This is a genomic window from Bradyrhizobium liaoningense (assembly GCF_018130955.1).
GTDB classification, from domain to species: Bacteria; Pseudomonadota; Alphaproteobacteria; order Rhizobiales; family Xanthobacteraceae; genus Bradyrhizobium; species Bradyrhizobium liaoningense_C.
Genome location: NZ_JAFCJM010000011.1, coordinates 114164 through 171834 on the forward strand (window position 1 = coordinate 114164; position 57671 = coordinate 171834).

A 57671-nucleotide genomic window follows, 5' to 3' on the forward strand; every position below is an offset into this window, starting at 1 on the left:
GCGGCGGCACGTTCCGGCCGCGGTTTGGCGTCGAGCGCGAGGAGAAGCTGCCGGACGGCACGACGCGGAAAGTGAGCCTGCTCGCGGACGGCTCGTACTCGAAGGGTTCGGCGATCGAGGACGGCTATCCGGAATTCACGCTGGCGAGCCTGAAGAAGCTCGGCTGGGACACCGAGCTCACCGAAGCCGAAATGGCTGTGATCAACAAGATCAACCCGGCCAATCCGGACACGGTATCGTGGTCGCTCGACCTTTCGGGCGGTATCCAGCGCGTAGCGCTAAAGCATGGTTGCGTGCCTTACGGCAACGGCAAGGCGCGCATGCATGCCTTTGGCTTGCCCGATCCAATTCCGGTTCACCGCGAGCCGATCTACACGCCGCGCGTCGACCTGGTCGCGAAATATCCGACGATGCCGGATGCCAAGCAGTTCCGGATGCCCAATATCGGCTTCTCCGTGCAGAAGGCCGCGCTGGAGAAGGGGATCGCAAAACAGTTCCCGCTGATCCTCTCCTCGGGTCGTCTTGTCGAGTACGAGGGCGGCGGCGAGGAGACGCGCACCAACCCCTGGCTCGCCGAATTGCAGCAGGACATGTTCATCGAGATCAATCCTGCCGATGCCGCCGAGCGCGGTGTCAAGGACGGTGGCTGGGTCTGGGTCACGGGCGCCGAGAACAGCTCCCGGGCGAGGATGAAGGCGCTCGTCACCGAGCGCGTCGGCAAGGGCGTTGCCTGGATGCCCTTCCATTTCGGCGGTTGGCTCGCAGGCAGGGATCTTCGCAGCGCCTACCCGAAGGGCACCGATCCGATCGTGCTCGGCGAAAGCGCGAACACGATCACCACTTACGGATACGATCCTGCGACGAACATGCAGGAGACCAAGGTCACTCTCTGCCAGATCGCGGCGGCATAAGGAGCAACGACGATGGCACGTATGAAATTTCTCTGCGACGCCGACCGTTGCATCGAGTGCAACGCGTGCGTGACGGCGTGCAAAAACGAGCACGAGGTGCCCTGGGGCATCAACCGGCGCCGCGTCGTCACCATCAATGACGGCAAGCCGGGCGAACGCTCGGTCTCGATGGCCTGCATGCACTGCACGGATGCGCCGTGCGCTGCGGTGTGCCCGGTGAACTGCTTCTACACCACGGCGGATGCCGTGGTGCTGCACTCCAAGGATCTCTGCATCGGCTGCGGCTACTGCTTCTACGCCTGTCCTTTCGGTGCGCCGCAATACCCGAAGGTCGGGAATTTCGGCTCACGCGGCAAGATGGACAAATGCACCTATTGCGCCGGCGGCCCCGAGGCCGACGGCAGCAAGGAGGAATACGAGAAATACGGCGCGAACCGGCTTGCCGAAGGCAAGCTGCCGCTCTGCGCCGAGATGTGCTCGACAAAATCGCTGCTCGCCGGCGACGGCGAGATTATCGCCCAGATCTACAAGGAACGGGTGACCCGGCGCGGCTACGGCTCGGGCGCCTGGGGCTGGAAGACGGCCTATCGCGAGTCGATCGAATCCTGAGACGGGCAGAAATCTGGGGCGGGTGGATATCCGGGAGGAGCTGATGGCGTCGTTTGGAAGGTTTGTTCGCCTCGCGTTCGGCGCTCTTGCGCTTCTCCTGCTGGTGATGGCGGCGCCTGCGCCACTCGGCGCCCAACAGGTCAACCCGACCGCGAGCTCGGTCAATGAGCGGCAGTTGCTACAGGAGTTGGACCGGATCCAGGGCCGCGTCAGCATCCCCGACCAGCGTTCCAGCGTGCTCGTTCAGCCGCAAGGACGTGAGTGGCGTGAATTCCGCAACGTTGCGCTGCGCTGGATCGGTGGCATCGCCATCATCGGCATGCTCGCCGTGATCGTGATCTTCTATCTCACCCGCGGCATGGTTCGCCTCGAAAGCGGCCGATCGGGCCGCACCATCGTGCGTTTCAACGGTTTTGAGCGCTTCGTGCACTGGATGACCGCGACCTGCTTCATCATTCTGGCGATCTCAGGCCTCAACATCACCTTCGGCCGGCCGCTGCTGCTGCCGCTGATCGGCTTCCAGGCGTTCTCCGAATGGTCGCAATGGGCGAAATATGCCCACAATTATCTGAGCTTCCCGTTCACGATCGGCGTTGTCCTGATCTTCCTGATGTGGATCGGCGGCAACATCCCCAACAAGGTCGATCTCGAATGGGCCAAGCGCGGCGGCGGCCTGTTCGGTCATGACCACCCGCCGGCCAATCGCTTCAATGGTGGCCAGAAGGCGATTTACTGGATCGTGGTGATCGGCGGCGGGCTCGTCGCGGCGACCGGTTACGTGCTTATGTTCCCATTCTATGTGACGGCGATCGAAGGCATGCAGATGGCCCAGATCGTCCACTCCATCGTCGGCGTGCTGTTCGTCGCCGCCATGATAGCGCACATCTATATCGGCACGATCGGGATGGAGGGCGCGTTCGAGGCGATGGGCTCGGGCGAGGTCGACGTCAACTGGGCGCGCGAGCACCACAGCCTGTGGCTCGAGCAGCAGACGGCGCAATCGGGCTCCAGCCCCTCGCAATCCGGCCACGCCGCCGCGCCGGCGGAATAAGGGCCCTCCCGGTCTCGTCTCTAGAGCCGCACGCCGGTCGTCGCAAAGGCCTGTTCGACCGGCTGCTGCACGCGGTTCAGCACGCCAATGGACACGGCCGTGATCGCGATCGTCGCCACGCAGGCCAGTAGGAAGGCTTTCATCCTGGCTCTCCTGTAAACTCTCGTCGCGACGATTCTATACAAGGCGCCGCGTCGCAGACAATCTGCATCTGCGCTGGACGACCGCTCCCGACACGCTCTAGTGAACCGGTCTCGGCCGTTTTCCGCCTGCCGAGCGATCGGAGCCGGGGAGGTGTCGGGCATGACCCGTGAAGGACGAGAGCTCAGTGCTCGGACTGCGATCCCCGCGAGATCTGGTCGAGGGCCTGCCTCAGACGCCGGTCCTGCCGGCGGTCGCTGATCTCCTGGAGGCAGGAGATCCGGATCAGGATCTGGTTGATGCGGCGGGTCAGGGCCGGATTCTCGGCGTGGCTCGAGCGGACCGCGACCAGGTGGCGGCGGACCTCGAAGAGATCGAGACGTTCGCCCCTCCTGAGCCGCGCGGGCCGGGGGTGTCGTGTGGCGCCGGCGGTATCGGTTGAACTGGCAACGGTCTGGTCGTTAAGTCCTGGTTCTTGCATGGCGATCACATCGGCAAATTGACAACGAGAAAACCCGCCTCACGCAAAGCCGCCGCCCCCGCCGGCGGGCAGGATGAAGTCGTTGGCGCGGAGGCTGTTGATGGAGGTGTTCTTCAAAAGGATCGTGTCGACGTCGGGCCCGTTCACGTTGAGATCGATCAGCAGGTCGCCGTTCGACTGTTGCGTCGCGTGATCGGACAGCCATGCGGCAAAGCTCGCGGGATCGCCGGCGTCGAACGCGGCGTAATCGAGCTGGATGTGATCGGTGTCGGTGATGAAGTCCTGGATGGTGTCGTGGCCGATGCCGCCGGGGAGCTCCCGGAACACGAAGATGTCGTTGCCGCCGTTGCCGGTCAGGATGTTGTCGTGGCTGTCGCCGGCCAGGATGTCGTTGAATTGCGAGCCCATCAGATTGGCGATGTTGGCGAGCTTGTCGATGCCCGCGCCGCCGGTGTTCTGCGGGCCGCTGATCGCAAGATCGACCGTCACGCCTGATGGCGCGTGCTCGTAGCTTGCGGTGTCGCTGCCGCCGGGGTTCCCGATCAGGTTGTCGTCGCCGGGACCGCCTTCCAGAATGCCGTTGCCGTTTCCAGTCAGCGTGTCGTCGTAGCTCGAGCCGCGCAGGCCCTCGATGTTGAGGAACTGGTCGAACATGCCCGGGGCAACCAGCTGAATTCCCGTCAGATTGAGGTTGACGTTCACGGCCGTCGGCGCGTGCTCATAGCTCGCGGTATCGATCCCGCGGCTGCCGCCGTCCAGGATGTTGTGGCCCGCGCCGCCCTCCAGCACGTTGTTTTTGCCATCGCCAGTCAGGACATCGTCGAACGACGAGCCGCGCAGGTTCTCGATCGAGACATAGATGTCGCCGGCCGCCGCACCCGTGTTGTCGGCCGGATTGAGCAGGCTCGCCGTGACGCCGGCTCCGGCGGTGGCGTAGCTGACGGTATCCGAGCCGGGATCGTTCGGTCCGAACGGGCCGGCCATGCCGTTGAACGTGTCGGCGTGGTTGCCGGCGACGAACACATCCGCGCCGAGCTGCGGCCTGCCGTCGTGGTCCTGGCCGCCCGGGCTGCCGACATAGCTGAACATCGGCGAGGTCAGGTAGGAGGTAAGCGCCGCCTTGCCGGCCGCGCTGGTCTGGGCGTCGGCGCTTTGCGCCTGGTCGAGCGTGTTGAACAGCGTGGCAGCGTCGATCGACCAGCCGTTGGAGTTTGCCAGGATCTGGTCCTGAGTGGTCTGCGCAGGGTCGGCGCTGTCGAGGATGTCGATCTCGGTGACGAGGCCGCCGGTCACGTGATGGGTGATCGAATCGTAGGTGAAGCCGCTACCCACCATCTCGAAGGTGATGCCCTTTGCAGCATCGACGAGGAAGATGTGCTCGGAGGTCGAGGCGGAGGTCGCGATCGCGCTGGCGACGAGATCCGTCGCGACCGTCGAGAAGTCATAGCCGTCGGGCGTCTGCACGGTGACGGCGACGGACATCGGTGCGCCGGCGAACATGAACTCGCTCGCCACGAGATTGGCGAGCGCTGTATTTGCCAGCGTGATGGAATTGCCGGGGCTGAACGTGATGACGGTGTCAGGGCCGTTGGTCGAAACGAGTGCGAGCACGTCCGCCAGGCTGTAAACGCCCGGCACGCCGCGCAAGTCGATCCTGTCACCGTCGCCCGGGTTGAGGTCCGTAATGCGGTCGGCGCCGCCGCCGGCCGAATAGACGAAGATATCGGCGCCGGTGCCGCCGGTGAGCGTATCGTTGCTGGCCCGGCCATCGAGGACGTCGTTGCCACCGCGGCCGTCGAGCACATTGTTGCCGCCGTTGCCGGTGAGGACGTCGTTGAATTCCGAGCCGGTGATCGACCTGACACCGCTGATGATGGTGTCGTGTCCAACCGAGGCGTCACCATCGGCCGTACCGCTGCCGTTGACGCCCAACGTCACCACCACGCCGGCCGTGGCATGGTAGTAGGCCACGCGCGTATTGCCGTTGCCGGTGACGGTATCGTTGCCGGCCTGGCCTTCGAACTCGTTGAAGGCGCGGGCGGTATCGTTGACCGTGATGAAGCCGGCGCTTCCCGCGTTGGGATTGTCCGCGGTCGCAATCGTCGTGAACCCGCTCGCATCGTAGACGTCGGCGAAATCGGTGCCGCGGATCGCCTCGACCGAGAGCAGCGTGTCGGTCCCGGTCGTTGGTCCGCCCGTGACGATACCCTTGGCGAGCTGGACATTGATTCCGGTCCCGTCGAAGGCACCCTGGTAGACGGCCCGGTCAAAACCGCCACCACCGTCGATCAGGTCGTTGCCGCCGAGCCCTTCAAAATTCTCCGTCGACCCGCTCGGATTGTTCGCGCCATGGAAGACATCGTCGAAGAACGAGCCGCGGGCCCAGTTCACGCTCGAGAACGTGTCGTGACCGACCGAGGCGTCGCCGTCGGCGAAGCCGGTCGAGCCGCTGGCGGGGTTGGTCCAGCCGGTGAAGGTCACGGTGACGCCCGCCGTCGCGTGGTAGTAGGACAGGCGGGTCTGTCCGTTGCCAAAAATTTGATCGTCGCCGCCGCGTCCCTCGAATTCGTTGAACAGGCCGAATGTGTTGCTGGTGACAGTGCTGCCGGAATTGGTGCTGGCCGCGCCGAAGCCGTCGGGATTGTTCGGCGTCGGCCCGGCGTTGTAGAGATCGGCATAGTCGCTGCCGGTCACCATCTCGATCGACTTCAGCGTATCGGTGCCGGTCGAGGCGCCGACGACGAACCCGTCCGCGAGCTGAACGTTGATTGCCGCGCCGGCGTTACCGTAATAGGCGCGATCATAGCCAAACTCGCCTTCAAACGTGTCGTCGCCGCTATTACCGGTGAAGATATCGTTCAGGATCGACGCGCCAAACCCGTCCGCCCCGGCATTGCCGATGAAATTGAAGCTCCAGGTGCGCGTGAGGGTCTCGATCACGCTTTGGTCGCCATGGGCCGCGGCACTGACCGCGTTCATCCACTCGACGGCGGGGACGTAGAGATCGAAGCGCGAGAACGCGGGTTGCGGTGGCGTGCCATGTCCGGTCTCGACGATGGCGGTGATGATGCCGCCGGTCAGGTGCATCTCGCTGCCGGTGCCGGCATAGGTGAAGCCCGTGCCCGTGAAGGTGAAATCGCGGTTGGCGCCCTCGTTCTCGATCTTGAAGACGGTGTCGCTGGCGCCGTCCGCAATGGTTCCAAGACCCATCGCCGTGATCGGATTGTCCTGGTCGAAATCGAAGCCGCCGACCGTCTGCACCGAGAGCTGCGCATCGACGATGGTGACGCCGATCGTGGCAGGCGCGGTCGTGATGGTCCCGTCGGACAGCGTGGCCGTGAAATCGCCGGCGCCGACATAGGTGGGATCGTCGGTGACGAAGAAGACGGACCGCGCGTTGACCTCGGCCTGCGTGAAGCTCGTGATTGCAGGCCCCGTCAATGAATAGGCGAGGTGGCCGTGCAGCGCGCCGGTGACGGTGTAGAGGAGCTGCTCCGGCGTGTTGTCGGCGTCGATGCCGATGAGGTCCGCGGTCGAGGTGCCCGCGGCGAGGCCCCTCAGTGCCACGCCGCCGCCCTTCACGGTCAGCACGGCGAAATCGCCCGAGATCGATGGCGGCGCATCCGGCGGGGCCGGTGCGATCGGCGGCGAGCCGGCGCTGGTCACGCTCTCGGCATTACCCTGGCCATCGGTGTAGTGCACGACCACGTCGATGCTGTGGCCGACGTCGGCGCCGGTCAGCGTGTAGCTGTTGCCGGTTTGGAGGGCGATATCGACGCCGTCGCGTTGCCACTGATAGGCGAGCGTGCCGAGGCCGTCGGCATCCGCCAGCGTGGACGTATTCGCAGTCAGCACGTGAGGCGCCTGGAACGTGCCGTCGATGGAGACTGCACCGGTCGGGAGATCGTTGACAGGTGCGAGCGTGAGACTCGCAGTTGAGCTCGACGTGAGCGTTCCGTCTGAGGCCGTATAGCTGAAGCTGACCGGGCCGTTGTAGTTCGTCGCCGGCGTGTAGGTCCAGCTGCCATCGTCGTTGGGGACGAGATTGCCGCCGCCGCTCGTTACCGACAGGGCGGTGATCGACAGAGGGAACGGCCCGTCGACGTCGCTCACACCCGCAAGCAGGGCGGAGGCATGCACCGTGTAGGCGGTGTCTTCAGTGCCGGCGGCCAGCGTCACGGCGGAGGCGACCGGCGCATGGTCGCCGGTTTCGTTCAGCGTGACCGTGATGGTCTGGGTGACCGTCTTGTCGCCGTCGGTGATGACGACGTCGAAGGTTTCGGTTTTGGTATGCTCGGGGAGGGCGTCGAGCGCCGCGCGCACGGCGACGCGATCAGTTGTGTAGGTCCAGGCGAATTGTCCGGTACCGCTCTCCGAGGTGTCCGTCACCTTCGTGAAGTGCAGCGTTCCGAGCGCGTCGCCCGCGCCGGTATAGGTCACGCTCTGGATGGAGTGGACGTCATTCGGCTCGATGTCGGAGAAGTTGATGGTGCCGTTCGTCGTCAGCGAGGGCGGGCCGACCTCGCCGTTACGGACATCGAATTCATCCACGCCATTGACATGGGTGTTGCCCTCGGTCGTCGGCAATGCCAGCAGCGCCGAGACGTTGCCGGAGGCCGGCAGCTCGAAATAATGCGTGCCGTCGCCGGCCGAATAGCCGGCGCGGGCGGCCTGACCGCCGCTGACATCGCCGGTCGTCCACTGAATGCCGCCGTAGCGATAGACGATGTCGAAATTGCCGCCGCCTTCGTTCACCAGAACGACCTGGAACGAGTTCAGCCGGTCGGTGTGTGCGCTGTAATAGCCGACATGGTCCCAGGTGATGGTCATCACGCCATCGACGGGATCGAGGTCGTAATAGACGTGCCCGGCGCCGCGGGTGTCCACGTCGGCCCAGAACGGCGCGATGATCGGGTTGCCGAAGCCGGCATTGATCTGGCTCGGCGTGAAGGTGGAGTTCGGCCCGTTGAAGGTGATGTTGCCGTTGTTGTTGACGTAGAGCGACGTGTAGCTGTGGCCGAAGAAGTTGATACCGGCGGAGCCGAACACCGAGGTGATGTCGATCGCGCCGGACGAGTTGTCGTCGCCTGCTGATAGTGCCAGCGTGCCGTAGCCGGAGTGGCCGTTCAGCCCGCTGATCAGCCCGGAGCCGGCGTTGAGGATCAGGTCCGCGCCTGCGGTGTGGCTGCCGCTTCCGCCCGACGTGACGGGAACGTCGACCGTTCCGGCGACGACGGAGCCGCCGGCAATCGTCGGTGCGTCGTTCACCGGCGCAAGGTTCAGGCTCGCCGTCGCGCTCGAGACCAGCGTACCGTCGGCCGCCGTATAGTTGAAGCTGACCGGGCCGTTGTAATTGGCCGCCGGCGTGTACGTCCAGGTGCCGTCGTGATTGTCGACCAGCGCGCCGCCGCCGCTGGCGATGCTGAGCGCCGTTATCGACAGCGGGAACGGTCCGTCGGGATCGTTCACGCCGGCGAGAAGATCGGATGCGCTGATGGTGTAGGGCGTATCCTCGGCGCCCTGCGCCAGCGTCACCGGCCCCGCGACCGGAGGCTGATCGACGGCGGAGATATTAAGGCTTGCGGTCGAGCTCGCGCTCAGAGTTCCGTCGGATGCGGTATAGTTGAAGCTGACAGGGCCGCTGTAATTCTCGGCCGGCGTATAGGTCCAGGTCCTGTCGTCATTGTGGACGAGGCTGCCGCCACCGCTCGCGATGCTCAGCGCGGTGATCACGAGCGGGAACGGGCCGTCGATGTCGGTAACGCCGGCCAACAGCTTGCCGGCCGTGATCGTGGTGGGCGTGTTCTCATCGCTCTGCGCCAGCGTGACCGGATGGGCGATTGGCGCGGCGTCGGTCGGCGTGATCGTGGGCTGGACGCCATCATGCACGGTCACGAACACCGGAATGGTCAGTGTGCCGTTGTCGGCCGACAGTTTTATGATGAATTCCTGGGTGGCGTCCTCGCCGTAGGCGAGGCCCGCGAAGTCGCTCTTGGCTTCGCTGAAGGTCCAGTTGATATGACCCGCTGCATCGAAGGTCGCGCTGAAGTTCGGCGTCGGATTGCCGAACTTGTCGGTGATGCTCATCCCGACGCCGGTGAAATCGCCGGTCAGCGTGATCGTGCCGTGCGCCGTGAGGACATCAGGGGAATTCACCGTTTCCAGGATGATCGCGCTCTTGCCTGACGTCGGGTCGGCAAAGAAGATCTGGCTGGCGCTGCCGAACGCCACATACTGGCCGCCGGCGCTGATCGCCACGCCGCCATTGCTGGCCGCGGCATTGCCCTCGGAAACCAGCTTGTACTGCGGCGCGGCCGGGTTGGTGACGTCGACAACATAGATGTCGGCAAACGCATTGTTGTCGGCCGACGTCACATGCGCATCGCTCGTGAAGGCGATGAAATGCCCGTCGGGACTGAGCACGGGATAGTAGCTGCCGCCTGACGCATTCGCAGTGTGGAAAACCACATGGCCCGTGTTGAGGTCGAAGAGATAGACCTCGGAATGGCCGCTCGCGTCCGTCGCTGCGTAGGCGATCAGATGGCCGTCGGCGCTGACGGAGGCGGCGCTCGTCCCCGCGCCGCCCGAGGTGCTGGCGATCTCGGTGAGGGTGCCGGTTGAGGCGTTGAAGACATAGAGATGGCCCGCGCCGCCAGGCGCGCCGGAATCCGAGCTCCAGAATGTGATGACATGACCGTCGGCGCTGATCGCGGGCCGCCACAGCGTGACCCCGCCGCCGACGGCCTGCGGCGTGATTGTTCCCTTCAGCGTTCCCTGCAGATCGTAGATCGCGATGTTGCCGCCGCCCTGCTCGACGACGATGGTGCTGCCGTCGCCGCTGACCGCGGCAGAGCCGCCCTGCGCGATCAGGGTCGGGGTGTGATAATGCGCGGCATCGGTGGGGTCGGTGCCGTAAACGAAGACGTAGCTGCTGCCGCCGCCCTGCGATCCCTGATAGACGATGTAGCGGCTGTCCATGCTGATCGTCGGGGAGCCGTAGGTCCAGCCGTTGGCGGGTGAGGCCACCGTCAGCGTGGTCTGCGTCACGTGGTCGTAGAAATAGATCGCGCCGTCGGGGTCGTAGACCACATCGCCGCTGGCGCTCATCACCGGACCGAAATGATCTCCTGCTCCCGAGGTGATGGGGGACAGCGCCGGAGGGGTCACCACGAAGGGAATCGCGGACACGACCTTGGTCTGGATGATGACGGGATCGGCCGGGGTGGTCGTGGAGCCGGACGTCCCGCCCGACGCGGGTGGCGTGTTGTTGATCACGACCTGGGTCGGAGTCCCGCTGCTCGCATTCTGCGTGGTCGTCGAACCGGTGGGCGGATGATACTCGGTCCCGGGAGGATTGAGCGGCGGGCTTCCCGCGAACTTTGTCGTGGTGTTCGGGCTGGGATTGTTGCCGTTGCCGCCGGTGTTCTCGGTGTGCTGCGGCAGGTTCGGAAAGATCTGCTTGCCGACATCGTAGGTGTTGAGCACCTGCTGGAACGCGGCGAATTCCTGCGCGACCTGCGCGGGCGTCTTGTTGCTCTCCTGGGCGATCACGTCGAAGGTCGCGGTCGGCGTCAGCGTCAGCGAGTTGCCGTTGCTCGTCACCGTGCCGATCAGCACGCCCGCGGCGTTGAAGACCTGCACCGCGTGGACCTGGCCGTCCTGCTGATCGACGACGGAGATCGATACCTTGCCGTCGGTCGAGTTGATGTCGAGGATAACGGCGGTGCCGCGAATGCCCATGGTCGCAACGGGCGTTGCAACCTTCATGTCGCCGCTCTTGGCCACCTGGCCGGCAACGAAGCTCGCCGCACCCTGCACCAGCGTGAGCAGTGCGCTGTTCGAGGTGCTGGACGCATCGTAGGTCAGTTCGTTCAGCATGAACCGCGAATTGGCGGACAGGTTGAACGCGGTGCCATCCTCGAGCACGAGGCCGAGCGTCGAGTTGCTTCCGGTCTGGACGAGGTCGTTCTGATAGATGACGTCGCCATTGTTGACGACGATGGCGACGCCGTTGCGCACGATGCTGGCGCTGCCGGTCATCTTCACAACATGGCCGACCACCTTGCCGGCGGATGCGGCTGGATCGGTCGCCTGTGCGTAAGCGGTGTGTCCGGTGTAGGCCTCGATCACCTTCGGATCGAGCGGCGCGCCCTCGGGTGACACCAGCGCCGGATGCTTGGTGCCCGCGAAATAATTCGGCACCGTGAAACGGTGATGCTCGTCGGAGATGATGAGATCGCGTCCGGCGCGCGCATACTCTCCCGAGAACAGGAGATGCGCATCCGGCACGATGACGGCATGACCAGCGTCGTGCCCCGAGGAAAATGTCTCTGGGTGAGAAGACGACAGGTTGAATGAATCGCCAAAGGCTCTATTCAACGCCCCACCATCAAAAAATTAAAAATACGTAAATATCTGCGACGCTATCATCGGAATGGGCCGGCCGGAAGCGCAATGAAATGACGAGAAACATCCTGTCATGGCGGGATGCTGGGCCTCATGACCGGCGCCGAAGTAGTTCGGCAAGTACAACCAAGTCTACTTGGAGTAGAGCGTGCCCAGTCCTTCATCGTCCCTGTAGTTTGCAGGTTTTTCCCGATGCTTTCAGGCGCGATCATCTGCCGTTCGACAGTGCGGGGCCGTAAGTTGGTTCTGCTCTCCGCGCCGGGCGGAGGTCAGGCAAAGCAACGCTGCCGCGCCGCAGCGTTGAATCCGGGTGCATTCACCAACGCAAAAAGTAGGGTGCAGGACGACAAATCGCTGTCTTTAACGACATCAGCGCAAGGTGCGCAGCGCGCACCGGTGGGTTGTGGCGGTCGCCTGTTACCAGGGCGGCGCATCCGACGTTGCGCCGCCCTGCGCCGGTCACGCAGCGCGTGCCTCGATGCCGCTGGCCCAATCGCGCGCCAGCATCACGTCGGCTTGCGAGAGCTGGTGGCCGGCCGGCAGGATCTTGTGGTCGACTTCGGCTCCTGCGTCCGACAGCAGCGCGGCGAGCCTTGCCGAGTTGTGCGCAGGCACGATCGGGTCGGCTTGCCCTGACAGCAGCAGGACCTGTTTGCCGTCGAGCTTCGCGCGCGGCGGATCCGAAAGCGGCACCATCGCGCGAAGCAGGATGGCGCCTGCGAGCGCATCCGGCTTCATCAGCAGAAGCGCTGCTGCGATGTTCGCACCATTGGAGAAGCCGACGGCGATCGGCGCCGCGATGCCATGGCGCTGCCGCGCATCCACGACGAAGCTGCCCAGCTCCAGCGCGCGCTTGCGCACGTCGTCCTCATCGAAGACGCCTTCGGCGAGCCGGCGAAAGAAGCGCGGCATGCCGTGCTCGAGCACGCGTCCGCGTGGCGAGAGGAGCGCCGAGCCGGGAGAGATCATGCCGCCGAGCGGCAGCAGATCGTTCTCGTCGCCGCCGGTGCCGTGCAGCAGCAGCAGGGGCGGTGCTTCGGGCCTGTTTCCAGGCTCGAAGCGATAAATGAAGGACGTCTCGATCATGACGCGGTCTCTTCCAGATTGGGTAACACGCCCTCGATCTGCTTGCGGTGCGGCTCGAGGAAGCCGGGCAGCTTCAGGTCGCGGCCGAGCGTTGCCACGGGCTCGTCGACGGCGAAGCCCGGGATGTCGGTTGCGATCTCGAACAGCACGCCGCCGGGCTCGCGGAAGTAGATCGAGCGGAAATAGTTGCGGTCACGCTGCTCGGTCGGCCGCATGTCATGCCTGTCGATGAGCTTCTGCGCCATCGCACCCTGTTCGGTGTCGTCGGCCGCGCGGAATGCGATGTGATGCACGGAGCCGCCGCCCTGATGCCCGCGCAGGAACCCCTTGGCCTCATAGATGTCGACGACGCTGCCTTGCACATCGCCCGGCGCCCTGAAGCGGATGACGGAGCCTTCGCGCGCGATCTCCTTGAAGCCGAGCACGTCGGTCAGGATCGCACCTGTCTTCGCAGCATCGTCAAGCAGCAGGGTGACGCCGTGGAAGCCGCGGATCGCGTGCTCGGCCGGCACCTCGCCACTGCTCCAGGTCGGCTCGTTCTCCGCACCGGCCACGCCGACGAGCGCCAGCGCCATGCCGTCGGGATCGGTGAACGGCAGCACGGATTCGCCAAAACGCTTTTCGAGCGCCTCGTAGCGGATGCCCTTTTCGATGAAGCGCTGCGTCCAGTAGCCGAGCGAACGCTGCGGCACGCGGAACGCGGTTTGATGCGTCTCGCCAACGCCGCGCCGTCCGGCCGGCACGCCCTGCCAGGGGAAGAAGGTCAAGATCGTGCCGGGGCGGCCGGTCTCGTCGCCGTAATAGAAGTGATAGGTGGCGGGGTCGTCGAAATTGACGGTCTTCTTGACGAAGCGCAGGCCGAGATCGCGGGTGTAAAAGCCAAAATTGCGGATCGGGTCGCCGGCGATCGCCGTGACGTGATGAAGTCCTGACATCTCATCCTCCAAGCTTGGGGAGCAGTTTCGCTCTGGCAGGAAATATCGTGCAGCTTTGTTTTGGCGACAATCCGTGCTTCCATGACGGCTATGTCTACGATTTGGAAACAATCGGAGGGTCGGCGTGGATAAGCTCGCGAGCCTCCGGGCCTTCGTGAAAGTGGTCGACAGCGGCAGCTTCGCCGAGGCCGGCCGGCAATTGCGGCTGTCGCGCTCGGCGATCTCAAAATACATCGCCGACCTCGAGGAGAGCCTCGGCGTGCAACTGCTCAACCGCACCACGCGGCATGCGAGCCCGACCGAGAGCGGCCAGCACTATTACGAGCGCGCGCTGGTCATTCTCGGCGAGATCGAGGCGGCCGACCAGGCGGTGACGCAGTCGCAGTCCGCGCCGCGCGGGCTGCTCCGCGTCAATGCACCGATGTCGTTCGGCACGATGCGGCTGGGACCCGTGCTCGCCGACTTCATGGCGAAATATCCGGAACTGCAGCTTCAGCTCGTGCTCAGCGACGATTTGCTCGATCCGGTGCAGGACGGCTTTGACGTGACGCTGCGCATTGCCGAGCTCGAATCCTCCAGCCTGATCGCGCGAAAAATCATGCCGATCGAGCGGCTGATCTGTGCCTCGCCGGATTATATCAAGCGTCACGGCACGCCGGCCCATCCGCAGGATCTGCGCACGCATGTGTCGTTGACCTATGGCTTCCTGCTCACCGGCAACCAGTGGAAGTTGACCGGCGCTGACGGCGTGCATTGGATTCAGCCCACCTGGTCGCTCTGCGTCAACAATGCAGAGGTGTTGCGCGACGTCGCGATCAAGGGCAGGGGGCTGGCGTTGCTTCCGACCTTCATCGCGGAGGAGGCGCTGAAGCGCGGAGAGCTGCAGCCGGTGCTCGAAAAATACGCGGCGCCGCCGCTCGCGCTCTACGCCGTCTATCCGCCGACGCGGCACCTCTCGGTCAAGGTGCGCCTGTTCATCGATTTTCTGGTCGAGCGTTTTGGTCGCGACGGCGGTGCCTGATTGTCAGTGCTACTAAGTCTATCCCGCCAGGATGCGCCGGCAGGCATCGACGAACACCTTTGCGCCGGTGACGATGTCGGCGTCATCAGTGTTTTCGGTCCAGTGATGACTGATGCCGCCGATCGACGGCACGAACAGCATCCCCGCGGGCATGATCGTCGCCAGCATCTGGGCGTCGTGGCCGGCGCCGCTCGGCATGCGCAGCGAACGGCTGCCGGCGAGCGCGGCGCTCGCGGCCTCGATTGCGGCCTGAAACCCTTCGTCCATCATCGCGGGCGCGCCGGTGCGGAGGTTTTCGAGCGTCGCGCTGCACGGACCCTGCGCGTTGACCTCATCGACCATGGTTCGCAGCAGATCCTCCAGCCGCGCGATCACGGCAGGATCGTCGTCGCGAATCTGGAACAGCATCTCGGCACCGCCGGGAATGATACTGGGCGCACCGGGATCGAGGATGATACGGCCGGTGGTCCACACCGTGCGCGGACCGCAAACTCCCGGGAAACGTTCGTCAATCGCGACACAGAACTTTGCCAGCGCAAGGCCGGCATCCTTGCGCGCGGCCATGCGCGTCGTGCCGGCATGGTTTTGCTCGCCCACAAAGTTCAGCCGGTACTGCCAGATGCCGACGATGGACGTGACGACGCCGATCGCAAGGCCGCGGCTCTCCAGCGTGTCGCCCTGCTCGATATGTGCTTCGAGATAGCCGACATGGCGCCCAGGCTCGGCGGATGCGCGGGGCCGTCCCGCGAGCCCGATATCGCGGAGTGCGTCGCGCATAGTCCGCCCGCTGGTGCGATCGCGTGCAGCGTCGACATCGGCTTCAGTTACAAGGCCGACATAGGAGCGGCTGCCGAGGAAGTGGCCAAAATGTCCTTCCTCGTCGCACCATGAGGCAACTTCGACGGCGCCGTGCGCCTTCGGATCAGGGTTGATGACGCGCGCCGCTTCAAGCGCATAGACCACGCCGAGCGGGCCATCGAGCCAACCGGCATAATTCTGGCTCTCCAGATGCGAGCCCGCGAGCAGCTTTGGACCCGCCCTCGTGCTGGTGCCGAGTACGTTGCCAATGCCGTCGATTGTGGCGGTCAGCCCGGCGTCGGGAAGTTTTGCGGCAAGCCATTCCAGCGAACGGACATGCGGTTCCGAAAATGTCGGCTTGTGCACGCCGGTCTTATAGGCGCCGATCGCGCGCAGCGCGTTGAGATCGGCGAGCACCCGCGCGCCATTCACCTCGAATCGATCGTCAGGCATGGGCAGCGACCTTCAAAGCCTCGGTGCGGATTTCCTCGACCAGCCGCTCCTTCAGCGCGGTGAATTCCGGCGTGGTCTTGATCTTGTAGGAGCGCGGATGCGGCAGGTCGATGGCGATGTCGGCCTTGATGCGGCCGGGCCGCGCGCTCATCACCACGACGCGGCTGCCGAGGAAGATCGCTTCCTCGATGTCGTGGGTGACGAACAGCACCGTCTTCTGGTCGCGCTCCCAGATGCCGAGCAGCATTTCCTGCATCAGCGCACGGGTCTGGTTGTCGAGTGCGCCGAAGGGCTCGTCGAGCAGGAGGATTTTTGGATCGTTGGCGAGCGCGCGCGCGATCGCGGTGCGCTGCTGCATGCCGCCGGAGAGTTGTTTTGCCCAATGGTTCTCGAAGCCGGTGAGGCCGACCTGCTTGATCAAGCCGTCGGCGACCTTGTGGCGCTCGGCTTGCGAGACTCCGCGTTCGCGCAGGCCGAAGGCGATGTTCTCGCGCACGGTGAGCCAGGGAAACAGGGTGTAGGACTGGAATACCATGCCGCGATCCGCACCGGGGCCCGTCACCTCGCGCCCGTCGAGCGTCACGCGTCCGCTGGTCGGACGGTCAAGGCCGGCGACGATGCGCAGCAGTGTGGACTTACCGCAGCCTGACGGTCCCAAGATCGTGACAAAGTCGTTGTCGCCGACGTCGAGATTGGTCGGCTCCAGCGCGCGCGTCGGCGCGTGGCCGCCGCGGGCAGGGAAGGTCCGGGAGACCTGGTCTATCCTCAGCTTCGTCATGCGAGCTTCCACGGAAACAGCCAGGCGTTGAACGCCTTGAACAGGAAGTCCGAGATCAGGCCGATCAACCCGATGACGATGATGCCAAAAATGATCTGGCCGGTGTTGAGCAGCGCCTGGCTGTCGGTGATCATATGGCCGATGCCGGAGGACGATCCGATCAACTCGGCGACGATGACATAGGTCCAGGCCCAGCCGAGTACGAGGCGAAGGATTTCGGCGATCTCAGGCGCGGAGGAGGGCAGCAGCACGCGGCGGATGATGCCGTCGTCGCTGGCGCCGAGCGTATAGGCTGCTTCAACGAGGTCGCGCCGTGTGCTGCCGACGGTGACGGCGATCATCAGGATGATCTGGAACACCGAGCCGATGAAGATGACGAGCAGCTTTTGCAGCTCGCCGATGCCGGCCCACAGGATCAGCAGCGGGATGAAAGCCGAGGCCGGCAGATAGCGTGCAAAGGACACGAAAGGTTCGAGGAAGGCCTCGATCGGCTTGTAGGCGCCCATCAATACGCCAATGGGTACCGCGATGATCGCCGCCAGCACAAAACCGCCGACCACGCGCCAGATCGTCATGCCGATGTCGAACAGGAAGCCGTGCCGGGTGAGAAGCTCAAAACCCTCCTGGACCATGGTGAGGGGATTGGCGAGAAACGTTTTTGAGACGTAGCCGCCAAAGGTCGCCCACGACCAAAGGGCCACGAAGAGAACGAAGAACGCGAGGCCATAGGCCGCGCGTTGTCTAGAGGTGACGGGATCCAGGGGGCGTATCACGGGGGAGGTTCCGGTAGCGTGGATCGATCGCGCGCAAGTCCCGCTTCACGGCGTGTGAAGCGGGACGAAGGCGCGGCTGATGTTACTTGATGAAACTGGCGTCGAAGAGGTCCTCGACCTTCGGCGCTGATTTGATGATGCCGATCTCGAGCAGGAGGTCGGCGGCTTCCTTGTTGAAGGTCAGGAACTCGCTGGCGAAGAACTTCTGGTTGGCGGCCTTGTCCTGCCAGCGCAGATATTTCGCCGAGTTGCCGAACTGCTCGCCGGTCTGCTTCACGTCCGCGCCCATGATCTCATAGGACTTGGCCTGATCCTTGGCGATCATGGCGAGCGCCTCGAAGTAGCTGTTGGCGAGCGCCTGCGCGGCCTTCGGGTTCTCGCTCAGGAATTTCGGCGTGCAGCCAAACGTGTCCATCACCATGGGATAGTCGAGCGTGGTGGCGATGATCTTGCCCTTGTCGGGAGCGGCACGCACTGTCGAGAGATAGGGCTCATAGGTCATCGCGGCGTCGTTCTGGCCTGAGACAAATGCCTGCGCGGCCGCGGCCGGCTCGAGGTTCACGACGGTCACGTCTTTCACCGTGAGCCCGTTCTTCTTCAGCATCCAGGCGAGCGCGAAATAGGGCGAGGTGCCCGGCGCTGATGCCGCGACCGTCTTGCCCTTGAGGTCCTTGATTGCGGCGACGTCGTTCCGTACCGCCATGCCGTCGGCGCCAAAGCTCTTGTCGAGCTGGAAAATCTGCTTGGTCGCAACGCCGTTGGCGTTCCAGGAAATCCAGGTCTCGACCGTCGTCGCCGCGCACTGGATGTCGCCGGAAGCGATGGCGAGGTGGCGATCCTTCTGCGGGATCTTCTTGATGGAAACGTCGAGCCCGTTCTTCTTGAAGATGCCGGCCTGGTTCGCCAGCGTCAGTGGCGCAAAGCCGGTCCAGCCGGAAATGCCGATGCCGACCTTGACGTCGTCGGCGAGCGCCGGGGCGGATACCGCAAGTGCAATGATTGTCGCAACGACTTTTGAACTACGCATGATGATGGTCCCCTTGCCGAACTCTGGTTTGCCGTCCTGTTGGTCTTTCATTTCCGTGCCAGCGAACGTCTGCGCCGCTGTTGCATGAATTGTGCCGCATGATCGCGTATCTCAGCCTCCCTTGAAGCGCGCGGTGAGGCGATGGGACTCACCGGGATAGAGCAGGCGCACGGCGGTGATCGTGCGCGCGCTGCGCCAGGTATGGCGGTCGACCACGAGGCATGGCGCACCGACGGGAATGTCGAGTGATGCCGCCGTGTGGTCATCTGCGACAATAGCGCTGATCGTGTGCTCGGCCTCGGTCCATGGGACATGATGAAGCAGCCAGGTGCCGGGTGGCTCGGCCGCAAAGTCGGCCTTGGCTGCGTCCGGCACGGATTCGAGATCGATTAGCCGGTCCTCGACGGCGAAGGGCACGTTGTCGGCGCTGTGGCGGCAGGCGATCGCGATCACCTTGCCGGCCTTGCGTACGCCGAGCCGTTCGCGGTCGGCGGCAGTGGCCGCGCGGCGTGTGCAGCGGATTAGCTCGTAGCCGTAGGCGCGCCCGAGCGCGGTGATCTCGGCGCGGATGTCCGCGATCTTGAGCACGGCCGACAAATGCTGCGGACGGCGCACGAAGGAGCCGGCGCGGCGGCGGCGCTCGATCAGATCGGCCTGCGCGAGCTCCGACAGCGCCTTGTTGACCGTCATGCGCGAGCAGCCGTAGCGCGCCATCAGCTGATGTTCGAAGGGGATGCGATGGCCGGGCGGCCACTCGCCGGTCAGGATGCGGCTCTCGATGTCCTGCCGGATCTTCTTGTAGAGCGTCGGTTTGTCAGCGGCCTTGTCGCGATCGAGGGTGAGGCTCATGCGACGAGCCTCCGCACCGTCGTTGCAAACTTTTCGCGCGCTTCGCCACGGAGCCGATGCTGTCCGCCTTCGACAAGCTTTTCGCCGCCCGCCCAGACGCAGTCGATCGCGCCGGCATGGGTGCCAAAGATCCAGCCGTCGAGCACGGCATCGCCGCGGCGTCCCGCCAGAGAGGGATGGTTCGCGTCGAGCGTGACGACGTCGGCACGCGCGCCGACCGCAAGTCCGACGACGGGCTGGGCAAGCGCCTGCGCGCCCCCGGCAAGCGCGCCATCGAGCAGGGCGCGGCCGGTCGAGACGCCGGGCCCGCCCGACAAGACGTTGCGTTCCCGGTGCTTCAGCCGTTGGCCGTATTCGAGCTGGCGCAACTCATCCGCGACGCCGACCAGCACATTGGAGTCGGTGCCGACGCCGAAGCGGCCGCCGGCGGCTACGAATTCCCGTGTCGGAAAGATGCCGTCGCCGAGGCTTGCTTCGGTGATGGGGCAGAGGCCCGCGACAGCGCCAGCCTCGGCAAACGCGGTGATCTCCGACGGCGTGGTGTGGGTCGCATGAATGAGGCACCAGCGCCGATCGACAGGCGCATGGTCAAGCAGCCATTCGACCGGCGGCTGACCCGACCAGGCGAGACAGTCCTCGACCTCCTGCGTCTGCTCAGCGGCGTGGATATGAACAGGTCCGCCGTCTGCGAGTGGAATGATTGCGGCGAGTTCGTCGGGCGTCACGGCGCGCAGGCTGTGTGGGGCGATCCCGATATTGGCGCCGCGCAACGTGCCGATAGCCTTGCGCGAGGCCGCCATCAGCTTCGCGAATTGATCGACCGAGCAGATGAAGCGGCGCTGGCCGGCATGCGGTGCTGCGCCGCCAAACGAGCCGTGCGCATAGAAGCTTGGCAGCAGCGTCAATCCGATACCGCTCGACGCGGCAGCGCGCGCGATGCGCGTCGCCATCTCTGCGATGTCGGCATAGAGCCTGCCGTCGTGGTCGTGATGGAGGTAATGGAATTCGCCGACGCGGGTAAAGCCCTGCTCGAGCATCTCGACATAGAGCAGGGTCGCGACGCTTTCCACGTCGTCCGGCGTCATCGCCAGCGCAAAACGGTACATCGTCTCACGCCAGGTCCAGAATGTATCGGCGCTGTCGCCGCGCGTTTCCGATAGTCCTGCCATGCCGCGCTGGAACGCATGGCTATGCAGGCTTGCGATTCCCGGAACCGCCAGCGCATGGCGTTCGTCACCGTGCTCCGGCGCCACGCCGACCGTGACTGCGGCAATGGTTCCGTCCGCGACTTCCAGCCGCACGTCGTCGGCCCAACCCGAGGGCAGCAGCGCGGATGTGAAATGCAGGCGCGTCATGTGTCAGCCGGCTGGACAGAACCTCGCCACGATTATATGTCTAGACATATAAGTCAAGCTTCCGGCACTTGGGGAAGACCGCATGGCAGAGCGCTTCGATCGGATCTGGCACAATGCCCGGCTCGCTTCGATGCGGCAGGATGCGGCTGATCTCGGTACCGTCGAGCACGGCGTGATCGCGGCGCGCGATGGCCGCATCGCCTTTGCCGGCCACCGGGCCGACTTCCCGACACATGCGGATGCGACCGAAAGGATCAATTGTGAGGGACGGTGGATCACGCCGGGTCTGGTCGATTGTCATACCCATCTCGTCTACGGCGGTAACCGTGCGCATGAGTTCGAGCTGCGGCTGAAGGGCGCAAGCTACGAGGAGATCGCGCGGGCGGGCGGCGGCATCGTCTCGACGGTTGCCGCGACGCGCAAGGCGAGCGAAGCCGAGCTCGTCGCGGGCGCGCTGCCGCGGCTCGACGCGCTGATCGCCGAAGGCGTCACGACGATCGAGATCAAGTCGGGCTATGGCCTCGACACGCAGACCGAGATGCGCCAGCTCGCGGCTGCGCGCACGCTTGGCCGGACGCGACCCGTTGCGGTCAAGACCTCGTTCCTTGGCGCGCACGCGCTACCGCCGGAAGCGGAGGGCGACAAGGACCGCTACATCGATCTCGTGTGCCGGGAGATGCTGCCCGCGGTGGCGAAAGCCGGCCTTGCCGACGCCATCGATGCCTTCATGGAGGGTATCGCCTTCTCCGGCGAGCAGACGGCCCGGGTCTTCGAGGTAGCAACGGCACTCGGCCTGCCGGTCAAGCTGCACGCGGATCAGCTCTCCAATCTCGGCGGCGCCGCGCTCGCCGCAAAATTCGCCGCGCTGTCGGCCGATCATCTCGAACACACCGACGCCGCCGGCGCTGCCGCGATGGCGAAAGCAGGCACTGTCGCTGTGCTGCTGCCCGGCGCGTTCTATTTCATCCGCGAGACCCAGAAGCCGCCGGTCGAGCTGTTCCGGATGCACGGCGTCAACATGGCGCTCGCGACCGACTGCAATCCCGGCTCGTCGCCCATGACCTCGCTGCTGCTCGCCATGAACATGGGCGCGACCCTGTTCCGCATGACCGTTGCCGAATGTCTTGCCGGCGTGACGCGGGAAGGCGCGCGGGCACTCGGCGTGCTGGCCGAGACCGGCACGCTCGAAGCCGGCAAATGGTGCGATCTCGCGATCTGGGAGATCGAGCGTCCCGCCGAGCTCGTCTACCGCATCGGTTTCAACCCGCTACACGCGCGGGTTTGGAGAGGGCAATGAACGCTTCGGACGCGCCGATTGTCGTCGTGCCCGGCAAGGTCGGGCTCGACGATTTTGCGCGTGTGCTTGCCGGCAGCTCCGTCGAACTCGATCCGGCCTTCTGGCCGCGGGTTGAGGCTGCCGCGCAGATCGTTGCGAAAGCGGCCCGCGCGGATGTTCCGGCCTACGGCATCAACACCGGCTTTGGCAAGCTGGCATCCACGCGTATCGCGCCCGACCAGACCGCGGCTCTCCAGCGCAATCTCATCGTCTCGCATTGCTGCGGCGTCGGGTCGCCGACGCCGGAGCCGATCGTGCGACTGATGATGGCGCTGAAGGTCGTTTCGCTCGGACGCGGTGCGTCAGGCGTGCGGCGTGAGGTCATCGAGCAGTTGCAGGCGATGCTGGCGCGCGGCGTTTGTCCGCTGGTGCCGCAGCAGGGTTCTGTCGGCGCCTCCGGCGATCTTGCGCCGCTTGCGCATATGACGGCCGTGATGATCGGGGAGGGGCAGGCGCTCGTCGACGGCGCGGCGGTTCCCGGGCGTGAGGCCCTGAGTGCCGTTGGCCTCACGCCGTTGACGCTCGGCCCGAAGGAAGGGCTCGCGCTGATCAACGGCACGCAATTCTCGACCGCCTATGCCATATCAGGCGTGCTGCGCGCCCATCGCCTGGCCTGTGCGACGCTTGTGACCGGCGCCCTGTCGGTCGATGCGGCCATGGCTTCGACGGCGCCGTTCCGCCCCGAGATTCACGCACTGCGCGGGCATGCCGGGCAGGGAGCCGCCGGCGCGACGTTGATGGCATTGCTTGAAGGAAGCGACATCAGGCAGTCGCATCTCGACGGCGACGAGCGTGTGCAGGACCCTTATTGCCTGCGCTGCCAGCCGCAGGTCGCAGGCGCCGCCCTTGATCTGATCACGCAGGCCGCGCGGACGCTGACGACCGAGGCCAATGCCGTCACCGACAATCCGCTGGTGCTGGTCGAGACCGGCGAGATTGTCTCGGGCGGTAATTTCCATGCCGAGCCGGTGGCCTTCGCGGCCGATCAGATCGCGCTGGCGCTCGCCGAGATCGGCGCGATCAGCGAGCGGCGCATTGCGACGCTGGTCGATCCCGCGCTCAATTTTGGCCTGCCGCCGTTCCTGACGCCGGAGCCCGGTCTCAACTCCGGATTCATGATTGCAGAGGTGACGGCCGCGGCCCTGTTCGCCGAGAACAAGCAGCGTGCGCTGGCGTGCTCGATCGATTCGACGCCGACCAGCGCCAACCAGGAAGACCACGTCTCCATGGCCGCGCATGCCGCGCGCCGCCTCGCCGACATGGCCGACAATCTCGCCACCATTTTGGGCATCGAGCTGCTCGTCGCGGCACAAGGCATCACGCTGCGCGCGCCGCATGCGACCAGCGCGCCGCTCGCCGCCGTCATTGCAAGACTGCGCGAACAGGTGCCGGCGCTGGGCGCCGATCGCTACATGGCGGACGACATCACGAAGGCCGCCGCGCTGGTCGACGCTGGCGCATTGCCCGCCGCCGCGCTGGCCGCATCGTCACACATTCTATTTCCGAGACTTGCCGAAGAGGGCCTTTCATGAGCCACCGACTGGACAATGACCGTGCGATCCGTGCCCCGCGCGGCAGCGAGATCAGTGCAAAAAGCTGGCTGACCGAAGCGCCGCTGCGCATGCTCATGAACAATCTCGATGCTGAGGTCGCCGAGCGTCCGAGCGAGCTCGTCGTCTATGGCGGCATTGGCCGCGCCGCGCGCGACTGGGAGAGCTTTGACCGCATCGTCTCTTCCTTACGCAAGCTCGAGGGTGACCAGACGCTGCTGGTGCAGTCCGGCAAGCCGGTCGGCATCTTCCGGACGCACGCGGATGCGCCGCGCGTCCTCATTGCGAACTCCAACATCGTGCCGCATTGGGCGACGCTCGATCATTTCAACGAGCTCGATCGCCAGGGCCTGATGATGTTCGGGCAGATGACCGCGGGCTCGTGGATCTATATCGGCAGCCAGGGCATCGTGCAGGGCACCTACGAGACCTTCGTCGAGGTCGGCCGGCGCCATTATGGCGGCAGTCTTGCCGGCAAATGGATTTTGACCGCCGGTCTCGGTGGCATGGGCGGCGCGCAGCCGCTCGCCGCGACGATGGCAGGCGCCTCGATGCTCGCCGTCGAATGCCAGCCGAGCCGCATCGAGATGCGGCTGCGCACCGGTTATCTCGATCGACAGGCGGCGACGCTCGACGAGGCGCTCGCGATCATGGCGGAGGCGGCGAAGACGCAAAAAGCCGTTTCGGTCGGCCTGCTCGGCAACGCCGCCGAGATTTTCCCTGAACTGGTGCGACGCGGCGTAAAGCCCGACATCGTCACCGACCAGACCAGTGCGCATGACCCAATCAACGGCTACTTGCCGAAGGGATGGACGCTCGCAGAATGGGAGACCAAGCGCGCCTCCGATCCGAAGGCGGTCGAGGCAGCGTCAAAACGCTCCATGGTCGATCACGTCCAGGCGATGCTGGATTTCCACGCGCAAGGGGTTCCGACGCTCGACTACGGCAACAACATCCGCCAGATGGCGAAGGACATGGGCCTCACCAACGCCTTCGACTTCCCCGGCTTCGTCCCAGCTTACATCCGTCCGTTGTTTTGCCGCGGCGTCGGCCCGTTCCGCTGGGCGGCGCTGTCGGGCGACCCCGAAGACATCTATCGCACCGATGCCAAGGTGAAGGAGCTGATGCCGCACGACAAGCATCTGCACAACTGGCTCGACATGGCGAAGGCGCGGATCAAGTTCCAGGGCCTGCCGGCGCGGATCTGCTGGGTCGGTCTCGGCGATCGTCATCGTCTCGGCCTCGCCTTCAACGAGATGGTCGCGGGTGGCGAATTGAAGGCACCGGTGGTGATCGGGCGCGATCACCTCGACAGCGGCTCGGTTGCCAGCCCGAATCGCGAGACCGAGGCGATGCGTGACGGATCGGACGCGGTGTCCGACTGGCCGCTGCTCAACGCACTGCTCAATTGCGCGAGCGGCGCGACCTGGGTGTCTTTGCATCACGGCGGCGGCGTTGGAATCGGCTATTCTCAGCACGCCGGCATGGTCATCGTCGCCGACGGCACGCCGGAGGCGGCGCGCCGCCTCGAACGCGTGTTGTGGAACGATCCGGCCACGGGCGTCATGCGCCATGCCGATGCCGGATATGAGACGGCCGTGGAATGCGCCCGCACCAGCGGGCTCGATCTGCCGAGTTTGGCGTTATAGCGACGGGACAGAGTCAAACCGCCGCTGGTTCGAGGTCCTTCAAGCCAAGGAGACACGCCGTGGTCAAACCGTTCCCGTCAAAAACCAAGATCGGCAATCACACGCTGCATCCGGAAACCCTGATGCTGAACTACGGCTACGATCCGCAATTGTCGGAAGGAGCCGTGAAGCCGCCGGTGTTCTTGACCTCGACCTTCGTGTTCCGGACCGCCGAGGACGGCAAGGATTTTTTCGATTTCGTCGCGGGCCGCCGCGAGCCGCCGGAAGGGATGGGCGCGGGCCTCGTCTATTCCCGCTTCAACCATCCCAACAGCGAGATCGTCGAGGACCGGCTCGCGATCTACGAACGCACGGAAGCCTGCGCGTTGTTCTCGTCGGGCATGTCGGCGATCTCGACGACGATCTTGGCGTTCACGCGACCCGGCGACGTGATCCTGCATTCGCAACCGCTCTATGGCGGCACGGAAACGCTGTTCACGAAGACGCTGGCAAATCTCAACATCGGCGCCGTGGGCTTTGCCGATGCCCTTGACGAGGCCGTCGTCACGGCGGCGGCCGAGGAGGCCATGCGCAAGGGGCGGGTGGCGATGATCTTCATCGAGACGCCGGCCAATCCGACCAACGGCCTGGTCGATATCGCGCTGACGCGCCGCGTCGCCGACATGATCGGCAAGACGCAGGGACACACGCCGATTATCGCTTGCGACAACACCTTGCTCGGGCCGGTGTTTCAGCGACCGATCGAGCACGGCGCGGACCTGTCGCTGTACTCTCTGACCAAATATGTCGGCGGCCATTCCGACCTGATCGCGGGAGCCGCGCTCGGCGCGAAGGCCGTGATGAAGGACGTCAAGGCGCTGCGCGGCGCCATCGGCACCCAGCTCGACCCGCATTCCTGCTGGATGATCAGCCGCTCGCTGGAGACGCTCAGCCTTCGCATGGAGAAGGCCGATCGCAATGCGCGGGTGGTGGCGGACTTTTTGCGCGACCATGCCAAGGTGGCAAAGGTCCACTATCTCGCGCATCACGATGTGACGTCGCCTGCCGGCCGTGTGTTCGCGAGGCAATGCAGCGGCGCGGGCTCGACCTTCTCGTTCGACATCGTCGGCGGGCGGCTTGCTGCGGAAAAATTCCTCAATTCGCTGCAAATCTTCAAGCTCGCGGTCAGCCTTGGCGGCACCGAGTCGCTGGCAAGCCTTCCCGCGACCATGACGCATTCCGGCGTTCCCGCCGACATCCGCAAGCGCATCGGTGTGCTCGATTCGACGATTCGCCTGTCGATCGGCATCGAGCATCCGTCCGACCTCGTCGCCGATATCGCGCAAGCCTTGACCGGAGTTTAGCGTCGGATCGTGAACTCAGCCGCCGGACGCCGATGCTCCCAGTCCGCGCGCTCGAGCTCGGGCCGGGCGCATTCCTCCTGCGGATAGCCGATGCAGAAATAGCCGATGAACTTCCAGGACGGCGGCACGTCGAGAATTGCGTGAATGCGCTCCGGGTTGAGGATCGAGACCCAGCCGAGCCCGATGCCTTCCGCGCGCGCCGCGAGCCACATCGCAGTGATCGCTGCGACCACGGAATATTCTGTCGTCTCCGGCATCGTCGCGCGCCCGAGGCCATGGCCGATATCGCTGGCCTTGTCGGCGAAGACCGCGAGATGAACCGGGGCCTCTGTAAGGCCTGAGAGCTTGAGCGCGGCATATCGCGCGGCGCGCTCGACCGAATAGGATGACAGGGCTTCGGCGTTGCACGCCTTGAAGTCTTCGATGACGGCTGTTCGTCGCGCGTCGTCCTCAATGAGGACGAACCGCCAGGGCTGGCTCAAGCCGACCGATGGCGACAGGCAGGCGATGTCGATCAGCCGCTCCAGCGCGCCTGCGGGCAGCGGATCGGGGCGGAAACGCCGGACGTCACGGCGCCAGATGAAGAGCTCGCGCAATTGTCGGCGAAAGCTGTCGTCGAACGCGGTCATCAGGGTTGCATGCTCGACTGAAAGATGGCGGCCGCCATGAGCAGGATGGCCGTCTCGGCAAGCTGCTCGAAAGCGCCGAGAATGTCACCGGTCTGCCCGCCAATCTGTTTGACGCAGAGCCGGGCCATCAATAGCCCGATCGCCACGAGCAGGACCACGGCCAGGATCGCTTTGCCCGGCCCAAAGCCGAGCGCGAGCACGAGGGCGCCGAGGCCGAGGGGAATGGCGGCGCTTTGCAAGGCCGGCTGACCGGCGCTGGCCGAAAGTCCATCCTTCCGCGCCGGCGGCACGAAAGCCGAAAAGGTCGGCAGCCCTGCGCGCGCAGCCGCGTGCGCGAGCAGCAGCGCGATCATCACCGAGCGCGGCGCGGCGATCGCGGCCAGCGCGCTCCAGCGCAAAATCATTGAGCTCAGCAGCGCGCAGGCGCCATAGGTCCCGATGCGGCTGTCGCGCATGATCTCCAGCTTGCGCTCGCGCGTGCGGCCGCCGCCCAATCCGTCGGCGGTGTCGGCAAGTCCGTCCTCGTGCAGCGCGCCGGTCACGACCATGGTGCTGGCAAGCGCCAGCATCGCGGCGGGGCCGGGCGTGACGCCGAGAGCATGGGCGATGCCATAGACGGCCGCACCAACGAGGCCGACAACCAGTCCCGCGACCGGCAGCGACCAGCTCGCCCGGGTCATCTCGCCATCTTCGACCGGCGTCGACGGACCTAGCGGGAGGATCGTGGCGAAGGAAACGCCGATCCGCAAATCCCTGACGAGTTGCTCGACTCTTGCCATCACTTGACCTTCATCGGCAGTCCCGCCACCACGAACTCGACCTCGTCGGCGACCTCGGCGAAGCGCTGGTTCAACAGGCCGGCCGCATCGCGAAAGGCGCGCGCCAGCGCATTGTCGGGCACGATGCCGAGCCCGACCTCATTGGTCACGAGAATGACGGGGCTGCGCTGGCGGCCGAGTGTTGCCGCGAGCAGGGCGGCCTCGTCCGACCAGTTGCGCCCGGCGTGGAGGAGGTTGGATAGCCACAGCGTCAGGCAATCGACGAGGCGGGCTCCGCCGCCATCCGTCTCGTCCAGCGCCTGCACGAGGTCGAGCGGGGCCTCGCGCTCGATCCAGTCGCTGCCGCGGCGCGCGCGGTGCTGGGCGATCCGCGCCTCCATCTCCGCGTCGAGCGCCTCGGCGGTCGCGATATAGACGGGCCGGCCGGGAAGCGTGCGGGCGCGCGCCTCCGCGCGCCGGCTCTTGCCGGACCGTGCGCCTCCCGTGATCAGGACAATCGCCATGCGGCCTCCGCTCAGATCCCGCACTAACCATCAATCGCCGGCAAAGACAAAGCCGAATTGTTCTCGCGGGGGCTTGCGCTGCGCGGCAATTCTTGCGCATCAGGGCGGGACGCAGCAGGAGAGGTGGCGTGGGTTTTGTCGGTGCGATGGCGGTGGCGATGATAGTGGACGCCCTGGTGGGCTGGCCCGCCGCGCTGTTTGCGAGGATCGGCCACCCCGTGACCTGGATCGGCGGGCTGATCGGCCGGCTTGATCGCAACTGGAACAGGTCCACCGATGCGCCCCTGATCCGTCGTATCGCCGGCCTTGCCGCCGCGCTGCTGGTGATTGCAGCTTGCGGAGGGCTTGGCTGGATCATGCAAGGCGTACTGCCAACGGGATGGGGCAGTGTCCTACTCATTGGGCTTCTCGCATGGCCGATGGTCGCACTGCGTTCGCTTTATGACCACGTCGACGCCGTGGCGGCGCCGCTGCAAGCTGATGACATCGATGCCGCGCGCGTCGCTGTTGCGCAGATCGTCGGCCGCGATCCTGCGTTGCTGGAGGAGGCAGGGATCGCGCGGGCGGCGATCGAAAGTCTCGCCGAGAATGCATCCGACGGCATTGTCGCCCCCGTGTTCTGGGGCGCACTGCTCGGTCTGCCAGGCATTTTTGGCTACAAGGCGATCAACACGCTGGATTCCATGATCGGCCATCGCTCCGAACGCCATCTCTATTTCGGCTGGGCGGCGGCGCGCATCGATGATGTCGCAAATTTCATCCCGGCGCGTCTGACCGGTTTCATCTTCGCGCTGGTGTCTCCGCGCCTCCCGGAGGCGGTGTCCTGCATGGTGCGCGACGCGAGCCGCCATCGTTCGGTCAATGCCGGCTGGCCGGAAGCCGCGATGGCCGGCGCGCTCGGCGTGCGCTTGAGTGGGCCGCGGAGTTATCATGGCCATGTGACGGACGAGCCCTGGCTCAACGAAACCGCGCGCGATCCGCAAGCCGCCGATCTCCGGCAGGGCTTGCGGCTTTATATCCGTGCGATGCTGGTGCTCGGCGGTTTGCTCGTCGCATTGGCGCTGGCATGACGGAGCGGATGATGCGCGAGCACGGCGGCAATCTCGACCAGGCAGTCCAGCGTTTTGGTGGGCGCGTGGAGGACTGGATCGACCTGTCCACCGGCATCAACCGGCAGCCTTATCCGGTCGGCGACATCGAGCCGCGATACTGGACCGCGCTGCCGTCGCGATCGGACCTTGAAGCGCTGCATGACGCGGCATGGCAGGCTTATGTAACCGAGGCTCCCATACTGGCGTTTGCCGGTGCCCAGGCAGCGATCCAGCTTCTGCCGCGCCTTGCGCCCCGCGCCCGGGCCCGCGTGCTCGCGCCGACATATAATGAGTATGCCGGTGCGCTCTCGGCCGCCGGCTGGGAAGTGACGGAAGTCTCCACGCTCGATGCGCTCGCCGGCGCGGACCTAGCGGTTGTCGTCAATCCCAACAATCCTGATGGCCGGCGCCATGACAAAGCGGCGCTGCTTGCGTTGCTGCCGCAGGTCGGCCGTCTCGTCATCGACGAAAGCTTTGCCGACGCGGTGCCGGAACTTTCGCTCGCCGCCGAGGCGGGACGGCCCGGTCTCCTGATCCTGCGCTCGTTCGGGAAGTTTTACGGCCTCGCGGGCCTGCGGCTCGGCTTCGTGCTTGGCGCAGAAGGTGACATCGCCGCGTTGTCGGCGATGGCGGGTCCTTGGCCGGTGTCCGGCGCAGCTATCGCTGTCGGCCGGAGCGCCTTGCGCGATTGCGAATGGGCCAAAGCGACGGCAAGGCGTCTCGAAGGCGATTGCCTGCGGCTCGACGCCGCCGTGACGTCGCAGGGATGGCGGCTCGTCGGCGGCACGTCCTTGTTTCGGCTCTACGACGCCGGCGATGCGATCGCTGCACAGGAGAATCTTGCGCTCGGACGCATCTGGTCGCGCGTTTTCAGCCAACGGCCGGGTTGGATAAGGCTGGGCTTGCCGGGCGACGAAGGCGAATGGTCGCGATTGACCGAAGCGTTGTCGCGTTGAGGTCAGCGCGCGAGCGCAAAGAGCCCTGTGACATCGAGATGGGCTTCGATGTGATCGGCGAGTGCGTCGAGCGCGTCCTCGACGCGCGCGCCGTAGCGCTGATCCGTGACGGGAATATCGAGCTGCGCGAGGAACGAACGACGGAACGCATCCGACGCAAACAGGCCATGCATATAGCTGCCATAGACGCGACCGTCGCGTGACACCGCGCCTTCCGGCTTGCCGTCGAGCAGGGCGAATGCGCGGCCGCGGTCAGGGCCCTCGGTTTGCCCGATATGGATCTCGTAGGCGTCGATCGGCTGCTTCGTTGCCGCATGCTGCGCGGTCACGCGGGTCAACGTTTTGTCTCCGGTCATAACAGTCGTCACATCCAGCAGCCCGAGCCCTTCTGTTTCGCCGGCGGGCCCCTCGATGCCGTCAGGATCGGCCACGTTGCGCCCGAGCATCTGGTAGCCGCCGCAGACGCCGAGCACGTGACCGCCGCGGCGGTGATGCGCGACGAGATCGATGTCCCAGCCTTGCGCACGCAAGAAGGCGAGATCACCGCGCGTCGATTTGGAGCCGGGAATGATGACGAGCCTGCAATCGCCGGGAATGGCTTCTCCCGGACGGACCATCACGAGGTCGACGCCGGGCTCGAGCTTGAGCGGATCGAGGTCGTCGAAATTCGCGATCCGCGACAGCGCGAGGAATGCGATCTTGCATTGGCCGGGTTTTCGCGCATCGGCAAGCCCAAGGGCATCCTCGGCCGGTAGCTCGATCGCACGGGTGAAATAGGGGAGCACGCCAAAACCCCGCCACGACGTCCTGGCCTCGATCGTCCGGTAGCCGTCATGGAACAGCGTGGGATCGCCGCGGAACTTGTTGATGACAAATCCCTGGATCATCGCGGCGTCGTCCGGATCGATCACGATCTTGATGCCGACGAGCTGCGCGATCACGCCGCCCCTGTCGATGTCGCCGATCAGGACCACGGGGACGTCGGCTCTTCGCGCAAAGCCCATGTTGGCGATGTCGGATTTGCGCAGGTTCACCTCGGCGGGGCTGCCGGCGCCTTCGACCAGCACGAGATCGGCGCGCTGCTTCAGTCTCTCAAAACTCTCCAGCACCGCGCCCATCAGCGACGGCTTGAGCGAGGCATATTCGCGGGCGCGGGCCGTCGCGATGCGCTTGCCGTGCACGATGATTTGCGCGCCAACATCGGTCTCCGGTTTCAGGAGAACCGGATTCATGTCGGTATGCGGCTCGACGCCGGCGGCGAGTGCCTGCAAGGCCTGCGCGCGGCCGATCTCGCCGCCGTCGATGGTCACGGCCGCATTGTTCGACATGTTCTGCGGCTTGAACGGGAGCACGCGCAGGCCGCGGCGCCGCGCAGCGCGCGCGAGGCCCGCGACGACGAGCGACTTGCCGACGTCGGAGCCGGCTCCCTGGATCATCAATGCGCGCGCCATCGAATTTTTCTTCAGAACTCGACGCCCGCCTGCGCCTTGATGCCGGAGCGGAAGGGATGTTTCACCAGTGTCATCTCGGTGACGAGGTCGGCGATCTCGATCAGCTCGTCCTTGGCGTTGCGTCCGGTGAGGACGACATGCGTCATCGGCGGCTTGTGCGCCTTCAGGAATTCGACGACCTCGGCAATCTCCAGATAGTCGTAGCGAAGCGCGATGTTGATCTCGTCGAGCACGACCATGCGCAGGTGCGGATCTGATATCAGCTCCTTCGCCTTCTCCCAGCCGGCCTTGGCGGCCGCGATATCGCGGGCACGGTCCTGCGTCTCCCAGGTAAAGCCTTCGCCCATCGCGTGGAACTGGCAGAGGTCGCCGAAATGTCCGGTGAGCAGGCGCCGCTCGCCGGTATCCCAGGCGCCCTTGACGAACTGCACGACCGCGCACGGAAAGCCATGCGCGACACAACGCACGATCATGCCGAAGGCGGAGGATGATTTTCCCTTGCCCGCGCCGGTGTGGACGATGATCAGGCCCTTCTCGCCGCTCTTGGTCGCCATGATCTTGTCGCGGGCGACCTTCTTCTTGGCCATTTTCGCCGCGTGGCGCGCCTCGGAGACGGCGGTATCTGCGTCGTCGGCGGCATCCTGTTCAGACATCATCGGAGGTGATCCTTGGCTTGACAAGTTCGAGCCTTGGGCAAATGGTGGGGCTGTGTTGGTTCCTGTCCTACGACAGGCGAAGAGGGAATGCGATAGGCTCAAATCGCAAGATTGGGTCTGAAAAGCAGCCGCCCCCGCGACCGTGACCGGAGAGATGCCCAAAGCCACTGATCCCTGAGGGGGTTGGGAAGGCGGGGATCGAGGGACAAAACGTCCTGCTCCGCAAGCCGGGAGACCTGCCAGCGCAAATGTTTTGGACCGGCGGACGGGGTGTTCCGCGACGGGGAAGCGGACCCATGGCAAATTGGTTCGCACACCTCATCGCCTCCCCTGCTTTTTCCTGGAAGGGCGATGACTGTCACACTTCACGTCTGCATTACCTGCCGTGCCGGTCAGACGATCGGTGAAGGCGAGACCACGCCCGGCAAGCGCCTCCATGCCGCGATTCTCGACGCCGGCGTGCCCGACGGCGTCAGCGTGGTTCCCGTCGAATGCCTGTCCGCATGCAGCCAGGGCTGCTCGGTTGCGCTCAGCGCGCCCGGCCGCTGGTCCTATGTTTACGGCCGGTTGTCGGAGGTTCACGCGAAGGACGTGATTGCCGGTGCATCGGCCTATGCTGGGGCACAAGATGGCATCGTGCCGTGGCGCAGCCGCCCGGAAATCTTTCGCAAGCAATCGCTCGCCCGCATTCCACCCATTGCCGCAGTTCTAGAGGCCGCCGAATGAGCTCGCTCGCAAAAGTCCCCGTCACCGTCGTCACCGGCTTCCTCGGATCGGGCAAGACGACGCTGATCCGGCATCTCATCACCAACGCCAACGGCAAGAAGCTCGCGGTGCTCGTCAATGAGTTCGGCAGCGAAGGCGTCGACGGCGAGATCCTGAAATCCTGCGCCGATGCCGATTGCCCCGCGGAAAACATCGTCGAGCTCGCGAACGGCTGCATCTGCTGCACCGTGGCCGACGACTTCATTCCGGCGATGGAGCAACTGCTCGCGCGTCCCGTGAAGCCCGATCACATCGTGATCGAGACGTCGGGACTGGCGCTGCCAAAACCGCTGCTTAAAGCGTTCGACTGGCCGGAGATCAGGTCGCGCATCACGGTGGACGGCGTAATCGCGCTCGCCGACGCCGAAGCCGTTGCCGCCGGCCGCTTCGCGCCCGATCCGGATGCCGTCGAAGCGCAGCGCGCGGCTGACGAGAATCTCGATCACGAAACGCCGTTGTCGGAAGTTTTCGAGGACCAGATCGCCTGCGCCGACATCGTGCTGCTCACCAAGGCGGACCTTGCTGGTGTGTCCGGTCTCGAAGCCGCCAAGGCCGCGATCGAAGCCGAGATGCCCCGCCGGGTGCCGATGCTACCTGTTACCGAAGGCGTGGTCGATTTGCGCGTGATCCTGGGTCTCGAGGCAGCCGCGGAAGACGATCTCGCCGCACGGCCGTCGCATCACGACGGTGAAGACGAGCACGAGCATAATGATTTCAACTCCGTCGTGATCGACCTTCCCGAAGTCGTCGACGTCGATGCGCTGGTTGCTTCCGTGCAGCGGCTCGCGCGCGAGCAGAACGTGCTGCGGGCCAAGGGCTATATCGCGGTCGAGGGCAAACCGATGCGGCTCCTGCTGCAGTCGGTCGGCGAACGCGTTAGACATCAGTTCGATCGTCCCTGGGGTACCCGCGCGCGGCAATCAAGACTGGTCGTGATCGGCGAGCACGGCGATATCGACGAGGCTGCGATCAAGGCGGGACTTGGTCTCTGATGCACGTCGTCTTCCGCGAGAGCCGCGGTCTGGAGGAGACCGAAACGCCACGGGACATCGGCCAGGATGCGGCCGACCTCGTGGTGCTCTCGTTTTCGGATAGCGATCTTGCAGCCTTTGCCGCAGGCTGGCGGCGCGGGCGGGACAGCCTGCCGTCATTGAGGCTCGCCAATCTCGCCGAGCTGCGCAATCCGCTGTCGGTCGATACCTACGTCGAGCGGACCCTGTCGCAGGCACACGGCATTCTCGTCCGGCTGATCGGCGGCGAGTCCTATTGGTCGTATGGGCTCGCGGCGCTGCATCGCCTGGCAAAGGATCGCAACATCGCGCTCGCCGTGCTGCCCGGGGATGGCCGCGACGACGAGCGGCTGGATGCGTTTTCGACGCTGCCGGTTTCGACGCTCAGGCGGCTCAAGGTACTCTGCGACAAGGGTGGGCCGGTCGCGGCGCAAGCTGCCATCGCGCAGTTCGCGCTGGCGTCCGGGCTTTATGCGGGACCGGTTGTCGGTGAATTGGATGTTCCCGAGATCGGTTTCTACGATCCGACCCGTGGTGTCGTGGCCCATCCACCATTCGACGGCCGGCCTCGCTCGCTCGTCACTTTTTACCGCTCCTATCTTACGGCCGCCGACACCGGACCTGTCGACGCGTTGATCGCAGCGCTGCGGCAAAAGGGTTTTGACGCCTACGGCGTCTTCGTCACCTCGCTGAAGGCGCCTGATGTGGCGGATTGGCTGCTCGCGCATGTCGAAGCGCATCCGCCGGCGGTCATCGTGAATGCCACCGCGTTCTCCGCTGTTGGCGATGACGGCAGGACGCCGTTTGACGTTGCATCCTGTCCGGTATTCCAGGTCGCGCTGTCCACGGCCCGCCGTGACGATTGGGCCGCCTCGCTGCGCGGTCTCTCGCCGGGTGATCTCGCGATGCATGTGGTGCTGCCCGAAGTGGACGGCCGTGTGTTCGCCGGCGTCGTGAGTTTCAAGTCGCCTGGCGCGCGCGATCCCGATTTGCAGTTTGCGCATCTTGCCCATCAGCCCGACGGCGAGCGTATCGGTGCGGTCGCGGCAAAGGTCGCCGCCTGGCATCGTCTTGCGACAAAACCAGCCGGCGAGAAGCGGCTCGCGGTCGTGCTCTCGAATTACCCGGGCCGCCCGCACCAGATTGCACACGCAGTCGGGCTCGATGCGCTCGCCTCGGTCGAGGCGCTGCTGGCAGATCTCGGCGAGGCCGGTTTCGAGGTCGAAGCAGCCGAGGTGCTCGGCGATGCCTTGTTGCGGCGGCAATTGACTTGGAGCGTCGCCGATTATCGTGCGGCGCTGACCCGCCTTCCGCGCCAGTTGCAGGACGATCTCGCCAGCGCCTGGGGCGCGCCTGAGGACGACCCGAGCTGTCGCAACGGCGAATTCCATTTTGCCGCGATCCGCTCCGGCAAGGCGCTCATCGCAGTCCAGCCGGAGCGCGGCGAAGTCGGACAGCACGATGCCGACTACCACGACCTCGCGCGCACGCCGCGTCACGGCTATGTCGCTTTCTATCTGTGGCTTCGGAAACAAGGCATCGACGCCGTCATCCACATGGGCGCGCATGGCACGCTCGAATGGCTGCCCGGCAAGTCCGTCGCGCTGTCGCCCGCGTGTTGGCCGGATGCGCTGATCGGCGATCTGCCAATCGTCTATCCCTTCATCGTTAACGATCCCGGTGAAGCGGCGCAGGCCAAGCGGCGGATCGGCGCCGTTACGATCGGCCATCTGCCGCCGCCATTGGTCGAGGCCGCCGTGCCGGAAGGCCTGCGCCGCCTGGAGCGGCTGCTCGACGAATATTCGACCGCCGACGGCCTCGATCCTGCGCGCCGCCAGCGATTGATCGCTGCGATCTGCGACGAAGCGCGCGCGGCAGGACTGGACGACGATCTCGGGCTTGCCGCCTCGAGCGCGCCTGCGGAGGCCATTCCACGGATCGATCGCTTCGTCTGCGATCTCAAGGAAAGCCAGTTCGGCGACGGCTTGCACGTGTTCGGCCGCGGCCCGTGCGGCGAGGCGGAGAAGGGCGCGCTGCTTGATGCGCTCGCCGGGCGTCGGGTCGCGCCGGGGCCGGCGGGCTCGCCCTATCGTGGCCGGCGCGATGTTCTGCCGACGGGGCGCAATCTGTTTGCCGTCGACCCGCGCGCAGTACCGACGCCGTCTGCGCATGCGCAGGGCATCAAGCTCGCGGAAGAGCTGATGCGCCGTCATTTGCAGGATCATGGTGACTGGCCAAAAGGGATCGTCGTCGATCTCTGGGGCTCCTCGACGATGCGCACGGCGGGCGAGGATTTTGCGATGGCCCTGCACCTGGCCGGCATTGCGCCGCGCTGGGACCACGGATCGGGGCGGGTGACAGGTTACGACATTATTGCGCCGGCCGAGCTCGGCCGTCCCCGCATCGACGTCACCCTGCGCGTCTCCGGCCTGTTCCGCGACGTCTTTGCCACGCTCGCGCAATTGTTCGAGGCTGCGGCTGAGGCACTGTCCGCGCGTGAGGAGGAAGGCGACGACAATCCGTACCGTCATCGCGCCGCGCGCGTGTTCGGGCCGCGTCCCGGACACTATGGTGTCGGCGCAGCGTCGGTGCCTGATGTCTTTACGCCGGAGTCGCGCGCCGCCGCCGGCGAAGCCTGGCTGTCGGCCTCGTCCTGGGCGTTCTCGTCGGACGGCGCGATACAGCCCGACCGTGCCGGCATCGAGGCAAGGCTCGCGTCGGCCGATACGTTCGTCCACACCCAGGACCTGCCGGAAACAGATTTGCTGCTGGCCGCCGACTATGCCGCGCACGAAGCCGGCATTGCCGCCGCTGCCGCGCGGCTCGGCACGGCCGCGCCGTCGCTCTATCACCTCGACGCCACGCACCCTGATCAGCCGCGGGCGCGCGCATTGTCCGAGGAGATTTCGCGCGTGGTGCGAGCGCGCGCGGCCAATCCCGCCTGGATCGCCGGCATGATGCGCCATGGTTTTCGCGGCGCCGCCGAGATCGCGGCGACGCTGGAGCACATGGCCGCGTTCGCGCATCTCGCCAATGCCGTGCCGCCGCATCTCTTCGATCTCTATTTTGACGCGACGCTCGGCAGCGACGACGTCCGCGCCTTCATGGCGCGGGAGAACCCGGCGGCGCTGGCCGCCATGGAGACCTGCTTCACCCGCCTGCACGAGGCTTCGCTCTGGAAGACGCGCCGCAATTCGATTGCGGCAGCGCTGCGGGAGGCCTCATGAGCGCGGTCGCGATCAAGGGCTGGTGTCCCGGTGCACTGCGTCCGATGCCCTCGGGCGACGGGCTCGTGGTCCGCGTTCGCCCTTATGGTGGCAGGCTGTCGGCGGCGCAGGCGGGGGGCATCGCCGATCTCGCCGAGCGCCACGGCAACGGCCTGATCGATCTGACCAGCCGTGCCAATCTTCAGATCCGCGGCGTCAATGATGACGAACATCAGCCTCTGCTCGACGGTCTTGCGCGATTGGAGTTACTCGATCCCGATCCAGGGACGGAGGGACGGCGCAATGTGCTGGTGACTCCGTTCTGGAGGGCGGGTGATGACACAAGTTCGCTGGCGGCCGAACTCGAACAAGCCCTTGCAGATTGCGCGCTCGATCTCCCGACCAAGTTTGGCTTTGCAGTTGATGATGGCACGGAGCGCACGCTTGCGGCCGCGTCGGCCGATGTGCGGATTGAGCGTGATCTTGGGGGCGGCCTTATCGTACGCACGGATGGTGCGGAGCTCGGTCGTCCGGTTTCGCGAGCGGACGCAGTCGAGACCGCGCTGGCGCTGGCAGAATGGTTCGTCACTTCAGGCGGCGCCAAGGGCGGGCGAGGGCGGATGGCGGCGCATTGTCGTGCCGGCGCACGATTGCCCGACGCACTGCGTGGCGATGCCGCGCCTGCAAAGATGATGGCTCTGGCGCTGCCCGGCCTTCATCCGCAGGGCGCGCTGGTCGGTGCGGCCTTCGGGCAACTGACGCCTTCCGCGCTTCGTTATCTCGCGGGGCTTGCGCCCGCGTTGCGCATGACGCCGTGGCGGATGATGCTGGTCGAAGGCTTGCGCGAGTTGCCCCGCCGTGACGACTTGATCACGCGGGCCGACGATCCGGCGCTGCGGGCGATCGCGTGTAGTGGAGCGCCGCGCTGCCGTGAGGCCCATGCTGATGTCCGTGTGCTGGCTGCCGCACTGGCGCCGCGCATTGCACCCGACGCGCATCTTCACGTCTCCGGCTGTGCCAAGGGCTGTGCGCTGTCTGGCCCTGCCTCGATCACGCTGGTTGCGACCGCTGCTGGATTTGATCTCATTCGCGATGGCTCGACACGTGACATCCCGACGCTGCGCGGGCTGAGCGCGGCCGACATCATGGCAAGCCCCTCGATCGTGGGAGGCCGCTGATGCCGCACATTTACGAAACCGACGGCGCCGCGATCTACCAAAAATCCTTTGCCACCATCCGGGCCGAAGCGGACCTCGGCCGCTTCACGCCCGACGAGGAGCCGGTGGTCGTGCGCATGATCCACGCCGCCGGCATGGTCGGGCTGGAGCCTCACATCCGTTTCACGCCTGACATGGTCGTGGCCGCGCGCGCGGCGTTGCAGAAGGGCGCGCCGATACTTTGCGATGCGCGCATGGTGTCGGAGGGGATCACGCGCGCGCGGCTGCCGGCCGGCAACGCCGTGATCTGCACGCTCGGTGACCCCGCCGTGCCCGATCTCGCAAAATCCATGGGCAACACCCGCTCCGCTGCCGCGCTCGAACTGTGGCGTCCGCGTCTTGCGGGCGCGATCGTCGCCATCGGCAATGCGCCGACGGCGCTGTTCCATCTGCTCAACATGCTGGAGGACAGCGACTGTCCACGGCCGGCGGCGATCATCGGCTGCCCCGTCGGTTTCGTCGGCGCGGCCGAGTCCAAGGCGGCATTGATGCAAAATCCGCCGGCGCCGGCGCTCACCGTCGAAGGGCGGCTCGGCGGCTCCGCGATCACAGTGGCCGCCGTGAACGCACTCGCGAGCCGGAGCGAATAGCGATGGGCCGTATCATCTGCTGCGGCCTCGGGCCCGGCGATCCTGATTTGATGAGCGTGCGTGCCGATCGCGCGGTGCGCGCGGCAGGGCATGTCGCCTATTTCCGCAAGAAGGGACGCCCCGGCCAGGCGCGGCGCATCGTCGAGGGCATGCTGGCGGCCGACGTCTGCGAATACCCGATGGAATATCCCGTCACGACCGAGATCGCCTTCGATCATCCCGATTACATCCGGCTGCTTGCGGGTTTTTACGACGAATGGGCCGAACGTCTTGCGCGGCTGGCGCGCGCCGTCGATGTCGTCGTGCTCTGCGAGGGCGATCCCTACTTCTACGGCTCCTTCATGCATCTGCACACGCGCCTGCAGGGACGCGTCGAGATCGAGGTGATCGCCGGCATTCCCGGCATGGCGGGCTGCTGGAATGCCGTGGGGCGGCCGATCGCGCTGGGCGACGACGTGACGACGGTGCTGATGGGCACGCTCGCCGAAGACGAGCTCGAGCAGCGCATGCGCAACTCCGATGCGCTCGTCGTCATGAAGACTGGACGCAACCTGGCAAAAGTGCGCCGCGCGCTCGCTTCCGCGGGCCGCCTCGCCGATGCCTGGCTGGTCGAGCGCGGCACCATGCCCGGCGAACGCGTCGCGCGGCTGGTCGACGTCGATGCTGCCGAATGCCCCTATTTTGCGATCGTGCTGGTGCACGGGCAGGGGCGGAGCGAGGCGACCGAATGACGGGCACGCTGACCATCGCGGGACTTGGACCGGGCGATGACGCCATGGTCACGCCGGAGGTCACCGCCGCGCTCGCGGCCGCGACCGACATCGTCGGCTATGGGCCTTATGTCGCGCGCGTGGCGCCGCGTGAAGGCCTCACGCTGCATCCCTCGGACAATCGCGTCGAGCTGCAACGCGCAAGCGCGGCGTTGCGATTGGCCTCCGACGGCCGCCACGTCGTTGTGGTGTCCTCAGGCGATCCCGGCGTTTTTGCAATGGCGTCGGCCGTGTTCGAGGCGCTCGAAGAGAAGTCGCAATGGCAGGCGCTGTCCATCCGCGTCCTGCCCGGCGTGACCGCGATGCTGGCCGCGGCCGCGCGCGCCGGCGCGCCGCTCGGCCATGATTTTTGCGCGATCAACCTCTCCGACAATCTCAAGCCGTGGACTGTGATCGAGAAGCGGCTGCGGCTTGCCGCTGAAGCCGATTTCGCTATCGCGATGTACAATCCGCGCTCGGCGAGCCGGCCCGAGGGATTTGCTCGTGCCTTGCAGATCCTGAACGAGGCCGGCTGCGGAGAACGGCTTGCGATCTTCGCACGCGCAGTCAGCACGCCCGAGGAGCGGATCGAGACGGTCAGCTTGCGCGATGCGAGGCCGGAGATGGCCGACATGCGGACGCTGGTGATCGTCGGCAATTCGTCGACGCGCCGCGTCGGCCGCTTTGTCTATGCGCCGAGGCAGGTCCGATGACCGAGCCATTGCATGACCTCGGCCACACTCTCCACCCGCAACCGGTCGGGCAGCGTTGGCCGCGACATCAGGATGACGGGCAGGCCGAGCGTGCGCGCGGCGTCGATCTTGGCGCGCGCGCCGTCGCCGCCGGAATTGCGGGCGACGATCCATGCGATGCCGCGTGCGCGTATCATCTCGAGTTCGGCGTCGAGTGTGAACGGGCCGCGCGACACGATGAGATCGGCCTGGAACGGCAAGGGGCCTTCCGGCGAATCGACGAACCGCAGCGTGTAAGTGTGCTGGGGCCTGGCGCCGAACGGCGCGATATGCTGTCGGCCGATCGCAAGGAACACGCGCGTTCGCGATTCCGGCAGCGCCGCGACGGCGGCGTCGAGATCGGCGACCTCGATCCAGTTGTCTCCGTCCGTCCGCGTCCATGGCGCGCGCTCGAGCCCCAGCAGGGGCGTAGCGGTTTCGGTGCAGGCTGCAACGGCGTTGCGGCTCATCTCGGCCGCGAAGGGATGCGTCGCGTCGACCACATGCGTGATGCCGGCCTCGCGAATATAACCGGCCAGGCCGCGCGGGCCGCCAAACCCGCCGATGCGCGTGGGCAGCGGCTGGTCGGCCGGCGCGCGGGTGCGTCCGCCATAGGAATAAACAGCGTCGAGGCCCGCGCGCGCAACGCTGGTTGCGAGCTGGTTGGCATCGGCTGTTCCGCCCAGAATGAGGGCGCGCATGGCTAGTCCCTGGTTGACGATCATCGGCATCGGCGAAGATGGCCTTGCGGGGCTGTCGGAAGCAAGCCGAAAGGCGCTGCGCGACGCTGAAACCATCTTTGGCGGCGAGCGGCATCTCGCGCTCGCGGGTGTTGCCGAACGCGGCCGGGCATGGTCCGTGCCATTCGACGCGGAGAGCGTGCTCGGCTGCCGCGGCCGTCCGACAGCCGTGCTAGCCTCCGGCGATCCATTCTGGCATGGCGTTGGTGGAGCGCTGGCGGAGAAGCTGGATGCGGGCGAGTGGATCGCACATTCCGCGCCTTCGACATTTTCGCTCGCGGCGGCGCGGCTGGGTTGGCGCCTCGAGACCATCGTTTGCCTCGGTCTTCACGCCGCACCCTTCGAACGCCTGGTGCCGCATCTGGCGCAGGGCGCGCGGATCATATGCCTCGTGCGTGACGGCAAGGCTGCCGGCGATCTCGCGAACTGGCTGTCGCGCCATGGCTGGGGCGCATCGTCGATATGGACCCTCATCGCGCTCGGTGGCCCCCGCGAAGCCGTCAGTCAGTATCGCGCCGACAGCTACGCGGCAGAGCCGGGCGAGAGTCTGGTCGCGGTCGCGCTGGAGGCGAGGGGGCCACGTGGGCTCGCGCGAAGTTCGGGTCTATCTGACGATCTCTTCGCGCATGATGGCCAGATCACCAAGCGGCCGATGCGCGCGCTGGCGCTGTCGGCACTCGCGCCGCGTCCCGGCGAGAGTTTGTGGGACGTCGGCGCCGGCTCCGGCTCGATCTCCGTGGAGTGGGCCTTGTGTGGGGGAACGGCTGTCGCGGTCGAGGCATGCGCGGACCGCGTCGCGAATATCCATCGCAATGCCCTGACATTTGGCCTGGCGCATCGGATCACGGTGATCGAGGGGACGGCGCCGGACGCGCTCTCGGGCCTCGCGGCGCCAGGCGCGGTGTTCATTGGCGGCGGCCTGGATGTCACGCTGTTCGAATCCGTCTGGTCGCGCATCGCGACTGGGACGCGACTGGTGGCGCACAGCGTCACGCTGGAGACAGAGGCGCTTCTGACGGAGCTGCACCGCCGTCACGGCGGCGAGTTGATGCGGGTCGACATCGCGCACGCCGCGCCGCTAGGCCGTTATCGGTCGTGGGAAGCGGTGCGGCCCGTCGTGCAGTGGAGTGCTATCAGATGAAGGTCGCAGGTTTTGGGTTCAAACGCGATGTGACGGTCGCTTCGCTGCGCGAGGCGCTGATAGCCGCAGGCGGCGCCGAAGGTCTCGCGGCGATCGCAACTGTGGACGACAAGGCGGACGGTTGCGCTCTGGTGTCGCTGGCGCGCGAGCTCGGCCTGCCGGTCAAGGCGATCCCGGTTGAACGACTGGCCGGCATCGCGACGCCAACGCAATCCGAACGTATCAAAGACGCGTTCGGCACAGGATCGGTGGCCGAGGCCGCAGCACTTGCGGCCGCCGGCCGGGACGCGCGGCTGGTTGCGACGCGCGCCGTCTCGAAGGACCGAACGGCGACCGCGGCGATTGCGGAAGGAGACGGCGAATGACGGTGCATTTTATCGGCGCCGGACCGGGCGCCGCTGATCTGCTCACCTTGCGCGGCCGCGACCTGATCGCGGCCTGTCCGGTGTGCCTCTATGCCGGCTCGCTCGTGCCGGCGGGCGTGCTGGCGCATTGCCCGCCGGGCGCGCGGATCGTCAACACCGCGCCGCTGTCGCTCGACGAGATCATTGCCGAGATCGCCGCCGCGCATGCACAAGGGAAGGACGTCGCGCGGCTGCATTCCGGCGATCTCTCGATCTGGTCGGCGATGGGCGAGCAGTTGCGCCGCCTGCGCGCGCTGAAGATTCCCTATTCGGTCACACCCGGCGTTCCCGCGTTCTCGGCTGCCGCTGCCGCGCTCGAGGCCGAGCTGACGCTGCCGGGCCTGGCGCAATCGGTGGTGCTGACGCGCACCTCGGGCCGGGCCAGCGCGATGCCGGACAGCGAACGGCTCGCGGCGTTCGCCGCAACCGGTGCAGTGCTCGCCATCCACCTCTCAATTCACATGCTCGACAAGGTCGTCGCTGAGCTCACCCCGCATTACGGCGCCGAATGTCCCGTCGCGATCGTCTGGCGCGCGAGCTGGCCCGACCAGCGCATCGTGCGCGCAACGCTCGCTACCCTCGATGCCGCACTCAGTGCCGAGCTCGAACGCACCGCGCTCATTTTGGTCGGCCGCACCCTGGGTTCGGAGGAATTTGCCGAGAGCCGTCTTTATGCCGCGGATTACGATCGCCGCTACCGCCCGGTTGGGGCCGCGCCGCGCTTTCCGGAGACGACCAAATGACCGCGGGCCTCGTCATCTCTGCGCCGGCCTCCGGCGTCGGCAAGACGACGCTGACGCTGGCGCTCGCGCGCGCCTGCCGCGATCGCGGTATGCAGGTGCAATGCTTCAAGAGCGGCCCGGATTATATCGATCCCGCCTTTCATGCGGTTGCGACCGGACGTGCCTCCGTCAATCTCGACAGCTGGGCGATGGATCGCGCGACGATCGCGGGTCTGGTCGCGCGCGGCGCGGATGCGGATCTCGTGCTTGCCGAAGGCTCGATGGGCCTGTTCGATGGCGTCGCCGCGCGCGGTCGTGCCGGCACCGGCGCGAGCGCTGACATCGCTGACATGATGGGCTGGCCGGTGCTGCTGGTGATCGATCCCTCCGGCCAGGCGCAGACCGCCGCCGCCATCGCCGCGGGCCTGCGCGATTTTCGCAAAGGCGTGCGCCTCGCGGGCGTCGTTCTCAATCGCGTCGCGAGCCCGCGGCACGAGGACCTCGTGCGCCGCGCCATGGAGGCTTCAGGCATTGCCGTGTTCGGCGCGTTGCCGCGTCATGCCGAGATCGCGTTGCCCAAGCGGCATCTCGGCCTGGTGCAGGCCGAGGAGCAGGCGGAGGTCGGTGCGCTCATCGCCGAAGCCGCGCGCTTTGTCACCGCCCATGTCGACCTCGACGCGGTGTTGCGATCCGCCGGCGCGTGGTCACCGCCGCAGGTGCCGGCTGGGCGTCACGCCACGCCGCCCGGTCAGCGCATCGCGCTGGCACGCGACGCGGCATTCTCCTTCGTCTATCCGCACATGCTCGAAGCCTGGCGCGCGGCCGGTGCCGAAATCTCCATCTTCTCTCCGCTCGCCGATGAAGGTCCAGATAGCGGCGCCGACGTCTGCTGGCTGCCCGGCGGCTATCCCGAGCTGCACGCCGGCCGGCTCGCAGCCAACACGCGGTTTCGCCGCGAGCTGCGGGCCTTCGCCGAGACTAAGGCAGTGCATGGCGAATGCGGGGGCTACATGGCGCTCGGTACCGCCCTGACCGACGCCGAGGGCGCGCGTCACGAGATGATTGGGCTGCTCGGCCTCGAGACCAGCTTTGCCAAGCGCCGCATGCATCTCGGCTACCGCCTTGCGGAACTTGCCGCGCCGATGCCGGGTCACCCGGCCGGTGCGCGCCTGCGTGGCCACGAGTTTCATTACTCGACGATCGTCGCGCAGCCGGACACGCCGCTGGCGGTGGTGCGCGACGCGACCGGCGCGATCGTCGCCGAAACGGGCTCGCGGCGCGGCCGCGCAACTGGTACGTTCTTCCATCTGATTGCGGAGGACCGGTGAGCGGCTTCGTCTCCTTCATTTCCGCCGGTCCCGGCGATCCTGACCTCCTGACGCTGAAGGGGGCCGCGCGGCTGCGCGAAGCCGATGTCGTGCTCTATGACGATCTTGCCTCCGGCAAGATCCTCGATCTCGCGCGCTCCGACGCCAGTCTAGTGGCGGTGGGAAAACGTGCGGGCCGTCCCTCGACCAAGCAGCAGCATGTCAACCGGCTTCTCGTCGATTACGCCGCGACCGGTGCGCGCGTCGTCCGCCTCAAATCGGGCGATGCCGGCATTTTCGGCCGGCTCGAGGAGGAGATCGAGACGCTGCGCGCGGCAAACATCAGCTACGAGATCATTCCCGGCGTCACCTCGGCCTGCGCCGCGGCCGCGCAGGCCGGCATTCCCCTGACGCGGCGCCACACCTCGCGCCGGGTCCAGTTCATCACCGGCGCCGATGTCACCGGCGAGTTGCCTGCGGATCTGAACTGGCCGGCGCTGGCGGATGCGGACGCGACCACCGTGGTCTATATGGGGCGCCGCACATTCCCTGTGCTGGCCGCAAAACTGATCGAGCACGGCCTTGCGCCCGACACGCCGGCGCTGCTTGCGGAATCGCTCGGCCGTCCCGACGAACGGCTCGTGCGCACGACCGTTGCCGAGCTTGCCGAGCAGCTCGCGCGCGGCGGCGCGGCGACGACGGCGGCCGTCATCCTGTTCGGCGCGCTGGCCGGAGACTACCGGCCATGATGCTGCAACCCGTTCTCGCCAATTTCTTGAAGCCAAGGCCGTCGAAGACGGCAGGAAGGACCTGAAGCCATGCATATCGAACCGGAAATCGTGACGGGCGCAAAGCTCGTGCTCAGCTATGCGACGGGCATTGCCGCGGGCGGCGTTGCACTCAAGCTTGCGGTCGACGCTGTCCGCGAGCAGGGCGTTTCGTCGTTCCTCGTTCGCACGGTCGTGACGACGGCACTGGTGTTTTCCTTCTTCGAGATCTTGCCGCACTTCCGCGTCGGGGTCTCCGAGGTGCACTTCATCCTCGGCTCGACGCTGTTCTTGTTGTTTGGTGCTGCGCCCGCCGCGCTCGGGCTGGCGTTCGGCCTCCTGCTGCAAGGCCTGTTCTTCGTGCCGACCGACCTGCCGCAATACGGCATGAACGTGACGACGCTGCTGGTGCCGCTGTTCGCGATCCAGGCGCTCGCCCAGCGCATCATTCCGCGCAACACTGCCTATGTAGACCTCAGATATCGCCAGGCGCTGGCGCTCTCCACCGCCTACCAGTCCGGCATCGTGGCGTGGGTCGCCTTCTGGGCGATCTATGGCGCGGGTTTTGGTGCCACCAATCTCGCCAACATCGCGACGTTCGCGGGATCCTACGCGCTCGTCATCGTGATCGAGCCGCTGGCCGATCTTGCCGTGCTCGCGCTGGCGAAATCGCTGCGCGGCGTCACGGCCGACGGCCTGGTCACGCCGCGCCTGCATCACGCGGCGTAGCGACGAGGTTGAGGGGCGGTCGCCAGGGCCGCCCTTCGTCCAGAGTATGTTGACGCTCTCCTTGATAGGTATCGGCTGCGGCGATCCCGGCCAGCTCACGCTGGCCGCGGTCCGCGCGATCAACGCTGCCGACCTGATCCTCATTCCGCGCAAGGGAACGGCGAAATCCGATCTCGCCGAGTTGCGGCGAACGATCTGCGCCGAGGTGCTGACGAACGCGGCAACGCGGATCGCCGAGTTCGACCTGCCGGTGCGCGATGCCGGGGATGCGGACTATCGCAGGGGCGTCGATGACTGGCACGACGCGATCGCCGCGACCTGGTCGCAGGAGATCGCAACCCATCTTGGAGCTGCGGGGCGCGTCGCATTGCTGATCTGGGGCGATCCGTCGCTGTACGATTCCTCGCTGCGCATTGCGCGGCGGCTTGATCCGCCGCCGGCGATTGAGGTGGTCCCCGGCGTCACGTCGATCCAGGCCCTGTGCGCGGCGCATGCGCTGCCGCTGAACGACATCGGCGAGCCGTTTCTGGTCACGACTGGCCGGCGGCTGCGGGAGGGCGGCTGGCCCGAGGGTACCGACACCGTCGTCGTGATGCTCGATGGCGGCACGGCTTTTCAGTCGCTGGAGCCCAAAGGGCTGCATATCTGGTGGGGCGCCTATCTCGGCATGTCCGATGAGATCGTCATGTCCGGGGCGCTTGCCGAGGTCAGTCCGCGGATTGTCGCGGCCCGCGAGGCCGCGCGCGAACGTCATGGCTGGATCATGGACAGCTACATTCTCAAGCGCAGGCCGTGAGGCGGCCACAGCGTCATATAAAGGCAAAACGACATGCTCCCTGATTGGGTCACCCAAAAATGCCCCGGCGTTTCGGCCGTCCACCGCGAGGCGGCATTGGCGCGGCAGGCGCAACTCACAAAACCGGCCGGTGCGCTTGGCAGGCTCGAGCAAGTGGCGGTCGATCTCGCAGGCCTGCAGGCAACCGAACGGCCCCGCGCGGAGCGCGTGCCGATCGTCATCTTTGCCGGCGATCACGGCATCGTCGCGCAGGGCGTCTCCGCTTATCCGCAGGAGGTGACGATCGCGATGCTGGCCAATTTTGCGGCGGGCGGGGCTGCAATTTCCGTGCTGGCGCGGGAGCTGGGTTCGAGCCTCGAGGTGGTGGACGCCGGCACGCTGGCGCAATCGCCGCTGCCTGATATCGTCACGGACAAGCCGCGTTGCGGCAGCCGCGATTTCAGCGTGGAGGCGGCACTCGCGCCCGATGAGCTGGCGTTCGCCTTCGAATGCGGGAAGCGTGCGGTGTTGCGCGCGGAGGCCGGAGCGCCTGATCTCTTCATCTTCGGCGAGATGGGGATCGGCAACACCACGACGTCAGCGGCCATTGCGTCCGCGCTCCTCGGCGTGAGCGCGGAGGAGATCGCAGGCCACGGCACCGGCGTCGATGCCGCCGGCCGGGCCCGCAAGGCGCGGCTGATCGAAGCGGCGCTAGCGCGCCATGACCTTGCGGGTGCGTCCGCCGAAAAAATCCTGTGCACGGTCGGCGGTCTCGAAATCGCGGCGATCACTGGCGCAATCATCACGGCTGCGCAGCGGCGCATTCCGGTTCTCGTCGACGGCTTCATCGTCTCGGTTGCGGCGCTCGCGGCCGTACGGCTCAATCCGTCGTGCCAGTCCTATCTCCTGCCGTCGCATCAATCGGCAGAGCAGGGGCATCGCCTGGTCCTCCGTGCCCTCAACGCGCAGCCGCTGGTGAGCCTGGATCTCAGGCTCGGCGAAGGATCAGGCGCGGCAATCGCATTGCCGCTGGTGCGGCTTGCCTGCGCCTTGCACAACGGCATGGCGACGTTTGCCCAAGCCAACGTGCCGGATCGTCCGGCGGTTTAGCCGAGCCGCTGATTGACCGACACCACGCGCCAGCCCTTCGACAGACGGTCTATCCGGGTCAGCGAGAGCGGGTTGATGACGAAGCGCAAGCCGGCCTCGGGCGTGAGGTCGAGCGCGATGGAGAGCGCTGCGCGGATGGTGCCGGAATGCACCACGAGCGCGGCCGGACCGGCTGCGATCCGATCCAGTCCTCGTCGAACCCTGGCGATCTGGTCTTCAAAACTTTCGCCGCGCGGCGGTCGCGAGCGAGCGGGCTCGTTCCAGAAGGTCGCGTATTCATCCCCGCCGGTCGCGGCAAGATCGTCGTGGCGCCGTCCGGTCCAGTCGCCAAAATCCTGCTCGCGAAATTCGCCGACGAGGACCGGATCGAGTCCGATCGCACGCGCCGTATCGACGGTACGCCGTGAGGGGCTGGCATAGCTCGCCGCATCCGGCGGCAGATGCCGGCGGAGCGCGTCAAGTTGTGTCCGGTCGCTGAGATCAGCAGGCGCGTCCGATGCATGGATGGTCCCCGCGATGCCGTCGACGACGGCATGACGCACCATCCAAAGGAAGGCGTCCCCTTCCATTTCAACGTCTCCATGAGCGGCAGAGATGCCGCGTACTTTGCGATTGCCCTCGTGGCCGACCGGTTGTCAATCGCTGCGACACGAACTGGAACTGCACATTGACTCCACCTTCGTCTTAATCCTAGATGGCTCCGACGGTTTCCCCGTAAGGGGATGAAAAGGGAATGCGGTGCGAGGCTGAGTCTTTGGAGACTTGTCCTCAATGCCGTAGCTGCCCCCGCAACTGTGAGCGGAGAATCTTGCGTCAATGGCCACTGGGCATCTCGGTCCCGGGAAGGCGATGCAAGGTAACGACCCGCAAGCCAGGAGACCTGCCGTCAGCCGTGGTCACACGCGAAGATGTCGGTCGGGGAGTACAGACATTCGGCTTCTCCTGAGGCTTCACAAGCCGAAGGTTGAGACCTGGTTCGCTGTGACGTGCCACTGACGTCATACCGAGGTCTCAGCCATGTCTCGTCGTCGTGCCGGCCGGCCGCGCAGCTTTTTGCTCGCATCCGGCGTCCTTTCTTCCTTTGCTGCCATCGACATCTCCGCCGTCTTCGCCCAACAGGCGGGCCCGCGCGAGCAATTGCCGCCCGTCGAGATTGCCCCGCGCCCCGACCAGAAGCGCAAGCAGGCGAGGCCCGCCGGCCGCGCCGAGCGCGGCGCCCGGCGCGCGGCGGCTCATCGGACCGCATCGCCGGCGACGGCCCCCAAGCCGGGCGACCAGCCCGCGCAGACGCCGCTCAACACCAATGTGGTGGCTGAAAGTGCCTCGCGCCTCGGCCTGACCGTGCACGAAATCCCGGCAACCGTCGAGGTGATCTCGGCTGAGACCATGCGCGAGCAGGGCTATCGAACCACGTCGGAAGTCGCGCAAGGCGCGGTCGGCGTCACCTCCGGCGACAATCCGGCCGAGCCTGCGGCCTTTTCGATGCGCGGTTTCACCAACAGCCAGATCAATACGCTCTACAACGGCATCAAGATCGGCCCGCAGAACATGACGTCGCGCGTCATGGATACGGCCAATCTCGAGGCCGTGGAATTCGTGAAGGGCCCGGCCTCGGTCATGTCGGGCGAGGGCGCCAGCGGCGGCGCGGTCAATGTCGTCACCAAGCAGCCGCACACCGGTCCGATCCGGAACGAGGCCTATTTCTCCTATGATTCCCTGAATTCGTTACGCAGTTATTATGGCTCGGGCGGCAGCACAAACGTTCAGGGGCTCGACTATCGCTTCGACATCAGCCGTTCCTCGCTCAACGGCTTTGCCGACGATACCGGCACCAAGACGTTGGACGTGTCCGGCCAGCTCAACTACCGGGTAACCGACAATCTCAAGATCTGGGGCGCGATCGAATACCGGGAGGATCGCTCAAAAGCCTATTGGGGCGTGCCGCTGGTGCCGATCGCCTTCGCCGGCTCGCATGCGACGAGCGGTATTGTTTCCGGCAACTACTTCAACAGGACCGACCTTGGTGCCGTCACGATCGACGACCGCACCTTCAACACCAATTACAACGTCCTCGACAATCGCAACGTTGCGAAGGAGGTGTGGCTGCGCGGCGGCTTTGAGCTGAAGTTGGCGCCTGACCTGACGCTGAAGAGCCAGGCCTATGGTTACGGTGCCGAGCGCAGTTGGTTCAACAATGAGATCGAGGCGTTCGATTCCACAAACAACCAAGTATATCGCGAGCGCTTCTATGTCGCGCACAGCCAGCGTCTTGTCGGCAACATCACCGACCTGATCTGGGATGCTAACATCGCTGGCTTCGACAACCGCCTGGTCACGACGGTTTCGTCGAGCTACCTCGACTTCGTCAGGCCGGGCACGGCGAACTTTCCGTCTGATTATGTCTCGCTGGTCGATCCAGTCCGCGGCTACTACGGCTCGCTCACGACGAAGCAGCAGACCGCACGTATCGACAACGAGGCGGTGTCGTTCGAAGACCGGCTGAAGCTGACGCGGACTTTCGCGCTGGTCGGCGGCCTGCGCGTCGAGCATATCGGGCTCGATCGCAATTCAACCGACCCCGCCGGGCTTGTGAAAGCGGGCTTCCCGTTCACGAAAGATTGGGCGCCCGTCACCGGCCGCGTCGGCTACACGTGGGAGGCCGTGCCCGGCCTGACCTTCTTCAGCCAGTACGCCACCGGCGCCGACGTCTCCGCCAACAATATCTTCCTGCTCTTGCCCACGCAGCCGCTCGATCTCACGACGTCGCGCACCTATGAGACCGGCATCAAGCATCTGTTCTGGGACAACCGGGCGGAGTGGTCGTTCTCCGCCTTCGACATCGAGCGCAAGAACGTCTATGCCGCGGCAGGCGGCATGCTGCTCAACATCGCTGGACGGCAGGAATCGAGGGGTGTGGAGCTTGCAGGCGCGGTGCGCGTCACCGATGCCCTGCGTCTCTGGGGCAACATCGCCTATGTCGATGCGCGCTATGCCGACTACAATTTTGCCGGCGGCTCGTTCTCCGGCAACACGCCGCCGAACGTGCCGCGCATCGTCGCCAATGCCGGCGCGGCGTACCGGTTCTTCACGCCCTGGCCGGTCGAGCTCGGCGTGGTCGGTCGTCACGTCGGCGACCGCTACAACACCGATGCGAACACGGTGACGATGAACGCCTATACCGTGGCCGACCTCTACGCCTTCGTGGACATCCCAAGATCAGTGCTTAGCTCCGTCGCGCAGACTCGACTGACCTTCCGCGTGCGCAACGTGACCGACAAGCGTTACGCGATCTGGGGCGATCCCTTCTATCCCGACCAGATCCTGCTCGGCGCGCCCCGCACCTATGAGGTGTCGGCCGCGTTCAAATGGTGATTTGACCGCATGGGCGCGGTCGTCTTCCTCCATCGCTGGCTGGGCATCGCGTTCTGCCTCTTGTTCGCGATGTGGTTTGCGACCGGCATCGTCATGCACTTCGTTCCGTTTCCCGCGCTCGCGGACGCGGAGCGTTTTGCCGGCCTTGCGCCGGTCGACATTGCGCGCGTGGCGATCGGTCCTGTGGAGGCCGTCCAGGCCAGCGGGATCGCGGACGCAATGCGGGTCCGCCTTGTCCAGCGCAGCGATGGTCCGGCCTATGTCGTGTCGGGTGCATCGCGGCTGCGCGCGGTCCGCGCGTCCGACGGCGCCGATGCCGCGGTGACCTCGCCCGATATCGCGCTCGTCGTGGCGAGAGATCACGCCGGACGGCGCGGGTTGGATGCTTCTCGCGCGTCGGTCATCCAGCTCGCAGACTACGATCAATGGAGCGTGCCAAACGGCTTTGATCGTCATCGCCCACTGTTTCGTGTCGCACTCGGTGATATCAGGGGAACGGACGTTTACGTCTCGTCGGTCACCGGCGAGGTGGTGCTCGAAACTGCGCGGGGTGAACGGGCCTGGAATCTTGTCGGCAGTGTCCTGCACTGGATCTATCCGACGATCCTCAGGAGCAACTGGGCGCTCTGGGATCGCGTGGTGTGGACGCTGTCGCTGCTTGCCCTGATCGGAGCAGTGCTGGGTGCGGTGCTCGGGTTCGTGCGCGTCAGGATCGGGCGGGGGACGGCGCTCTCGCCCTATCGCGGCTGGCATGCGCTGCATCACGTCACGGGCGTGATCGCGACGGCCTTCGTCCTGACCTGGATCTTGAGCGGCTGGCTCTCCATGGATCATGGACGCCTGTTCTCGCGCGGAGAATTGACCCCGGCCGAGACGGACGCGGCGATGCCGCAATTGGATTGGCGTGCCGTTTCATCGATCGCCTGGCGCGCCATTTCGCCGTCTGCGCGCGAGAACGAATGGTTCGTGTTTGATGGCAAGTTCTATCGCCGGGACCGGATCAGCCTCGACGGGCAGGTCATGTTCAGGGCGGGCGAGGAGCTGGGCGATCGGACGGGATCGCTTGGCTCCGCTGAAATTCAGGAATGGGCGGCGCGTTTGGCGAGCGGCTGCGGTATGCCATCGGTGTTGGCCGCAGACGATGACTATCCGGCGCGATCGACGATGCCCGGTGCTCCGGTCTATCGCGCCAGATGCGGCGAGGTCTGGTTCGACATCGACGGCGCCGATGGTCGCGTGCTGCAGCGATGGGACGCCTCGCGCCGCGCCTATCGCTGGCTCTACGGCGCGCTGCATACGCTGGATTTTCCGATCCTGATCGCGCACCCGGCCATCCGCAGCGCCTTGGTCGTCGGCCTTTGCACGTTCGGCTTGCTGTTCTCGCTGACCGGTATCGTGATCGGCTGGCGTCGTCTGCGCCATTCGTTCCGCGGCTAATTTCGGACCTTTGGCAGGGCATACTTGACGCGCCTGGACGAGGAGGACCTGTCACCGCATCGTAGTCTCAAATCGCGCGGGTCTGCATATTGCCCTCGCTGCGGAGCGGCCTAAGATGCACGCCATAGGCATGACCGCCGGGCCGAGCGGCTTGAAGGGGGGACGATGGCGCAGGACCGCCCTGGTGGGCTGCACGAAAGCTTCGATCGCGAGGAGGCGGTCGAGCTGTCCTCTGACCGCAGTTTCGGCCTGGTCATGGCCGGCATCCTGGCGCTGATCGGCGCAATCGGTTTCTTGCGTGGCAGCCAGCATTGGCCATGGTGGTGCGGCGCCGCCGCCATATTCGGCGCCACCGCCCTGGCTGCACCGGGTCTGCTCGGGCCGGTGAACCGGCTCTGGGCGCGTCTGGGCCTGCTGCTGGCCGCGATCGTGAGCCCCGTCGTCCTTGCGATGCTGTTCTACCTTTGCATCACCCCGATCGGCCTGTTGATGCGATGGGCGGGAAAGGACCCGCTGCGCCTCCGGTTCCAGCCCGACGCCGACAGCTATTGGATCAGGCGCAATCCCGCCGGCCCCGCGCCGGACACATTGAAGAACCAGTACTGATGATCAAATCCTTCGTCGTTGAATTCTGGGGCTTCTTGCGGACGCGCAGGAAATACTGGCTTCTCCCCATCTTCATCATGATGGCGCTGTTCGGCGCGCTGATCGTGTTGACGAAGGGGTCGGCGGTGGCGCCCTTCATCTATACGCTCTTCTGAGCGGGGACGGGCAGCTTGCGCGTCCTTGGGATTTCCGCGTTCTACCACGACAGTGCCGCCGCCCTCGTCGACGACGGCGAGATCGTCGCGGCCGCCCAGGAGGAGCGGTTCACGCGCAAAAAATATGATGCGCGCTATCCGCGCAACGCGATCGCCTATTGCCTGGAACAGGCCGGCATCGGCCTCGATAAGGTCGATCGCGTCGCCTTCTACGACAAGCCGTTCCTCAAATTCGAGCGTCTGCTCGAAACCTATGTCAGCTTCGCGCCGCGGGGCTTTGCCTCGTTCCGCATGGCTCTGCCGCTGTGGCTGCGCGAGAAGCTGTTCCAGAAGCCATTGCTGGTCGGCGAGCTCAAGCGGGAGGAGCCCGGCTTCGACTGGGAGAACCGGCTGCTGTTTTCCGAACACCACCTCAGCCATGCCGCCTCGGCCTTCTACCCGTCGCCCTTTGCGCGGGCGGCCGTGCTGACGCTGGACGGGGTCGGGGAGTGGGCCACGACCGCGGTGGCGATCGGGGATGGGCGGCAGCTTGCCATCCACAAGGAAATTCACTTCCCCCACAGCCTCGGGCTGCTCTATTCCGCCTTCACCTATCACACCGGCTTCCGTGTCAATTCCGGCGAGTACAAGCTGATGGGGCTGGCGCCCTACGGCACCCCGCGCTTCGTGCAGGTGATCCGCGACCATCTGATCGATCTCAAGCCTGACGGCTCGTTCCGGCTCAATCTCGACTATTTCGACTATTGCACGGGTCTCACCATGACCAATGCGCGGTTCGATGCGCTGTTCGGCGGCAAGCCGCGGCAGCCGCACGAGCTGCTCGAGCAGCGGCATATGGACATGGCGGCGTCGGTCCAGGCGGTGCTGGAGGAGGCGGTCCTGCGCCTCACCGCGGATGTCGCGCGCGAGACGGAGTGCCGCAATCTCTGCCTCGCCGGCGGCGTCGCGCTCAACTGCGTCGCCAACGGCAAGGTGCTGCGCGAGGGGCGGTTCGACAATATCTGGATCCAGCCGGCGGCGGGCGATGCCGGCGGCGCACTCGGCGCGGCGCTCGCAGCCTTTCATCTTCAGGGCGGCGGCGAGCGTACCGTGCAAGGACCGCTCGATGCGATGAAGGGCGGCTATCTCGGTCCGTCCTTCGACCAGGACGAGATCGAGCGCAGGCTGACGGCCGCCGGCGCGCGCTTCACCTCGCTCGATCAGGAGGCGATGCTGGAGACCGTGGCCGGAGCCCTTGCCGACGGCCAGGCCGTCGGCTGGTTCCAGGGACGCATGGAGTTCGGGCCGCGCGCGCTCGGCAACCGCTCGATCCTCGCCGATCCGCGCAATCCGGCGACCCAGAAGACCCTCAATCTCAAGGTCAAGTATCGTGAAAGCTTTCGCCCCTTCGCGCCGTCGGTGCTGCGCGAGCATGCGCCGCGATGGTTCGATCTCGCCGTCGACAGCCCCTATATGCTGCTCGTCACCACCGTTGCCGAGCAGCATCGCAAGACGATGACGACCGAAGAGCAGGCGCTGTTCGGGATCGACAAGCTGAACGTGGTGCGTTCGACGGTTCCGGCAATCACGCATGTCGACTATTCGGCGCGAGTCCAGACTGTTCATCGCGAGACCAATCCGCTCTACCATGCGCTGGTGAGCCGGTTTCACGCGCTGACCGGCTGCCCGATCCTGGTGAACACGAGCTTCAACATCCGCAGCGAGCCGGTCGTCTGCACGCCGGAAGACGCGTTCCGTTGCTTCATGGGCTGCGAGATCGACATGCTTGTCGTTGGCAATGCCGTGCTTCGCAAGCAGGATCAGGATCCGGCGCTGCGTGTGGACTACCGGGATTCGTTCGAGCAGGATTGACGAAGAGCGATGACGCAACGGGGGTTCGAGGCATTGCCGGCGAGCTCTCTGCGCGCAACGCCGCCGCCGATGACAAGCGCAGTCTTCATGACCGGGAAACCTTGTGCGAGTCTGATCGCTGTTTGTTCATCCTATGCCGACGGGACGGCGGGCCGTCAATACGGGCTGCCGGGCATGCCGGGGATGTCAAGTAACCAATTCACAAGGCGGAAGAAATTGAGGAGGGGGAGCGCCGTTTCCTTCGCCCGGGTTTGCGCTATGATGCTGTTGCCCGCAAGCAAAGCCGCGAGCCCCCTCCGGGCGGCGGGACTGCGGCTCTCCCATTCGAGTGGACAGGTCTTGTCGTTACTCTCAAACATCGCGCCGACGCGCCGTCAGCAGTTGATGGTGCTGGAAGATGATCCGGTCACCGGCCAGATGATCGCGGCCTATTTTTCCGAGCATGAATTCGACGTCACGATCGTCGATAGCTGCAAACGTTGCCGCGAGCTCTTGCGCGACCAGGCGCCCGATCTGCTGTTCGTCGACATCCAACTGCCCGACGGCGACGGCATCGAGCTGGCGCAGGAGATCCGCGCCGGAAGCCAGGTCGGCATCATCTTCGTGACGCGCCGAAACTCGGACGCGGACCGCATTCGCGGACTGGAAGCCGCCGGTGACCACTACGTCACAAAGCCGATCAACCTGCGCGATCTGCTGGCGCGGTCGCGATCGCTGTTACGCCGGCGCACATCCGACGGCCCGGTGCCCGCCGCCGCTTCGACCATCCGCTTTCGCGACTGGACCATCGATCTCGTGCGCCGCGAGCTGACCGCACCGGAGGACGTGCAGATCAATCTGACGCGCGGAGAGTTCGATCTTCTGGGCGCGCTGGTCGATGCACGCGGGCGGGCGTTGAGCCGCGAATATCTGATCGAGGTCATCAGCAACCGGCACGCGGAAGTGGACATCCGCACGGTCGATGCGCTCGTGGCGCGGCTGCGCCGCAAGCTGGTCAGCCGCAGCGGGCGTCCGGTGATCGCGACGGTGACCGGCGTCGGCTACAAGCTCGTGCTGGATGAGTGAGCGGGGCCATAGCGTTTTCAAGCGAAGTGGATACCGGTTCGCGTCAGGAAAACGCGTCAGAACAAGAATCTAGAGCCCCGTTTCCGCTTCCATCGGAACGGAAAAAGGGCTCTAGGACGGCTGGAGCAATCGGCCGAGCGCTCGCAACGAAGCCTCGAGCAGCGTCGCCACTTCACTTGCGGCCGCCTGGCACTCGGCAGCCGGCACCGACGTAACGGACAGCTCCAACTCGCTGCAACGCTCGGACAGGCGAACCAGACCAAGCGCGCTGGCGGCGCTACCGAGCTGATGCATGGACCGCGCGAGCCGTCCGCGGTCGCCGGCCTCGGTGGCCTTCGTGATCTCGCCGATGAGCGTTTCGCCGGTGCGCTCCAGCAGGCCGTGCAGCTTTGCGATCTGTGCGGCTCCCAGCAGCTCCGTCTGGTCGCGGAGATAGTTTTGGTCGATCAGCGCGCCTGCGGCCGGCCGCGCCGTCACCGACGCCTCGTCGCGGTCGCTGTCGATCGCGTCGCGCAACGTGTTGAGCAGCAGGGGCTTGCCGAGGATCTTGTTGATCCCGGCGCCCGCGAGACGTTCGCGCGCGCCCTTTGAGACGTCGGCGGTCA

General features: G+C 65.8%; 50 protein-coding genes and 2 riboswitches (2 of these 52 running past the window's edge). Of the genes, 31 read left to right on the forward strand and 19 right to left on the reverse strand.

The genetic code is table 11. The features are described 5' to 3' along the window. The 3 genes in view from JQ632_RS12120 to JQ632_RS12130 are tightly spaced (at most 43 nt apart) and all read left to right on the forward strand, a layout consistent with a single transcriptional unit that may run on beyond the window. A protein-coding gene (locus tag JQ632_RS12120; protein WP_212402546.1) for a formate dehydrogenase subunit alpha crosses the window boundary here: on the forward strand, positions 1-911 show its end. It extends 2032 nt beyond the left edge of the window; the window shows 911 of its 2943 coding nt (coding positions 2033-2943); its start codon lies beyond the left edge, outside the window; its stop codon occupies positions 909-911. A gap of 12 nt (positions 912-923) precedes the next feature. Beyond that, positions 924-1520, forward strand: coding sequence for a formate dehydrogenase FDH3 subunit beta (fdh3B, locus tag JQ632_RS12125; protein WP_212402547.1), 597 nt, complete (start codon positions 924-926; stop codon positions 1518-1520). A gap of 43 nt (positions 1521-1563) precedes the next feature. Continuing rightward, on the forward strand, positions 1564-2571 hold the full coding sequence (locus tag JQ632_RS12130) for a formate dehydrogenase subunit gamma (RefSeq protein WP_212402548.1): 1008 nt from the start codon (positions 1564-1566) through the stop codon (positions 2569-2571). 20 nt (positions 2572-2591) lie between these two features. On the opposite strand, the gene JQ632_RS40035 is transcribed toward JQ632_RS12130, so the two are convergent. From JQ632_RS40035 to JQ632_RS12150, 5 genes are all read right to left on the reverse strand, one after another. Beyond that, positions 2592-2714: a hypothetical protein gene (locus JQ632_RS40035; RefSeq protein ID WP_283817669.1), complete on the reverse strand. Its 123-nt coding sequence runs from the start codon at positions 2712-2714 to the stop codon at positions 2592-2594. 182 nt (positions 2715-2896) lie between these two features. Further along, positions 2897-3193: a hypothetical protein gene (locus JQ632_RS12135; RefSeq protein WP_212402549.1), complete on the reverse strand. Its 297-nt coding sequence runs from the start codon at positions 3191-3193 to the stop codon at positions 2897-2899. 39 nt (positions 3194-3232) lie between these two features. Continuing rightward, the gene (locus tag JQ632_RS12140; protein ID WP_212402550.1) at positions 3233-11572 is read right to left on the reverse strand and encodes a cadherin-like domain-containing protein; all 8340 of its coding nucleotides are present in this window, start codon (positions 11570-11572) and stop codon (positions 3233-3235) included. A gap of 486 nt (positions 11573-12058) precedes the next feature. Beyond that, positions 12059-12685 (reverse strand): alpha/beta hydrolase, encoded by a 627-nt coding sequence (locus tag JQ632_RS12145; protein ID WP_212402551.1) that lies wholly within the window; start codon positions 12683-12685, stop codon positions 12059-12061. Then, positions 12682-13620, reverse strand: coding sequence for a ring-cleaving dioxygenase (locus tag JQ632_RS12150; RefSeq protein WP_212402552.1), 939 nt, complete (start codon positions 13618-13620; stop codon positions 12682-12684). Before JQ632_RS12150 ends, JQ632_RS12145 begins: the two co-directional genes overlap by 4 nt. Positions 13621-13744: 124 nt before the next feature. Here JQ632_RS12150 and JQ632_RS12155 point away from each other — a divergent pair, with 124 nt between their 5' ends. After that, positions 13745-14641 (forward strand): LysR family transcriptional regulator, encoded by an 897-nt coding sequence (locus JQ632_RS12155; RefSeq protein WP_212402553.1) that lies wholly within the window; start codon positions 13745-13747, stop codon positions 14639-14641. An 18-nt stretch (positions 14642-14659) separates the two neighbouring features. Here the strand turns inward: JQ632_RS12155 and JQ632_RS12160 are convergent, their stop codons facing one another. The 6 genes from JQ632_RS12160 to JQ632_RS12185 all read right to left on the reverse strand — a co-directional run bounded on the left by JQ632_RS12160 (position 14660) and on the right by JQ632_RS12185 (position 20674). Then, positions 14660-15892 carry a Zn-dependent hydrolase gene (locus tag JQ632_RS12160; RefSeq protein WP_212402554.1) on the reverse strand — a complete coding sequence of 411 codons (1233 nt, stop codon included), beginning with the start codon at positions 15890-15892 and terminating at the stop codon, positions 14660-14662. Continuing rightward, positions 15885-16670, reverse strand: coding sequence for an ABC transporter ATP-binding protein (locus JQ632_RS12165; protein WP_212402555.1), 786 nt, complete (start codon positions 16668-16670; stop codon positions 15885-15887). The genes JQ632_RS12160 and JQ632_RS12165 overlap by 8 nt, the downstream gene beginning before the upstream one ends. Continuing rightward, entirely contained in the window at positions 16667-17440 is a 774-nt protein-coding gene (locus tag JQ632_RS12170) for an ABC transporter permease (protein WP_212402600.1), read from the reverse strand. The genes JQ632_RS12165 and JQ632_RS12170 overlap by 4 nt, the downstream gene beginning before the upstream one ends. 85 nt (positions 17441-17525) lie before the next feature. Then, a complete protein-coding gene (locus JQ632_RS12175) occupies positions 17526-18470 on the reverse strand; it encodes an ABC transporter substrate-binding protein (protein ID WP_212402601.1) in 945 nt (314 codons plus the stop codon). A 111-nt stretch (positions 18471-18581) separates the two neighbouring features. Next, entirely contained in the window at positions 18582-19319 is a 738-nt protein-coding gene (hutC, locus tag JQ632_RS12180; RefSeq protein WP_212402556.1) for a histidine utilization repressor, read from the reverse strand. After that, entirely contained in the window at positions 19316-20674 is a 1359-nt protein-coding gene (locus tag JQ632_RS12185) for a formimidoylglutamate deiminase (RefSeq protein ID WP_212402557.1), read from the reverse strand. The genes hutC and JQ632_RS12185 overlap by 4 nt, the downstream gene beginning before the upstream one ends. Before the next feature lie 82 nt (positions 20675-20756). Here JQ632_RS12185 and hutI point away from each other — a divergent pair, with 82 nt between their 5' ends. From hutI to JQ632_RS12205, 4 genes are read left to right on the forward strand one after another with little or no spacing between them, the layout of a single operon-like run. Next, complete coding sequence (gene hutI / locus JQ632_RS12190; RefSeq protein WP_212402558.1) at positions 20757-21971, forward strand: imidazolonepropionase; 1215 nt, start codon at positions 20757-20759, stop codon at positions 21969-21971. Further along, entirely contained in the window at positions 21968-23542 is a 1575-nt protein-coding gene (gene hutH / locus JQ632_RS12195) for a histidine ammonia-lyase (protein WP_212402559.1), read from the forward strand. The genes hutI and hutH overlap by 4 nt, the downstream gene beginning before the upstream one ends. Beyond that, positions 23539-25209, forward strand: coding sequence for a urocanate hydratase (gene hutU, locus JQ632_RS12200; RefSeq protein WP_212402560.1), 1671 nt, complete (start codon positions 23539-23541; stop codon positions 25207-25209). The genes hutH and hutU overlap by 4 nt, the downstream gene beginning before the upstream one ends. A gap of 59 nt (positions 25210-25268) precedes the next feature. Next, positions 25269-26552, forward strand: a complete 1284-nt coding sequence (locus tag JQ632_RS12205) for a cystathionine gamma-synthase family protein (RefSeq protein WP_212402561.1) — start codon at positions 25269-25271, stop codon at positions 26550-26552. Here JQ632_RS12205 and bluB read toward each other — a convergent pair. The 3 genes from bluB to cobU are packed head-to-tail and all read right to left on the reverse strand — an operon-like array spanning position 26549 to position 28463. After that, positions 26549-27181 carry a 5,6-dimethylbenzimidazole synthase gene (gene bluB, locus JQ632_RS12210; protein WP_212402562.1) on the reverse strand — a complete coding sequence of 211 codons (633 nt, stop codon included), beginning with the start codon at positions 27179-27181 and terminating at the stop codon, positions 26549-26551. The two genes, JQ632_RS12205 and bluB, sit on opposite strands and share 4 nt — an antisense overlap. Beyond that, on the reverse strand, positions 27181-27963 hold the full coding sequence (gene cobS, locus JQ632_RS12215) for an adenosylcobinamide-GDP ribazoletransferase (protein WP_409363479.1): 783 nt from the start codon (positions 27961-27963) through the stop codon (positions 27181-27183). Before cobS ends, bluB begins: the two co-directional genes overlap by 1 nt. After that, complete coding sequence (gene cobU, locus JQ632_RS12220) at positions 27960-28463, reverse strand: bifunctional adenosylcobinamide kinase/adenosylcobinamide-phosphate guanylyltransferase (RefSeq protein WP_212402564.1); 504 nt, start codon at positions 28461-28463, stop codon at positions 27960-27962. Before cobU ends, cobS begins: the two co-directional genes overlap by 4 nt. Positions 28464-28591: 128 nt before the next feature. Here cobU and cbiB point away from each other — a divergent pair, with 128 nt between their 5' ends. After that, positions 28592-29533: an adenosylcobinamide-phosphate synthase CbiB gene (gene cbiB / locus JQ632_RS12225; protein ID WP_312015599.1), complete on the forward strand. Its 942-nt coding sequence runs from the start codon at positions 28592-28594 to the stop codon at positions 29531-29533. An 11-nt stretch (positions 29534-29544) separates the two neighbouring features. After that, positions 29545-30510: a threonine-phosphate decarboxylase CobD gene (gene cobD / locus JQ632_RS12230; protein WP_212402603.1), complete on the forward strand. Its 966-nt coding sequence runs from the start codon at positions 29545-29547 to the stop codon at positions 30508-30510. Positions 30511-30512: 2 nt separating this feature from the next. Here cobD and JQ632_RS12235 read toward each other — a convergent pair whose 3' ends face one another. Further along, on the reverse strand, positions 30513-31961 hold the full coding sequence (locus tag JQ632_RS12235; protein WP_212402565.1) for a cobyric acid synthase: 1449 nt from the start codon (positions 31959-31961) through the stop codon (positions 30513-30515). A gap of 11 nt (positions 31962-31972) precedes the next feature. Beyond that, a complete protein-coding gene (gene cobO, locus JQ632_RS12240) occupies positions 31973-32614 on the reverse strand; it encodes a cob(I)yrinic acid a,c-diamide adenosyltransferase (protein WP_409363480.1) in 642 nt (213 codons plus the stop codon). Between the two features lie 42 nt (positions 32615-32656). Beyond that, positions 32657-32876: riboswitch (cobalamin riboswitch) on the forward strand. Between the two features lie 92 nt (positions 32877-32968). On the opposite strand from cobO, the gene JQ632_RS12245 reads away from it, so the two are divergent. From JQ632_RS12245 to cobJ, 7 genes are read left to right on the forward strand one after another with little or no spacing between them, the layout of a single operon-like run. Next, positions 32969-33343 carry a DUF1636 domain-containing protein gene (locus tag JQ632_RS12245; protein ID WP_212402567.1) on the forward strand — a complete coding sequence of 125 codons (375 nt, stop codon included), beginning with the start codon at positions 32969-32971 and terminating at the stop codon, positions 33341-33343. Beyond that, positions 33340-34374 carry a cobalamin biosynthesis protein CobW gene (cobW, locus tag JQ632_RS12250; protein WP_212402568.1) on the forward strand — a complete coding sequence of 345 codons (1035 nt, stop codon included), beginning with the start codon at positions 33340-33342 and terminating at the stop codon, positions 34372-34374. The genes JQ632_RS12245 and cobW overlap by 4 nt, the downstream gene beginning before the upstream one ends. Then, positions 34374-37619 carry a cobaltochelatase subunit CobN gene (gene cobN / locus JQ632_RS12255; protein ID WP_212402569.1) on the forward strand — a complete coding sequence of 1082 codons (3246 nt, stop codon included), beginning with the start codon at positions 34374-34376 and terminating at the stop codon, positions 37617-37619. Before cobW ends, cobN begins: the two co-directional genes overlap by 1 nt. Next, on the forward strand, positions 37616-38776 hold the full coding sequence (gene cobG / locus JQ632_RS12260) for a precorrin-3B synthase (RefSeq protein WP_212402570.1): 1161 nt from the start codon (positions 37616-37618) through the stop codon (positions 38774-38776). Before cobN ends, cobG begins: the two co-directional genes overlap by 4 nt. Beyond that, the gene (locus JQ632_RS12265; protein WP_212402571.1) at positions 38776-39405 is read left to right on the forward strand and encodes a precorrin-8X methylmutase; all 630 of its coding nucleotides are present in this window, start codon (positions 38776-38778) and stop codon (positions 39403-39405) included. Before cobG ends, JQ632_RS12265 begins: the two co-directional genes overlap by 1 nt. A 2-nt stretch (positions 39406-39407) precedes the next feature. Then, positions 39408-40136 (forward strand): precorrin-2 C(20)-methyltransferase, encoded by a 729-nt coding sequence (locus JQ632_RS12270; RefSeq protein ID WP_212402572.1) that lies wholly within the window; start codon positions 39408-39410, stop codon positions 40134-40136. Continuing rightward, entirely contained in the window at positions 40133-40867 is a 735-nt protein-coding gene (gene cobJ, locus JQ632_RS12275) for a precorrin-3B C(17)-methyltransferase (RefSeq protein ID WP_212402573.1), read from the forward strand. The genes JQ632_RS12270 and cobJ overlap by 4 nt, the downstream gene beginning before the upstream one ends. On the opposite strand, the gene JQ632_RS12280 is transcribed toward cobJ, so the two are convergent. Further along, positions 40843-41586, reverse strand: coding sequence for a cobalt-precorrin-6A reductase (locus tag JQ632_RS12280; protein WP_212402574.1), 744 nt, complete (start codon positions 41584-41586; stop codon positions 40843-40845). The genes cobJ and JQ632_RS12280 overlap by 25 nt on opposite strands. On the opposite strand from JQ632_RS12280, the gene cbiE reads away from it, so the two are divergent. The 8 genes from cbiE to cobT all read left to right on the forward strand — a co-directional run bounded on the left by cbiE (position 41585) and on the right by cobT (position 48580). Beyond that, positions 41585-42766: a precorrin-6y C5,15-methyltransferase (decarboxylating) subunit CbiE gene (gene cbiE / locus JQ632_RS12285; protein WP_212402575.1), complete on the forward strand. Its 1182-nt coding sequence runs from the start codon at positions 41585-41587 to the stop codon at positions 42764-42766. The two genes, JQ632_RS12280 and cbiE, sit on opposite strands and share 2 nt — an antisense overlap. Beyond that, the gene (locus JQ632_RS12290) at positions 42763-43131 is read left to right on the forward strand and encodes a cobalamin biosynthesis protein (RefSeq protein WP_212402576.1); all 369 of its coding nucleotides are present in this window, start codon (positions 42763-42765) and stop codon (positions 43129-43131) included. The genes cbiE and JQ632_RS12290 overlap by 4 nt, the downstream gene beginning before the upstream one ends. Then, positions 43128-43913, forward strand: coding sequence for a precorrin-4 C(11)-methyltransferase (gene cobM, locus JQ632_RS12295; RefSeq protein ID WP_212402577.1), 786 nt, complete (start codon positions 43128-43130; stop codon positions 43911-43913). Before JQ632_RS12290 ends, cobM begins: the two co-directional genes overlap by 4 nt. After that, positions 43910-45220, forward strand: coding sequence for a cobyrinate a,c-diamide synthase (locus JQ632_RS12300; RefSeq protein WP_212402578.1), 1311 nt, complete (start codon positions 43910-43912; stop codon positions 45218-45220). Before cobM ends, JQ632_RS12300 begins: the two co-directional genes overlap by 4 nt. Then, on the forward strand, positions 45217-45948 hold the full coding sequence (gene cobA, locus JQ632_RS12305) for a uroporphyrinogen-III C-methyltransferase (protein ID WP_212402579.1): 732 nt from the start codon (positions 45217-45219) through the stop codon (positions 45946-45948). Before JQ632_RS12300 ends, cobA begins: the two co-directional genes overlap by 4 nt. A gap of 69 nt (positions 45949-46017) precedes the next feature. Next, a complete protein-coding gene (locus JQ632_RS12310) occupies positions 46018-46695 on the forward strand; it encodes an energy-coupling factor ABC transporter permease (RefSeq protein ID WP_212402580.1) in 678 nt (225 codons plus the stop codon). 46 nt (positions 46696-46741) lie between these two features. Further along, positions 46742-47491 (forward strand): precorrin-6A synthase (deacetylating), encoded by a 750-nt coding sequence (gene cobF, locus JQ632_RS12315; RefSeq protein ID WP_212402581.1) that lies wholly within the window; start codon positions 46742-46744, stop codon positions 47489-47491. Positions 47492-47524: 33 nt separating this feature from the next. Continuing rightward, on the forward strand, positions 47525-48580 hold the full coding sequence (cobT, locus tag JQ632_RS12320; protein ID WP_212402582.1) for a nicotinate-nucleotide--dimethylbenzimidazole phosphoribosyltransferase: 1056 nt from the start codon (positions 47525-47527) through the stop codon (positions 48578-48580). Here cobT and JQ632_RS12325 read toward each other — a convergent pair. Beyond that, entirely contained in the window at positions 48577-49149 is a 573-nt protein-coding gene (locus JQ632_RS12325; RefSeq protein WP_212402583.1) for a histidine phosphatase family protein, read from the reverse strand. The two genes, cobT and JQ632_RS12325, sit on opposite strands and share 4 nt — an antisense overlap. A 118-nt stretch (positions 49150-49267) precedes the next feature. Then, a riboswitch (cobalamin riboswitch) is annotated at positions 49268-49483 on the forward strand. A gap of 114 nt (positions 49484-49597) precedes the next feature. Here JQ632_RS12325 and JQ632_RS12330 point away from each other — a divergent pair. The 6 genes from JQ632_RS12330 to JQ632_RS12355 all read left to right on the forward strand — a co-directional run bounded on the left by JQ632_RS12330 (position 49598) and on the right by JQ632_RS12355 (position 57066). After that, on the forward strand, positions 49598-51952 hold the full coding sequence (locus JQ632_RS12330; RefSeq protein ID WP_212402584.1) for a TonB-dependent siderophore receptor: 2355 nt from the start codon (positions 49598-49600) through the stop codon (positions 51950-51952). 9 nt (positions 51953-51961) lie between these two features. Continuing rightward, positions 51962-53389 carry a PepSY domain-containing protein gene (locus JQ632_RS12335; RefSeq protein WP_212402585.1) on the forward strand — a complete coding sequence of 476 codons (1428 nt, stop codon included), beginning with the start codon at positions 51962-51964 and terminating at the stop codon, positions 53387-53389. Between the two features lie 165 nt (positions 53390-53554). After that, complete coding sequence (locus JQ632_RS12340; protein ID WP_212402586.1) at positions 53555-53995, forward strand: SxtJ family membrane protein; 441 nt, start codon at positions 53555-53557, stop codon at positions 53993-53995. After that, complete coding sequence (locus JQ632_RS12345; RefSeq protein WP_212402587.1) at positions 53995-54150, forward strand: DUF5989 family protein; 156 nt, start codon at positions 53995-53997, stop codon at positions 54148-54150. The genes JQ632_RS12340 and JQ632_RS12345 overlap by 1 nt, the downstream gene beginning before the upstream one ends. A 15-nt stretch (positions 54151-54165) precedes the next feature. Continuing rightward, on the forward strand, positions 54166-56001 hold the full coding sequence (locus tag JQ632_RS12350) for a carbamoyltransferase (protein WP_212402588.1): 1836 nt from the start codon (positions 54166-54168) through the stop codon (positions 55999-56001). Between the two features lie 339 nt (positions 56002-56340). Continuing rightward, positions 56341-57066, forward strand: coding sequence for a response regulator transcription factor (locus JQ632_RS12355; protein WP_312015600.1), 726 nt, complete (start codon positions 56341-56343; stop codon positions 57064-57066). A 111-nt stretch (positions 57067-57177) separates the two neighbouring features. Here JQ632_RS12355 and JQ632_RS12360 read toward each other — a convergent pair whose 3' ends face one another. Next, positions 57178-57671: the final stretch of a hybrid sensor histidine kinase/response regulator gene (locus JQ632_RS12360; RefSeq protein ID WP_212402590.1), read on the reverse strand. Its footprint extends 2182 nt past the window's final position; the window shows 494 of its 2676 coding nt (coding positions 2183-2676); its start codon lies beyond the right edge, outside the window; its stop codon occupies positions 57178-57180.

Excerpts from the sequence above, each read along its gene's own strand:
- fdh3B (WP_212402547.1), top strand. The coding sequence starts at position 924 with ATGGCACGTATGAAATTTCTCTGCGACGCCGACCGTTGCATCGAGTGC.
- JQ632_RS12130 (WP_212402548.1), top strand. The coding sequence starts at position 1,564 with ATGGCGTCGTTTGGAAGGTTTGTTCGCCTCGCGTTCGGCGCTCTTGCG.
- JQ632_RS40035 (WP_283817669.1), bottom strand. The coding sequence starts at position 2,714 with ATGAAAGCCTTCCTACTGGCCTGCGTGGCGACGATCGCGATCACGGCC.
- JQ632_RS12135 (WP_212402549.1), bottom strand. The coding sequence starts at position 3,193 with ATGCAAGAACCAGGACTTAACGACCAGACCGTTGCCAGTTCAACCGAT.
- JQ632_RS12145 (WP_212402551.1), bottom strand. The coding sequence starts at position 12,685 with ATGATCGAGACGTCCTTCATTTATCGCTTCGAGCCTGGAAACAGGCCC.
- JQ632_RS12150 (WP_212402552.1), bottom strand. The coding sequence starts at position 13,620 with ATGTCAGGACTTCATCACGTCACGGCGATCGCCGGCGACCCGATCCGC.
- JQ632_RS12160 (WP_212402554.1), bottom strand. The coding sequence starts at position 15,892 with ATGCCTGACGATCGATTCGAGGTGAATGGCGCGCGGGTGCTCGCCGAT.
- JQ632_RS12165 (WP_212402555.1), bottom strand. The coding sequence starts at position 16,670 with ATGACGAAGCTGAGGATAGACCAGGTCTCCCGGACCTTCCCTGCCCGC.
- JQ632_RS12175 (WP_212402601.1), bottom strand. The coding sequence starts at position 18,470 with ATGCGTAGTTCAAAAGTCGTTGCGACAATCATTGCACTTGCGGTATCC.
- hutC (WP_212402556.1), bottom strand. The coding sequence starts at position 19,319 with ATGAGCCTCACCCTCGATCGCGACAAGGCCGCTGACAAACCGACGCTC.
- JQ632_RS12185 (WP_212402557.1), bottom strand. The coding sequence starts at position 20,674 with ATGACGCGCCTGCATTTCACATCCGCGCTGCTGCCCTCGGGTTGGGCC.
- hutI (WP_212402558.1), top strand. The coding sequence starts at position 20,757 with ATGGCAGAGCGCTTCGATCGGATCTGGCACAATGCCCGGCTCGCTTCG.
- hutH (WP_212402559.1), top strand. The coding sequence starts at position 21,968 with ATGAACGCTTCGGACGCGCCGATTGTCGTCGTGCCCGGCAAGGTCGGG.
- hutU (WP_212402560.1), top strand. The coding sequence starts at position 23,539 with ATGAGCCACCGACTGGACAATGACCGTGCGATCCGTGCCCCGCGCGGC.
- bluB (WP_212402562.1), bottom strand. The coding sequence starts at position 27,181 with ATGACCGCGTTCGACGACAGCTTTCGCCGACAATTGCGCGAGCTCTTC.
- cobU (WP_212402564.1), bottom strand. The coding sequence starts at position 28,463 with ATGGCGATTGTCCTGATCACGGGAGGCGCACGGTCCGGCAAGAGCCGG.
- cobD (WP_212402603.1), top strand. The coding sequence starts at position 29,545 with ATGCGCGAGCACGGCGGCAATCTCGACCAGGCAGTCCAGCGTTTTGGT.
- JQ632_RS12235 (WP_212402565.1), bottom strand. The coding sequence starts at position 31,961 with ATGGCGCGCGCATTGATGATCCAGGGAGCCGGCTCCGACGTCGGCAAG.
- cobO (WP_409363480.1), bottom strand. The coding sequence starts at position 32,614 with ATGTCTGAACAGGATGCCGCCGACGACGCAGATACCGCCGTCTCCGAG.
- JQ632_RS12245 (WP_212402567.1), top strand. The coding sequence starts at position 32,969 with ATGACTGTCACACTTCACGTCTGCATTACCTGCCGTGCCGGTCAGACG.
- cobW (WP_212402568.1), top strand. The coding sequence starts at position 33,340 with ATGAGCTCGCTCGCAAAAGTCCCCGTCACCGTCGTCACCGGCTTCCTC.
- cobN (WP_212402569.1), top strand. The coding sequence starts at position 34,374 with ATGCACGTCGTCTTCCGCGAGAGCCGCGGTCTGGAGGAGACCGAAACG.
- cobG (WP_212402570.1), top strand. The coding sequence starts at position 37,616 with ATGAGCGCGGTCGCGATCAAGGGCTGGTGTCCCGGTGCACTGCGTCCG.
- JQ632_RS12265 (WP_212402571.1), top strand. The coding sequence starts at position 38,776 with ATGCCGCACATTTACGAAACCGACGGCGCCGCGATCTACCAAAAATCC.
- JQ632_RS12270 (WP_212402572.1), top strand. The coding sequence starts at position 39,408 with ATGGGCCGTATCATCTGCTGCGGCCTCGGGCCCGGCGATCCTGATTTG.
- cobJ (WP_212402573.1), top strand. The coding sequence starts at position 40,133 with ATGACGGGCACGCTGACCATCGCGGGACTTGGACCGGGCGATGACGCC.
- cbiE (WP_212402575.1), top strand. The coding sequence starts at position 41,585 with ATGGCTAGTCCCTGGTTGACGATCATCGGCATCGGCGAAGATGGCCTT.
- JQ632_RS12280 (WP_212402574.1), bottom strand. The coding sequence starts at position 41,586 with ATGCGCGCCCTCATTCTGGGCGGAACAGCCGATGCCAACCAGCTCGCA.
- JQ632_RS12290 (WP_212402576.1), top strand. The coding sequence starts at position 42,763 with ATGAAGGTCGCAGGTTTTGGGTTCAAACGCGATGTGACGGTCGCTTCG.
- cobM (WP_212402577.1), top strand. The coding sequence starts at position 43,128 with ATGACGGTGCATTTTATCGGCGCCGGACCGGGCGCCGCTGATCTGCTC.
- JQ632_RS12300 (WP_212402578.1), top strand. The coding sequence starts at position 43,910 with ATGACCGCGGGCCTCGTCATCTCTGCGCCGGCCTCCGGCGTCGGCAAG.
- JQ632_RS12310 (WP_212402580.1), top strand. The coding sequence starts at position 46,018 with ATGCATATCGAACCGGAAATCGTGACGGGCGCAAAGCTCGTGCTCAGC.
- cobF (WP_212402581.1), top strand. The coding sequence starts at position 46,742 with ATGTTGACGCTCTCCTTGATAGGTATCGGCTGCGGCGATCCCGGCCAG.
- cobT (WP_212402582.1), top strand. The coding sequence starts at position 47,525 with ATGCTCCCTGATTGGGTCACCCAAAAATGCCCCGGCGTTTCGGCCGTC.
- JQ632_RS12325 (WP_212402583.1), bottom strand. The coding sequence starts at position 49,149 with ATGGAAGGGGACGCCTTCCTTTGGATGGTGCGTCATGCCGTCGTCGAC.
- JQ632_RS12330 (WP_212402584.1), top strand. The coding sequence starts at position 49,598 with ATGTCTCGTCGTCGTGCCGGCCGGCCGCGCAGCTTTTTGCTCGCATCC.
- JQ632_RS12335 (WP_212402585.1), top strand. The coding sequence starts at position 51,962 with ATGGGCGCGGTCGTCTTCCTCCATCGCTGGCTGGGCATCGCGTTCTGC.
- JQ632_RS12340 (WP_212402586.1), top strand. The coding sequence starts at position 53,555 with ATGGCGCAGGACCGCCCTGGTGGGCTGCACGAAAGCTTCGATCGCGAG.
- JQ632_RS12345 (WP_212402587.1), top strand. The coding sequence starts at position 53,995 with ATGATCAAATCCTTCGTCGTTGAATTCTGGGGCTTCTTGCGGACGCGC.